Below are 55,654 nucleotides of genomic sequence, written 5' to 3' on the forward strand. Positions count from 1 at the left end.
GATCAATCCTCTTTCGAACCGGGACTGTGACAGCCCCGGAGCCGTCGATCAGCATAGCAGACGCCGACCCCGCCCCGGAAGGGCGGCCACGACGAGCTCCCGCCGCCTCCGCCATCCGGCACCGCCACCCAGCCCGAGGACACACATGACCGACCAGGCCCAGCCCGATCCCGCGACCAGCGCACCCGCCGACCCCGCGTCCGCCGGTCCGGCCGACACCCACGTGCACCGCTTCGAGGAGCCCGCCGCGACCGGCGACGGCACCTCGGCCGCGGGCGTCGCGGACGACGACACCGCCGACTTCGTCGCCGACCAGTACGCGCGTGACATCGCGGAGGTCTCCGCCGTCGAGGTCATCACGACCACGGCCGTCCACCTCATGAGCGCCGCCGCCGTGAAGTGCGGGCTCGCCGACGACCCCGCCACGCAGACCGACCTCGCCGAGGCGCGGAAGCTGATCATCTCGCTCGCGGGTCTCGTCACGGCCGCCTCCCCGGAGCTGGGCGACCAGCACGCGCGCAGCCTCCGCGACGGCCTGCGCTCCCTGCAGCTCGCCTTCCGCGAGGCGTCCCCGTACCCCGACGCCGTCGGCAAGGGACCGGGCGAGAAGTACACCGGCCCGGTCTCCTAGGCCAGCCGCCCGCCGGGGCTCGCGAGCCCCGCCCGCGGGTCAGCGCGCGGACGTGATCCGGAGCCCCATGCTGTCGACCCGGTCGGCGAGCACCGCGCTCCGGGACCACTCCCCCTGCAGCCGCGCGAGCAGCGCGTCGAGCGCCTGGCGGTCGAGTCCGTCGACGAGCTCCAGCGCGATCATCAGCTCCGGGCCCTCGAGGCGTGCACGCGGATCGCCCGGCGCCGTGCTGACGGACACGACCGCGGGCTCCTCGACGACGCTCGCCTCCAGCGCCGCGACCACCTCCGGGTCCTCGGGGCTCGGGATCCAGGGCAGCGACCGCGCGACCGCCCACACCGCCGGCCGCCGCAGGACGAACTCGGTGTCGGACATCGGGTCGACGACCACGAGGTCGGTCTCCTCGCTCGCCGCGGCCAGCGCCACGCGGACGGCGTCGGCCGGGACGGGACGCGCTGCGGGGTTCCACCTCCCCATCGCGGCGACGGACGTGAAGACCGGCATGACGGTGCGCCCGTCGGGCCCCGCCACCGTGATGATCGACAGCTCGGCGCTCTTGTCGGCCTTCAGGCCGTGCGCGCCCTCACCCTCCTCGCCGAGGCGGGCGACGAGCGGGATCAGCAGGCGCGCGTCGCGAAGGGCGTCCACGACCGCGGCCTGCCCTACCTCGCCGCGACCGTGCCGCGCGAGCGCTGCCGCGACGGCGGGCGGCGCGGATCCGTCGTCGTCAGGGAACGGGGTGGGCTCGAACGACCGGCCCGCCCACGGGGTCCCGGCCGAGTCGGCGTGCGAGGAGGATCCCGTCATCGCTCCCCGGCGACGTCGAGCGCCTCGCCGAGCGTGAACGCGCCGGCGTAGAGGGCCTTGCCGACGATGGCGCCCTCCAGGCCGAGCGGCACGAGCTCGCGGAGAGCCTGGATGTCGTCGAGGCTCGAGACGCCGCCCGAGGCGACGACCGGACGCTCGGTGCGCTCGAGCACGTCCCGCAGCAGCTGCAGGTTCGGGCCCTGGAGCGTGCCGTCCTTCGTGACGTCGGTGACGACGTAGCGCGCGCACCCGGCATCCTCGAGGCGCTCGAGGACCTCCCAGATGTCGCCCCCGTCCTGCGTCCAACCGCGCGCGGAGAGGGTGCGGCCGCGGACGTCCAGCCCGACCGCCACGGCCTCGCCGTGCTGGGCGATGACGCTGGCCGCCCACTCGGGGTTCTCCAGCGCGGCGGTGCCGAGGTTGATGCGCGTCGCGCCGCTCTCGAGCGCCACGTCGAGCGAGCGGTCGTCCCGGATCCCGCCGGACAGCTCGATCTGCACGCCGTCGATGGCGCGGATCACACGGGAGATCACCGACAGGTTGTCCCCGCGGCCGAACGCGGCGTCGAGATCGACGAGGTGCAGCCACTCGGCGCCCTGCTCCGCCCAGTCGCGGGCGGCGTCGACGGGATCGCCGTAGCCGGTCTCGGTGCCGGCCGCGCCCTGCGTGAGGCGGACGGCCTGGCCTCCCGCCACGTCGACGGCGGGCAGCAGGGTCAGGCGGGGGGTGCTGGTGAACTCGCTCATGGGGCCTTCCATCGATGGGGCTCGGACGTGCGGGATGCCGCACGGGGCGGCGGGTGGGATGCGTCAGGCGGCGCGGAGCGTGCCGAGCCAGTTCGCGAGCAGCCGGATCCCGGCCGCGCCCGACTTCTCGGGATGGAACTGCGTGGCGGAGAGCGGGCCGTTCTCGACGGCGGCGACGAACCGCTCTCCGTGCGTGGCCCAGGTGACGCGGGGCGCGGGCAGCGGCGGGAGCGGGTCGATCCCCCACGTGCGCGCGGCGTACGAGTGCACGAAGTAGAAGCGCTCCTCCTCGAGGCCCGCGAACAGCGCCGACCCCTCGGGCACGTCGACCGTGTTCCAGCCCATGTGCGGGAGCACGTCCGACTCGATCCGCTCGACCGTGCCGGGCCACTCCCCCAGGCCGGCCACGTCGACCTCGCGCTCGACGCCGCGGTCGAACATGACCTGCATGCCGACGCAGATGCCCAGAACCGGTCGGCCTCCCGCCAGACGGCGATCGACGACCCGGTCGCCGCCGGCCGCCCGCAGCGCCGTCATCACGGCGGAGAACGCCCCGACGCCGGGGACGAGGAGGCCGTCGGCCTCGTGCGCCCGCTTCGGGTCGCCCGTCAGCTCGACATCGGCGCCGGCCAGCTCGAGCGCCTTGACGGCGGAGTGGACGTTGCCGCTCCCGTAGTCGAGGACGACGACGGAGGGCCGCGTCACAGCGCGCCCTTCGTGGACGGGATGCCGGAGACGCGAGGGTCGAGCTCCTTGGCGAGACGGAACGCGCGCGCGAAGGACTTGAACTCGGCCTCGGCGATGTGGTGCGGGTCGCGCCCGCCGAGCACGGTGACGTGGACGGTGAGGCCGGCGTGGAAGGTGATGGCCTCGAAGACGTGGCGGACCATGGATCCGGTGAAGTGGCCGCCGATGAGGTGCATCTCGAAGCCGGCGGGCTCACCCGAGTGCACGAGGAACGGACGGCCGGAGATGTCGACGACCGACTGCACCAGGGCCTCGTCGAGCGGGACGAGCGCGTCGCCGAAGCGGGCGATGCCGGACTTGTCTCCGAGCGCCTCGCGGATGGCCTGCCCGAGGACGATCCCGACGTCCTCCACGGTGTGGTGCACGTCGATGTGCGTGTCGCCCGTGGCGGTGACCTTGAGGTCGGTGAGGGAGTGCTTCGCGAAGGCGGTGAGCATGTGGTCGTAGAACGGCACCGACGTGCTGATCTCGGAGGCGCCTGTGCCGTCGAGGTCGAGCTGGAGGTCGATGGTGGACTCGCTGGTCTGCCGCGTGACGTGCGCGGTGCGCGCGAGGGTGCTCATGGGATCCATGCTACCGATCGGTTCCCCTCCAGCCGCCGCGCTCCCGGCCGCCACCGGGAGCGCGGCGGCGGACCGCCGTGCGCATGCGACGATCCGTGCGGGGTCGCCCGAGGATCAGTGCGCGTACTCGGTGGGGACGGCGAGCTGCTGGCCCGCCGCGACGTCCGACGACGGCAGGCGGTTGAGGTCGACGACCGACGCGATGACGTCGCGCGGGTCGGCCGACGGCGCGATCTCCTCGGCGAGGTCCCACAGGGACTGGCCGCTGGAGACGGTGACGTACTCGAACGTGGTGCCCGACGCGTCCTTCGACGCGACGGCCGCGCCTCCGTTGAGCGCGACGAGGCCGGCGCCGAGCGCGAGCGGGGCGGCGACCAGGGCCGTGAGGACGAGGCGCCCGCGACGCGTGATGCGCAGGCGCGTGCGGGGCGCGACGGCGACCTCCGCGACGGGCGAGGTGGACGGGCCGACGGGGGCGGACGCCGCGGGGATGGACGCTGCGGGGGTGGTGGCTGCGGTGTTCATGGTGACCTCTCGTGCGAGACGGTGGGGCGTCGATGCGACGCGCCCGGCGGTGCAGTGCGGTACGGCATGCGATGCGGGTCCGGCAGCTCGCACCCGGCTCTCGGCCGGGAGAGCCGGGTGCGAAGCTGTGTTCCGAACATACATTCGAAACCGGCCCCCCGCAAGCCCTCATCGCCTCGATCCCGCCCCCAGCGGCGCGACACGCTCGAACAGGTGTTTGCCCAGTGTGCCTCGGCTGGATACAGTTTCGAGTGCCTGGTGTCCATTCCATCGGGCACCACCGACATCGCCCCGCGACGGCGTCGGCCCGCCGGGTCGACGTGCCGCGGAGGCGTCGGCGACGAGAGGCGGGCCGTGGCATGACGGACGAGCGAGCGGCGGGAGGCGGCGCGACGAGGCGCCGCAAGAGCCTCAGCGACAAGCAGATCTCGATCCTGGAGTTCATCCAGCGCACCATCGCCGGCCAGGGCTACCCGCCGAGCATGCGCGAGATCGGCGACGCCGTCGGCCTCGCGTCGCTCTCCAGCGTCACGCACCAGCTCAACCAGCTCGAGCTCTCCGGCTACCTCCGCCGCGACCCGAACCGGCCGCGCGCCCTCGAGGTCCTCATCGACCTGCCCGGCACCGGCGCCGCGGAGAGCGGCGAGCCGTCGACACCCGTGGGCGACGCGGCCATGGTGCCCATGGTCGGCCGCATCGCCGCCGGCATCCCCATCACCGCCGAGCAGATGGTGGAGGAGGTCTTCCCCCTCCCCCGCCAGCTGGTCGGCAAGGGCGACCTCTTCATGCTGCGGGTCGTCGGCGACTCGATGATCGACGCGGCCATCTGCGACGGCGACTGGGTCGTCGTCCGCCAGCAGAAGACCGCGGAGAACGGCGACATCGTCGCGGCCATGCTCGACGACGAGGCCACGGTGAAGGTGTTCCGCCAGCGCGACGGCCACACCTGGCTGCTCCCCCGCAACAGCGCGTTCGAGCCCATCCTCGGCGACTTCGCCGAGGTCGTCGGCAAGGTCGTGGCGGTCATGCGCTCCGTCTGATCCCCCCGCACACGCAGCAGAGCGGCCGGTCCCCGAGGGGATCGGCCGCTCTACTGCATGCAGGCTCGAATCCGCGTACGGTGCCGCGGATCAGGCTGTGGGCACCACCGAGTACGCCTGGACCTGCGCCTGCTGCTCGGCGGTCACGAGGGCGCGCACGCGCGTGCCCTCCTCGACGTACGAGGTCTCGAGCACCTTCGCGCCGTCGTGGAGCATGGAGACGACCTCACCGTGCTCGAACGGCACCAGGAGGTCGACCTCGATGGTCGGCTGCGGCAGCAGCTCCGCGATCCGGCGACGCAGCTCCTCGACCCCCTCGCCCGTGCGGGCCGAGACGAAGACGCCCTGCGGCGCGAGGCCGCGGAGCACGACGCGCTCGCCGTCGGAGGCGAGGTCGCTCTTGTTGAACACGACGATCTCGGGGATGGAGGATGCGTCCACCTCCGCGATGACCTCGTGCACGGTCGCGAGCTGGGCGCCGGGATCCGGGTGCGAGGCGTCGACTACGTGCACGAGCACGTCCGAGTCGGCGAGCTCCTCGAGCGTCGAGCGGAAGGCCTCGACCAGCTGGTGCGGCAGGTTGCGCACGAAGCCGACGGTGTCGGCCAGCGTGTAGAGCTGCCCCTGGTCCGTCTCGGTCTTGCGCACGGTCGCATCCAGGGTCGCGAAGAGCGCGTTCTCGACGAGCACGCCGGCCTTCGTGACGCGGTTGAGCAGCGACGACTTCCCGGCGTTCGTGTACCCGACGATCGCGACCGAGGGCACCGAGTGCCGGTCGCGGTTGGCGCGCTTCGTGTCGCGCGCGGGCTTCATCGCGGCGATCTGCTTGCGGAGACGCGCCATGCGCGTGTTGATGCGCCGGCGGTCGAGCTCGATCTTGGTCTCACCTGGACCGCGCGATCCCATGCCCGCGCCCGCGCCGCCGACCTGGCCACCTGCCTGGCGCGACATCGAGTCGCCCCAGCCGCGGAGGCGCGGGAGGAGGTACTGCAGCTGCGCGAGCTCGACCTGCGCCTTGCCCTCGCGGCTCTTGGCGTGCTGGCTGAAGATGTCGAGGATGACCGCGGTGCGGTCGATGACCTTGACCTTCACCACGTCCTCGAGCGCACGCCGCTGGCTCGGGGCCAGCTCGGTGTCCGCGATGACGGTGTCCGCGCCGACCGCCGCCACGAGCGCGCGCAGCTCCTCGGCCTTGCCGCGGCCGAAGTAGGTGCTGGGATCCGGCGTGGGACGGCGTTGGAGCAGGCCGTCGAGGACGACGGCGCCCGCGGTCTCCGCGAGGGCCGCGAGCTCGCGCATGCTGTTCTCGGCGTCGTCGACGGATCCCTGCGAGTACACGCCGATGAGCACGACGTTCTCGAGGCGCAGCTGCCGGTACTCGACCTCGGTGACGTCCTCGAGCTCGGTGGAGAGGCCGGGGACCCGGCGGAGAGCCTGGCGGTCGGCGCGCTCGCTCTGGTCGCCGTCCGATCCCTGCTCGGCGTCGGGGTTCGCGGACAGGGCCTGTGCGCCGGACCCGCGGAAGAGCGCGTAGCCGGCTGACCGGTTCTCCGCTCGGGCGAGGACGCGCGCGACGACGTCGTCCCGGTCGGTGTTCTCGGTGGACGCCGTCGTCGTGTCCGCGGGCTCGTGGTCGTGCTCGTCGTGCGTTGTCATGTGCTCCCCATAGTAGCGCGGGCGTCCGGTATCGTCCCGGTATGGCCGACGCGCACTACTTCTCCCCGTCGCCGGCCGGCCCCCTGCGCACGCGCACGATCACGGTCGAGCTCGGCGGACGCACGGTGGAGGTCGAGACCGCCGGCGGCGTCTTCAGCCCCGAGCACGTCGACCAGGGCTCGCTGGTGCTGCTGCGCAACGTCCCGGAGCCCCCTGCGGAGGGACATCTGCTTGACGTGGGCTGCGGCTGGGGTCCCGTCGCGCTCGATCTGGCGATGCGGTCGCCGGCGGCCACCGTCTGGGCGGTCGACGTGAACGAGCGGGCGCTCGCGCTGACGCGGGCGAACGCCGAGTCCCTCGGCCTCGAGAACGTCAACGCCGTGCTGCCCGAGGACGTCCCCGCGCACCTCGAGTTCTCCACGGTCTGGTCGAACCCGCCGATCCGCGTCGGGAAGGAGGCGCTGCACGGCATCCTGCTCGACTGGATGCCGCGTCTCGCCCCTGGCGCGGACGCCTGGCTCGTGGTGCAGCGCAACCTCGGATCCGACTCGCTGCAGCGCTGGCTGGTCGATGCGCTGCCCGCGGGCCTCGAGACGACGCGCGCCGCGTCCGACAAGGGCTTCCGGGTGCTGCGGGTCCACCGCGCCGACGCCGGCTCGGGCTCCTAGCGCCGGGCATCCGCGTCAGGCGCTAGGAGCCCGACGCCTCGCCGGATCAGGCCAGCGTCACGACGCCGTCGAAGACCAGCTCGGCCGGTCCCGAGAGGCCCACGTGCTCGCCGTCCTCGGTCGGGAACATGCGCACGCCGAGCGCACCGCCCGGCAGCTGGACGCGCCACTGGTGCGGTGCTGCGGCACCCGCCCAGTGCCGCGTCGCGAGGGCCGCCGCCGCGGCGCCGGTGCCGCAGCTCAGCGTCTCGCCGCTCCCGCGCTCGTGGACGCGCATGGTGATGTGGCCCACCCCGTCGACGACGAGCGGATCCGCCGGCACCACCAGCTCGACGTTCGCGCCGGCGGAGGGCTCGGGATCCAGCTGCGGCACGAACGCGAGGTCGGCCTCCGCGAGCTCGTCCTCGCTCGACAGCGCGACCACCACGTGCGGGTTGCCGACGTCGATGCCGAGGCCCGGACGCGCGACCTGGAGGTCCTTCGCCCGCACCAGCGGCTCGCCGCCCGCCAGCTCCCAGCGGCCGAGGTCGACCTGGAAGCCGGATCCGCTGCGCTGGACGTCGCGGACACCGGCCCGGGTGCCGATGGGGATCGTGCGCCCCGGGGGCAGCTCGATGAGGCCGTTCTCGATGAGGAACAGCGTGAAGACGCGGATGCCGTTCCCGCACATCTCGGCGGGACTGCCGTCGACGTTGCGGTAGTCCATGAACCACTCGGCGTCCGGATCCTCGTCGAGGGCGGCGCGGCCCTCGGGGATGCGGCTCGAGAGCACCGCGCGGATCGTCCCGTCGGCGCCGATGCCGAAGTGGCGGTCGCAGAGGGCCTGCACCTGCGTGTCGGTCAGGTCGATCTCGCCCGCGGGATCCGCGAACAGCACGAAGTCGTTGCCCGTGCCCTGGCCCTTGGTGAACTGCAGGTCTGCCATCCCGCCAGCCTAGGGGCGCGCCGCCGGGAGGACGTCGAGCGCGTGCTCGAGGAGCCGTTCGTCGCGCGCGTCGAGCCGCACCGCGTCGGCGTAGCGACCGAACCACGACACCTGCCGCCGCGCGTAGCGACGGGTGAGCGCACGCGTCTCCTCCATCGCATCCTCCTCGGTGAGCTCCCCCGCGAGCTGCCGCGCCGCCTGCGCGTAGCCGATGGCGCGGGACGCGGTGACGCCGTCCGCGAGCCCCGCGGGCAGCAGCCCGGCGACTTCGCCGACGAGGCCGTCTGCCCACATGCCGGACACGCGGGCGTCGAGCCGCGGCACGAGCTCCTCGCGCGGCAGCGTGAGCGCCAGGATCCGCGCGGGATGCCACGGGCGCGGCTCGGCGGACGCGCGCTCCGGCTGCGGACCAGTGATCTCGACGACCTCCAGCGCGCGCACGAGGCGCCGCCCGTTGTGCGCGCCGATCCGCTGGGCTGCGGCCGGGTCGAGCTCCCGGAGGCGTCGGTGGAGCATGCCCGGCCCGGTCTCCGCGAGCTCCCGCTCCAGGCGCTGTCGGATCTCGGGATCCGTGCCGGGGAACTCGTAGTCGAACAGGACAGACGAGACGTAGAGCCCGGATCCTCCGACGAGGATCGGGACCGCCCCGCGTTCGAGGATGCCGGAGATCACCCCGCGCGCCTCCTCCTGGTACGCGGCCACGGTCGCCTCGGCGGTCACGTCGAGGACGTCGAGCATGTGGTGCGGCACATCACGGCGCTCGGCCTCCGGCAGCTTGGCCGTGCCGATGTCCATGCCGCGGTACAGCTGCATGGCGTCGGCGTTGACGATCTCCGCAGCGCGACCCTGCGACCGCAGCCGATCCGCGATGTCGAGGGACAGCCCGGACTTGCCCGTCCCGGTGGCGCCGACGACCGCGACGATCGGGATCACGCGCGGTGGCGCGGGTGCGCGGACCCGTCGACCGCGCCGGCGGATGCGATCGTCGGCACGCGGAGCGAGGGCAGCCCGAGCGAGACGCGCGGCGCACCGCCCGCGCTGGTCCCCGCCGCCGGGACGGGCACGCCGCAGGAGTCGGCCTGTGCGCGCTCCCACGCGTCGCCCGCTCGGGTGCGGCGGATGCGCAGCGGGGCCTGGTCGACCGAGTCCGCGATGAGGTGGAACGGCGCAGCCCGGGTGATCTCGACCTCGACCGCGTCGCCGGGCCGCGGCTCGCCGCTGCCCGCAGGCACGTCGAGGTGGACGAGGCGGCCGTCCTGCGCGCGCCCGGTGACCCGACGGGTGTCGCCGTCCTTGCGGCCCTCGTGGGCGCTGACGAGCACCTCCACCGTGCGGCCGACGACACGCTGGTTCTCCTCGTGGCTGATGCGCTCCTGCAGCGCGGTGAGGCGCCCGTAGCGCTCCTTCACCACATCGGCGGGCACCTGCTCCTCCATGCTCGCGGCCGGGGTCCCGGGGCGGATGGAGTACTGGAACGTGAACGCGGAGGAGAAGCGGGCGGCCTCGACGACGCGGAGGGTCTCCTGGAAGTCCTCCTCCGTCTCGCCGGGGAAGCCGACGATGATGTCGGTCGTGATCGCCGCGTCGGGGATCCGCGTGCGTACGCGGTCGAGGATCCCGAGGAAGCGCTCGGACCGGTACGACCGGCGCATCGCCTTGAGGACGCGATCGGATCCGGACTGCAGCGGCATGTGCAGCTGCGGCGTCACCGCCGGCGTCTCGGCCATCGCGTCGATCACGTCGTCGGTGAAGGCGGCCGGATGCGGGCTCGTGAAGCGGATGCGCTCGAGGCCCGCGATGTCGCCCGCGGCGCGGAGCAGCTTGCCGAACGCCTGCCGGTCGCCGAACTCGACGCCGTAGGAGTTGACGTTCTGGCCGAGCAGCGTGACCTCGACGGCGCCGTCGTCCACGAGCGCCTGGATCTCGGCGAGGATGTCCCCCGGCCGTCGGTCCTTCTCCTTGCCGCGGAGGGCGGGCACGATGCAGAACGTGCAGGTGTTGTTGCATCCGACCGAGATGGACACCCACCCGCTCGCGATCTCGTCGCGCTTCGTGGGCAGGGTGGACGGGAACGTCTCGAGGCTCTCCAGGATCTCGAGCTGCGCCTCGCCGTTGTGCCGCGCACGCTCGAGCAGAGTCGGCAGCGCGCCCATGTTGTGGGTGCCGAAGACGACGTCGACCCAGGGCGCCTTCTCGAGGACGGTCGCCCGGTCCTTCTGCGCGAGGCATCCGCCGACGGCGATCTGCATGCCCTCATGCCGGCGCTTCACACCGGCGAGGTGGCCCAGGTTCCCGTAGAGCTTGTTGTCCGCGTTCTCGCGGACGGCACAGGTGTTGATGACGACGATGTCGGCCTCGGCACCCTCGGCCGACACGTAACCGGCGGCCTCGAGGGAGCCCGTGAGCCGCTCCGAGTCGTGCACGTTCATCTGACACCCGTAGGTGCGGACCTCGTACGTCCGGGGCCGCTCAGCTGCGGGCGGGGTGTCGCGGACGTGCTCGGCGAGGCTGCTCATGATTGCTCGATCCTACGTGCGCGGACGCCGCGCGCCGCCCGACGACCGGGTCAGCGGAAGCGCACCCGCGACGAGCCGCGGCGGGTGGCGAGCGCGGCCTTCGCGGCCTCGCGCACGATGCCGCCCCCGTAGCCGCGGCGCATCAGGAACGACGTCAGGCGCCGCTCGGCCGTCTCGTCGTCGTACGACGAGAGCTGACCCACGCGCTTCATCGCGACCTCGGTGGCGCGAGCGAGCTCCTCGTCGGGCTGCTCGGCCATCGCCTCCTCGATGACGAGGGGATCGAGCTTGCGGCGGCGCATCTCCATCTCGACCGATCGCCGGCCGAGGCCCTTGCGATCGAGGTGCGTGTGCAGGATCTGCTCCGCCAGCGCGGCCTCGTCGATGTACTGCAGGGAGACGTACCTGGCGAGCGTCTCCTCCGCGATGTCCGCGTCGATCTCCGCGCCGTCGAGCACCTCGCGCGCCTCGGCGAGCGAGAGCCCTCGACCGCGCAGGCGATTGGCGAGGACGTTGTCCGCCCGACGCCGCTGGCGCTCGGGCGTCCGCTCGGCCGCCCGCTCCTCCTCGGCTTCCGCCTCGCGACGCTCGTCCTCGACGCGGTCCTCCTCGAGCCGGAGCATGTCCTTCCGGTACGCCTCGTCCTGCTCCGCCTTGGCGCGCGCACGCGCGGTGCGCTCCTGCTCGGCGCGCCATGCAGCGGGGGTCGGGTCGTCCGCGGACACCGGCTCGGACTGCGGCCCCTCGGGGAACGCGGCAGGCGCGTCCGCTGACCCTCGTGCGGCGTGGGCCTCGGCCTCGGCGAGGACTCGCCTCGCCTCCGCGATGCGCTCCTGCGCCGCGAGCGCGCGACCGGCTTCCGACGCGTCCACGGCGGCGCCGATCGTGACGATGCCGTCCACCTCGGTGACCGTCCGACCGCGCGCGGGATGCGTCGGCGCGACCTGAGATGCGGGCGGCTCCTCGACGGGCGACGCGGGCTCGACGATCGGCCGGGCTGCCTCTCGACGCGAACGCCGCGCGGCGAGTGAGGCGACGGGCGCGATCTCGTCGGGCCCGGGGCCCGTGCCCTGCTCGTTCTCGGAGGGGAATCTGACCATGATGCGTCCGTCCTCGGATGGGTCATCCCCCGCTGGCGCCGGGCGCCATGGGGGAAGAGCCGGAATGGTGCAGGTGGTGGGGCGCATCGGCGCGATGCGCCCCACCGGGGTGCGCCGGGTCAGGCGCTCTTGCGGGCCGAGGCCTTCGGCGCGACGGCGGCGACCGGCGCGGGAGCCGAATCCGCGGGGGCGTCGGCGACTGCGTTCGGGTCCTTCACGAGGCCGAGCTTGACCTTGATCTTCTGCTCGATCTCGGCGGCGATCTCCGGGTTGTTCAGGAGGTGCTTGCGCGAGTTCTCCTTGCCCTGGCCCAGCTGGTCGCCGTCGTAGGTGTACCAGGCGCCCGACTTGCGGACGATCTCGTGCTCGACGCCGAAGTCGATGAGGCTGCCCTCGCGGGAGATGCCGGTGCCGTAGAGGATGTCGAACTCGGCCTGCTTGAAGGGCGGTGCCATCTTGTTCTTGACGACCTTGACGCGCGTGCGGTTGCCGACCGCGTCGGTGCCGTCCTTCAGTGTCTCGATGCGGCGGATGTCGAGGCGGACGGAGGCGTAGAACTTCAGCGCCTTGCCGCCAGCCGTGGTCTCGGGGCTGCCGAAGAACACGCCGATCTTCTCGCGCAGCTGGTTGATGAAGATCATGGTGGTCTGCGTCTGGTTGAGCCCACCGGTGAGCTTGCGGAGCGCCTGCGACATGAGGCGCGCCTGGAGGCCGACGTGCGAGTCGCCCATCTCGCCCTCGATCTCCGCACGGGGCACGAGCGCCGCGACGGAGTCGATGACGACGAGGTCTATGGAGCCCGAGCGCACGAGCATGTCGGCGATCTCGAGGGCCTGCTCACCCGTGTCGGGCTGGGAGACGAGGAGCGCGTCGATGTCGACGCCGAGCTTCTTCGCGTACTCCGGGTCGAGCGCGTGCTCCGCGTCGATGAACGCCGCGATGCCGCCGGCGCGCTGAGCGTTGGCGATGGCGTGCAGCGTGAGCGTGGTCTTTCCCGAGGACTCCGGGCCGTAGATCTCGACGATGCGGCCGCGCGGGAGCCCGCCGATGCCGAGCGCCACATCCAGCGCGACGGAGCCGGTGGGGATGACGGCGACGGGGGCGCGCTCGTCGCTGCCCAGCCGCATGACCGAGCCCTTGCCGAACTGCCGGTCGATCTGTGCGAGCGCGGTCTCGAGTGACTTCTCGCGGTCTGCCGATGATGCCATGGGGTGCTCCTCGTGTCGAAGGTGGGTTGCCTGCAGGCTGTCGCTCCGCTCCCGCTGGCCGCGGGGTCCGGTGCCGACAAGGCGACGGGTGATCTCCGCGAGGTGCACGTTATGCGGCGCCGCCGACATCGCTGCCGGAGGGGCCGGACCTGTGCAGTCCGCGCTTCGAATCGCTCCTGTGGGGAGACTACGCGCGTTCGAAGGGATATTCGAACGGCGCGCCGCATGTCGTCGACGGATCCGCGGCGCCTCGAGGACGAGGAGCGCCGGAGGACGGGAGCGTCAGGCGCGCGGCTCGGGGACGCCGGCGCCGTTCCAGCGCGAGCGCGGGACGTCCTGCGCTCGGCAGAGGGCGAGCCAGACCTCGCGGGCGGGCGTGCCGTCCTTCAGCGCCTGCCCGCACGTGCGCCCGCCGAGTTCGCCGAGCACGAGGTCCGCGACGAGCACCGGTCCGTAGCCGGCGCCGAACTCGTCGGAGACGGCCCGCTGGAACTCGCTCGATCGCATGCCGACCACGCTACCCGCTGCCGTCCGCACGACGACGCCCCGCCCGTCGCGAGGACGAGCGGGGCGGGAGGCCGTGGAGGAGGGGTCAGCGCGCGACGAGGTCGCTGTCGAAGCCGGCGACGAGGTCGTCGGGAATGGTGTCGGGGATGGGGTTGAGCCCCTCGATGACGGCGAGGCGATCGCCCACCTCGCGCATGATGACGGAGATGGGGGTGTCCAACGCGTCGGCGACGGACGCGAGGATCTCGCTCGACGCCTCCTTCTGGCCCCGCTCGACCTCGCTGAGGTAGCCGAGGGCAACGCTCGCCTTGCTGGCGACCTGGCGGAGAGTGCGCCCCTTCTGCAGGCGGAAGTCGCGAAGGACGTCGCCGATCTCCTGACGGACTAGAACCACGGGAGCCTCCTCGTTGCGCCTGGTGCCTGATCGAACCGGAGGTCCGGGGCTGATGGATGACCATCTGGCCGAGGACTCAGGCTAAGCAGGGGCACTGGGCGTTGCTTGTGAACGTGATTACGACAACGCGGGAGCCGCATCAGATGTTCCCGCCGGGTTCGAGCGCCTCGACGAGGGCTGTGAGGGCGGCTCGGACGACACCCGCGCGGACCGCCTGGCGGCCCCCGTCGAGGTGCAGCGCGATGGCGCGCGAGTCGCCGTCGATGGACAGGCCGACGAAGGCCGTGCCCGGCGACTGCCCGTCCTGGGGGTCGGGACCGGCGGCGCCCGTCGTCGACACGCCGACGTCGGCGGGGCGCCCGTCGATCGCGCAGGTCTGCCTGACGCCGCGGGCCATCTGCCTCGCCACGTCCCGGTGGACCGCGCCGTGGACCGCGAGGATCGAGGACTCGACCCCGAGGATCGTGCGCTTGAGGGCCGTGTCGTAGGAGACGATGCCGCCCAGGAGCGCACGCGATGCGCCGGGGACCCCCACGAGGGCTGCGGTGAGCAGGCCGCCCGTCAGCGACTCCGCGACCGCGATGCGACGGCCGCTCGCCACCAGGGCCGCGATGACGCGCTCCGCGAGCTGATCGTCCGTCACGTCGTCGTACGTGCTCATCGCGCGGGCTCCGCCCGCAGGGCCTGGCGCATGTAGTCGAGGCCGGAGAGGACCGTGAGGACGAACGCGATCGACATGAGCACCGTGTTCACGACGTGCATGCCGTCGCCCACCGCATCCCACAGCGGGAGCAGCGCGACGCTGATCGCGACGGCCTGCGCGACGGTCTTGAGCTTGCCGCCGCGCGACGCCGCGACCACGCGGTCGCGGAGCACGGCGAACCGGTACGCCGTGATGCCGAGCTCGCGCACGAGGATCACGATGGTCACCCACCAGGGCAGCTCGCCGAGGACGGAGAGCATCACGAGCGCCGCGCCCGTGAGCACCTTGTCGGCGATGGGATCGAGGAGCTTGCCGAGGTCGGTCACGAGGTTGCGGCTGCGGGCGATGTGCCCGTCGACCCCGTCGGTCGCGATCGCGACGATGAACAGCGCCGCGGCCGCGTAGCGGAGCGGGCCGTCGGCGCCGTCATCCGCGGCGAGGAGGACGACGAAGACGGGGGCGAGCAGGATCCGCACGATCGTGAGGACGTTGGCGACGTTCCAGGGGCTCGCCGGGGAGTCGCCCGCGCGCCAGATGCGCGGTGCCCCCGTGCCTGCGGTGCCCGATGCGCTCCGCTCGGACATGGTCAGTCCCTCCCCGTGAGGCCCCAGGCGTCGTCGTCGCCCTCGGCCTCCACCTGCTCGTACGCGTCCAGGTCCTTGTGCAGCGGATCCGACGGGTAGCGGTTCCCGTCGTCCGCGTCCGCGGCGGGTGGCGCCGTGGGTGCAGCGGCGGCGGGGGCCGGCGCGGCGGGGGCCGGCGCGGCCGCGGGCGTCTCCCCGCGCAGCGTCGCGAGCACGCCCGGGAGCTGCTCGGCCGAGACGAGCACGTCGCGCGCCTTGGATCCCTCGGACGGGCCGACGATCTCACGCGCCTCGAGGAGGTCCATGAGGCGGCCGGCCTTCGCGAAGCCGACGCGGAGCTTCCGCTGCAGCATCGACGTGGATCCGAACTGCGTGCTGACGACGAGCTCGGCGGCCGCGAGCAGCACCTCGAGGTCGTCGCCGATGTCCGCGTCGATCTCCTTCTTCTCGGCGGCCACCGCGACGTCCTGCCGGTACTCGGGCCGCGCCTGGCGCGTCACGTGCTCAACGACCTTGGCGATCTCGGCCTCCTGCACCCATGCGCCCTGCACGCGGACGGCCTTGTTGGCGCCCATGGGGAGGAAGAGGCCGTCACCCTGGCCGATGAGCTTGTCGGCGCCGGGCTGGTCGAGGATCACGCGGGAGTCGGTCATGCTCGACACCGCGAACGCGAGGCGCGACGGCACGTTGGCCTTGATGAGGCCCGTGACGACGTCGACCGACGGGCGCTGCGTCGCGAGCACGAGGTGGATGCCGGCGGCGCGCGCCAGCTGCGTGATGCGGACGATCGAGTCCTCGACGTCGCGCGGCGCGACCATCATGAGGTCGGCCAGCTCGTCGACCACCACCAGGAGGTAGGGGTACGGGCGCAGGGTCCGCTCGCTGCCCTCGGGGAGGACGATGGATCCGCTCGTGACGGCCTTGTTGAAGTCGTCGATGTGGCGGAAGCCGAAGCTGGCGAGGTCGTCGTACCTCATGTCCATCTCCTTCACCACCCACTGCAGCGCCTCGGCCGCCTTCTTCGGGTTGGTGATGATGGGCGTGATGAGGTGCGGGACGCCCGCGTAGATGGTGAGCTCGACGCGCTTCGGGTCGATGAGGACCATGCGCACGTCGCTCGGCTTCGCGCGCATGAGGAGCGACGTGATCATGGAGTTGACGAAGCTCGACTTGCCGGAGCCCGTGGATCCCGCGACCAGGAGGTGGGGCATCTTCGCGAGGTTGGCGATGACGTAGCCGCCCTCGACGTCCTTGCCGACGCCGATGGTCATCGGGTGCGCGCTGTTCGTGGCCGCCGAGGAGCGGAGCACGTCGCCGAGCGAGACGATCTCGCGGTCGGTGTTCGGGATCTCGACGCCGATGGCGCTGCGGCCCGGGATGGGCGAGAGGATGCGGACCTCGTTGGACGCGACCGCGTAGCTGATGTTCTTCGCGAGCGCAGTGACGCGCTCCACCTTGACGCCGGGCGCGAGCTCGAGCTCGTAGCGCGTGACCGTCGGGCCGCGCGAGAAGCCCGTGACCGTCGCGTCCACCTGGAAGTTGGTGAGCACCTCGGTGAGCGCGCGCACCACCTCGTCGTTGACCGACGAGCGCGACTTCGCGGGCGTGCCGGGCGCGAGGGTGCTCGCGGCGGGGAGGCGGTACGGGGCCTGCGGGGCGTCGGACTCCCCCGACACGATCGGGGCGTCGGAGGCGTCGTCCTCGAAGCCGGGCAGGACCGCGGGCTCGTCGTCGTCGCGGATGCCGGTGGGGTGCACCGGGACGGAGGGCAGGATCGCGGTGGCCGTGGCGTCGACGGGCGCGTCGAGGTCGATGCGGCGGGTCGCGGCGTCGTCGCCCGCGAAGGCGCCGGGCTCGGGGCGGGAGGCGTCGGGATCGACCGTGCGGTCGATGACGGACGTGGGCGCCTCGGCGGCGGCGCGGCCTGTCGTCTCGTCGCGATCGTCGGATCCCGCGTGCGGCGCGAGGACCGGGCTGTCGAACGCCGGCGCGTCCTCGCGCTGGCTGCGGTTGCGGCGCCACCACGGGAGGCTGTCCGTGTCGACCGGGCCGTCGTCGTCGAGCCCCTCGAGCTCGACCTGCTCGGTCGCCTGCGCCTTGCGGGCGGCGCGGTCGGCGGCGCGCTGCTCCTCGTCCACGGGCGGGGCGCCGAAGAGGTACGAGTACAGCTCGCGCAGCCGCATGCCGACGCGGTTCGGCGGCGTGCGCGTGATGATGAAGAGGGAGAGCACCAGGAGGATCCCGGCCACGATCCCCGCGCCGATGGGCGTGATGAGGAGCGAGAGCGGGGCCGCGAGCACCCAGCCGAGGACGCCGCCGGCGCGAGCGAGCGCGAGCATGCCGTCGCGCGGATCCGGCGCCCCGTTGAAGACGTGGCAGAGAGCGGCGATGGAGACGAGGAGGAGCGAGACCCCCACGCCGATCCGCCCGTTGTCGCTCACCGAGGACGGGTGGCGGAAGAGCCAGAGGGCGAGGAGCACCATCACGATGGGCAGCGCGAACGCCACGCGACCGAAGAGCCCGCCGAACGTGTAGGCGTCGAAGGCCATGGCCACGTCGTTGAGCGGGTTGAACCACTCGACGACGACGCCGGCGATCGCGAGCACCACGAGGAGGAAGGGGATGCCGTCGCGGCGCTCCTCCTTCGCGAGCTTCTCGGGACCGAGCGCCCGGAAGAGGGCGCCCGTGGCGTGCGCGAGGCCCATCCACGCGGCGACGAGCGGGCCGCGCCGCTCCGACTGGACGGGGTAGGCGACGGTCTGCTGCTTGGTGTCCGCGGTGCGCCCCTTGCGCGGGGGCGTGGCGCGCGGCGCGCCCGAGGAGGTCTTCCCGGCGCGGCTGGTCGACCTGGTGCTCGTAGCCATGCGCCCCACGTTATCCCGCGCCGCCGTCACGGGCAGGACGCCGGGCCGGACGGGACGCTGCCCGACCGGCCCCGGCATCAGTACCGGATCGCGTCGATGACGGACACGCGCACGGCGACGAGCGCCGGGAGCAGGCCCGCGATCGCGCCGACCGCGAGCGAGGCGCCGAGCCCGAGGAGCGCGGCCGAGAGCGGGAACGGCGGGAACTCGGTGACGCCCGACGCGACGAACGAGAGGATCCACGGGTTCTTCACGATCGCGACAGCCGCCATCACGCCGACGACGCCCGCGGCCACCGTCGCGACGATGCTCTCCATCATCACGGCGAAGAACACGCGGCCCGCGCTCGCGCCGAAGCTGCGCCGCACGCCGATCTCGCGGATCCGCTGCCGCACGGTCACGAGCGAGATGTTCACGAGGCCGAGCGCGCCGAGGAGGAGCACGAGGCCCGCCACTCCCCCGACGAGGATCTTGACCGACAGCAGCGGGTCGTAGTCGTACGTCCCCCAGTCGCTGCGGCCGACGCTCACCTGCAGGCCCTCGGGCGCGGTCGCCGCCACCTGCGAGGTGATGGCCGCCGTGAGCGCGTCGGCCTCCGCCTCTGGCACCCAGAACTCGGACTGCGGCGCCATCGCGTCGAGCGCGTCGTCCGACATCAGGCGCTCGGCGTCCGACGCCTGCAGGTAGACGGTCGGCGGCTCGTCCGCGTACAGCGCGGGCACGGTGCCGACGACGACGCCCACGAGGTCCGAACGCTCGCCGTGCAGCACGGCGGAGGGGTGCGCGGCGATGTCGGGCGACCCCAGCTCCGCGAGGAACGCGGGATTGACGACGAGCGCGGGCGCGAGGCGGTCGGCGTCGCGCTCGACGAACCAGCGGCCGTCCGTCACGTCGACGCGGCGCATCTCGCCGTAGTCCCTGTCGACCACGACCGTCTGGACCTGCACCCGGCCGCGCGCGAAGTCGACCGGCACCGTCGTGGAGCCGATGATGGTGGACCAGGTGATGCCGTAGCGGTCGGCGACGTCCGCGAGGAGCGTGCGCTGCTCGGCGTAGGACAGGCCGTCCCCGGTCGCGGAGTACGCGGACACCGACAGCGCGGCCGGTCGGCCCGACTGGCGCTCCATCTGCTCGGTCTGCGACTGCTGCACCACCGCCCCGAGGCCGACGACCGACGTGATCGCCGCCACCGCGACCGCGACGCCGATGAGCGACAGCATCACGCGCGTGCGGTGGATCCGGAGCTCGGCCCACGCCTCGACGACCGCGCCCACGAGACCGGTCGCCGTGCGCGACAGCCAGCCGCTCACGCGAGGACCTCCCGGGTGAGGGCCTCGGCGCGGGCGAGGACGCCCATCTCGAGGCGGTGGTGCCGATCCGCGCGGGCTGCGACGGTCGGGTCGTGCGTGATGGTGACGAGTGCGGCGCCGGACGCGTGCGCGACCTCGGCGAGCAGGGTCATCACCGTCGCGCCGGTCTCGATGTCGAGGGCGCCCGTGGGCTCGTCCGCCAGGATCAGCCGCGGCGACCGCACGAGTGCCCTCGCGATGGCGACGCGCTGCTGCTCGCCGCCGGACATCGTCTCCGGCATGGAGTCGACGCGGTGGCCGAGACCGACCCGCTCGAGCATGTCGGCCGCGATCGACGCGCGCCGCCAGAACGAGCGGCCCGTCGAGTAGAGCAGCGGCGTCATCACGTTCTCCCGCGCCGTGCGGCCCTGCAGCAGGTTGAACTGCTGGAAGATGAACCCGATGTCGCCCCCACGGGCCCGGTCGCGCCGAGAGCCGGAGACGCGGGCCATGGGCTCGTCGTCGAGGTAGACCTCGCCCGTGGTCGGCGTGTCGAGCAGCCCGAGGATGTTCAGCAGGGTCGACTTCCCGGAACCGGACCGACCGACGATCGACACGTGGTCGCCCACGGACACGTCGAGGTCGACGCCGTGCAGGATCGTGAGCGGCTCGTCGTCCGGCCGCTCGACCGTCCGGGTCACCTGCTCGAGACGGATGAGGCTCATCCGCCGTACCCGCCCATCATCATCGCCTCGTCCTCGGGGACGGGCGCACCGGGCACGAACTCGAGCACCATGTCGCCCTCCGCGAGGCCCGAGGTGATCTGCACGACCTTGCCGTCGCTGATCCCGAGGCCGACCGCGCGCTCCTCCGGCTCGCCGCCGTCCGACGCGAGCCAGACGTTGCCCGTGTCGGCGAGGCCCTCGACCGCGGTGGTCGGGAGGGTCAGCACGTCGGGAGCCTCCCCCGCGGGGATCGTGATGTCGGCGGCGAGGCCCGGGAACACCCGGGTGCCGGCCGGGACGGCGCAGGAGACGGTCGCGCCGGTGGAGGCCGAGTCGGTGCCGCCGGTGGATCCGGAGCCCGCCCCGCCGGCCGCGCCCGTGCCCTCGGTGGACGCAGCGGCCTGCTGGCCGATGCGCAGCTCCCCGCACTCGAAGGGCGCGGGGCCCGACGTGATGGCGACCGTCGCCGAGGTCGGCTGCGTCACCAGCCGGTACTGCTCCTCCGCGGTCAGCGGCGCGGTCGCGCGGAAGGTGGGCGGCGCGATCCGTCCGACCGCGTCTCCGACGGCGACCTCCTGGCCGACGAGCACACCGAGCTCCACGAGCGATCCCGCGGCGGACGCGGTGACGGTCTCGGTGACCACCTTGGGCTTCGGCTGCGTGACCGTGCCGTCCGCGGCGACCACCGGGTCGACCGGCGTCTCCTGGCGGATGACGAGGATCGGGTCACCGGCTGCGAGCGTGGCGCCCTGCCCGGCGACGATCTTCGAGACCTTCCCCTGCAGCGTCGCCTTCACGGCCACGTCGGGATCCGGCTGGATGCTGCCCTTCACGGTCACGTCGTTGACCACCGTCGCGATGGACGCCGGGACCTGCGACTCGACGACGGAGCCGGTCGGCACCTGGGCCGTCTCCTCCGTCGTGGTCCCGAAGAAGGCCATGCGCACGAGCGCCACCGCGATCGCCGCGAGCACCACCAGCCTCGTGATCGGGAGGATCCATCTCCGCCAGATGCCCACGGCCGCTCCTTCCCCGGCGGTCCCCAGCGGCCCGTCCGGTCGCCTCCGACGCTAGGGGCGGCACCGTGCGCGTCGCTTCGTCCACGCGGATGACATGCTCCCCCCGTCAGGGGGCCGCGCGGACGAGCGCCGGCGGCACGCGCGGCGGAGGGGGCGGGGTCTCCCCCGCCCCCTCGGGACGTGCTGCGCCCGGCTCCAGCCGACAGCGTGCCTACGCCTCGATGACCACCGGGATGATCATCGGACGCCGGCGGTGCGACGAGTTGACCCACCGACCGACCGTGCGGCGCACGACCTGCGCGTACGCGTGGGTGTCCCTGGTGCCGTTGGCCGCCGCCTCCGCGAGGGCCTTCACGACGAGCGGCTTGACGCTGTCGAAGACCTTCGAGTCCTCCGCGAAGCCCCGCGCCTCGATCTCCGGGCCGACCATGATCTTGCCGGTCTGCGGCTCGACCACGACGAAGATCGTGACGAAGCCCTCCTCGGAGAGGATGCGGCGGTCCTTGAGGTCGGCGTCGGTGATCTCGCCCACGGTGGAGCCGTCCACGTAGACGTAGCCGACGTCGAGCTGTCCCGTGACGCGCACGTGCCCGTCCTTCATGTCGAGGACCGTGCCGTCCTCCGCGAGGAACGTGTTGCGCTCCGGCACGCCGGTCTGGATCGCGAGCTGCTGGTTCGCGACGAGGTGCCGGTACTCGCCGTGCACCGGGAGCACGTTCCGCGGCTTGAGGATGTTGTAGCAGTAGAGCAGCTCGCCCGCGGCCGCGTGGCCCGAGACGTGGACCTTCGCGTTGGCCTTGTGCACGACGTTCGCACCGAGCTTCGTGAGCCCGTTGATGATCCGGTAGACGGCGTTCTCGTTCCCCGGGATGAGGCTCGACGCGAGGATGACGGTGTCGTCCTGGCCGATCTCGATCTGGTGCTCCTGGTTGACCATGCGGCTGAGCACGGCCATCGGCTCGCCCTGCGATCCGGTGCTCATGTAGACGATCCGGTCGTCCGGCAGGTCGACGGCCCTCTTGGAGTCGACGAGCACCCCGTCCGGCACCTTGAGGTAGCCGAGCTCGGCCGCGATGGTCATGTTGCGGATCATCGAGCGGCCGATGAACGCGACGCGGCGGCCGTTCGCGTGCGCGGCGTCGAGCACCTGCTGGACGCGGTGCACGTGGCTGGAGAAGCTCGCGACGATGACGCGGCGGGGGGCCTTGGAGATGACGGCCTCGAGCACCGGGCCGATGGAGCGCTCGGTGGGAGTGAAGCCGGGGACGTCCGCGTTGGTGGAGTCCGACATGAAGAGGTCGATGCCGGCCTCGCCGAGGCGCGCGAAGGCGCGGAGGTCGGTGATCCGGTCGTCGAGCGGCAGCTGGTCCATCTTGAAGTCGCCGGTGTGCAGCACGCTGCCCGCCTCGGTCGTGATGGCGACGGCCAGCGCGTCCGGGATGGAGTGGTTGACCGCCACGAACTCGAGCTCGAACGGTCCGAGGCGCTCGCGGTCGCCCTCCTTCACCTGGAACGTGTAGGGCTTGATCCGGTGCTCCTTGAGCTTCGCCTCGATGAGGGCGAGCGTGAGGCCGGAGCCGATCAGCGGGATGTCCTGCTTGAGCTTGAGGAGGTACGGCACCGCGCCGATGTGGTCCTCGTGCCCGTGCGTGAGGACGATGCCGACGAGGTCGTCGAGGCGGTCCGCGATGGAGGAGAAGTCGGGGAGGATCAGGTCGACGCCCGGCTGGTGCTCCTCGGGGAACAGCACACCGCAGTCGACGACGAGGATCTTCCCGTCGATCTCGAACGTGGTCATGTTGCGCCCGATCTCGCCGAGGCCGCCGATCGGCGTGATGCGCAGGGTGCCGGGCTTCAGCTCGGGCGGGTCGTAGACGCCGTGGGGCATGGGACTCCTCTGGTGACGGTGCGGCCCGAGGGGACCGACGGTGGATGCTCGGGGCGCGCGTCAGCGCGTGGTGCCGGCGACCTGCGGCAGCGCTCCACCGGCCGCGGCGTTGCGGTCCGGTCGGAAGTTGCGGAAGTCGACGCCCGGGACGTCGCGGACGAGGTCGATCTCGTCCTCGATCTGCGCGGCCTCCCACTCCTCCGGCCCCACGAGGGGCAGGCGGACGCGGGGGCTGCCGATGCGGCCGAGGCCGTGGAGGATGTACTTCGCCGCGACCGTGCCGGGCACGTGCGTCATGACCGCGCGGACGAGCGGCTCGAGCTGCTGATGCGCGTGCGTCGCGGCGCCGAGGTCGCCCGCGTTCACGGCGTCGACCATGGTGCGGTACGGCGTCGCGGTGATGTTCGCGGTGACGCCGATGAGGCCCGTCCCGCCGATCGCGAGGGTCGGCAGCGCGTTCGCGTCGTCGCCCGCGAAGTACATGAGGCCGGTCTGGTTGAGCACGCGGCTGGCCTGCGCGAGGTCGCCCTTGGCGTCCTTGATGGCGAGGATGTTCGGGTGCTTCGCGGCGCGGAGGATCGTCTCGTACTGGATCGGGATGCCCGTGCGCCCGGGGATGTCGTAGAGGATGACCGGGAGGTCCGTCGCGTCCGCGATCATGCGGAAGTGCGTGAGCACGCCGGCCTGCGTGGGCTTGTTGTAGTACGGCGTGACGATCATGTTGCCGTCCGCGCCAGCCTTCTCGCTCTGGCGGGCGAGCTGCATGGCGTGCGCGGTCTCGTTGGATCCGCCGCCCGTGATGATCTTCGCCCGGCCCGCGCTCACGGACCGGCCGACCTCGACGAGCCTGATCTTCTCCGGGTCGGTGAGGGTGCTGGTCTCGCCCGTCGTGCCCGTGACGACGATGCCGTCCGCGCCGGCGACGATGACGTCGTCCATGTGCTTCTCGACGCCCGCCCAGTCGACCTCGCCATCGGCGGTGAACGGGGTGACGAGCGCCACCAGGACCTGGCCGAACGGGTTCTCTGTGGACACAGGCATCATCGTAACGGGCGGGCCGTCGCCGGGTGGGGCGATCCTCCGCCCCGGCGCCCCCGGATGGGGGGATGCGCGCGGGCCGGATCGCGAGCACCCTTCGCTCGGGACGACGATGTCCCGGAGACGCTGGTGCCACCATGAACATCACGGCACGGAGACGGCCCTCGCCGCTCCTGGCCCTCACCCTGGCGCTCGTCGTCGGGGTCTCACTCGCCGGCGCCGCGCCGGCCCAGGCGGCGCCATCCGGTGCGTCGCTCCCCCTCACCTCGGTCGCCGCGCCCTCCCTGCCGGCCCCCGACGTCTTCGTGGGCGGCGAGGTGACGGACGTCCCCGAGATCGAGGTCATCCTGTCCCTCGACGTCGGCACGCTCGACCTGGGATCCCCCCGCTTCGAGTACCTGCTCGACGGCACGGGATCCTGGCGGACGGCATACAGCGGGCCGCTCGACCACGCCTACATCCGGATCCCGGCCCCCGCCGGACCGCACACCATCGCCTTCCGGGCAGCGGGCGCGCTCGACGGCGTCCCCGTCATCGGCGCCGCCTCGGCGCCCGTCGCCGCGCTCTCGCTCGGCTACCCCGCGCGGTACGACCCTGTCATCACGATCGACGGGCCCCGGATCACCCTCGCCTGGGACGTCCGCGGGTACCTCGCGGGCTGGCCGGAGGCGCGGTCGGTCGTCTACGCGTTCGGAGACGACCCGTACACCGCCGCTGACGCCGTGGGATCGACCACTCTCGACGTCGGCTACGACCGCACCGTCCGCCTCGTGTTCTGGCACGGGCCCAACGTCGACGTGGCCCGGTACGTGTACCTCGAGCTCGCCACGGGCAGTCCTCCCGGCACGCCGTCGCTCACCTCCGCGCCGACCCCGACCGTGGTCGGCCGCGCGGTCCCGGGGAGCACCCTGTCCGTCCGGACGGGGACCTGGCGGCCCGGCCCCGTCACGCTCGCCTATCAGTGGTACCGAGACGGCCAGCGGATCTCCGACGCGTCGGGGCCGACCTACGAGGTCGACGCGCGCTTCGACGGCGGCAAGCGGATCACCGTCGGCGTCCGGGGCAGCGCACCGGGCCGCGCATCGGTCGAGCGCGTCTCGGCCCCGACCCCGCGTGTGGCGATGCCCGTCATCTCCCCGGGCGTGCCGGCGATCGGCGGGCTCCCGCTCGTCGGACGGCAGCTCACCGTCAGGACCGGGTTCTGGCGTCCGGCGCCCACCTGGCTGACCTACCAGTGGTTGCGCGACGGGGTGGTCATCCCGGGCGCCGAGCAGGCCGCGTACACGCCGGTCGCCGCCGACCGCGGGCGGCTCCTCGAGGTGAGGGTGACGGGAGAGCGGTACCCCTACCCCACCGTCTCGCGGACCAGCGTGGCCGTGCGCGTGGGGTGACGCGACGCGCGGCCGCGTCGCCTCGCGGACTACGGGGCGACGCGGCCGTTCTTCTGGAACGCGGCGTGCGTCAGGGGCATGAGCCGCTCGAACTCGGTCTCCATCTTCTCGGCGCACATCTCGATCTCGCGCTGCGGGAAGCTCGGGAACGTCGAGTCCTCGTGCTTGGTGCGCAGCGACAGGAAGTTCATCAGCGCGCGCGCGTTGAGCGTGACGTACATCGAGGAGTAGATGTTCAGCGGGAGGACGATGCGGGCGACCTCGCGCGCCACGCCCTGCTCGAGCATCCGCCGGTAGGAGGCGTACGCCTCGGCGGACGTGCGACGGGTCTCCTCCTGCACGAGCGCGGTCTGCTCGGGGGTGCCCGCGTGGAACTCGTAGGCGCCGGGCTTGCCGACCTGCACGAGGTTGCGCTCGGGGCCGGGGACGTAGAACACCGCGTCGAGCTCCTTGTAGCGGCCCGACTCCTCGTTGTAGGAGGCCATGCGGTGGCGCATGAACTCGCGGAACACGAAGATCGGCGCCTGAACGTAGAAGGTCATCGAGTTGTGCTCGAATGGCGATCCGTGGCGGTCGCGCATGAGGTAGTTGATGAGGCCGCGGTCGCGCTTGACGCGCTTCTCCTCCGCCTCGGTGTCGACGTCGCCCTCGAGGGCGCGGTCCTGGCCGTCGGGCTCGTCGAGCGCGCGCTCGAGGGTCTTCTCGCCTGCGGTGGAGACGCGGGCGGCGAAGATCACGTCGGAGTCGTGGGCGCTGGAGCGGACGAGCTCCACGGTCATGTCGGAGCGGAAGGCGATGTCGTCGTGGGGCACGACCGTCACTGTACGCGACGGCCCGCACCCGCTCGCGCCCGGTCTGCGCGCAGCCCCTCCCGGCTGCCGTGCGGGGCCGCGTCCTAGGCTGATGGGCACCGACGAAGGGCTCGACCATGTCCGACAGCACCGCATCCCCCGCCCCGCTCACCGTCCTCATCTCCGGCGCAGGGGGCACGATCGGCACCGAGCTGCAGGCCCAGCTGCACGCCGCCGGGCATCTCGTCCGGACGCTCGTCCGTCACGCGCCGTCGTCGCCCGACGAGCGCGAGTGGCAGCCGGCCGAGGGGCGGCTGGATCCCACGGCGCTCGACGGGGTGGACGCCGTGGTCAACCTCTCGGGCGCCTCCATCAGCCGCCTGCCGTGGACGAAGCCGTACCAGGAGGAGATCCGCGCGTCGCGCGTCTCCGCCACGCGCACGATCGTCGGCGCGATCGCGTCGGCGGCGAACCCGCCCAGGGTGCTGCTCAACGGATCCGCCGTGGGCTTCTACGGCGACCGTCCTGCCGAGCGCCTCACCGAGGACTCGCCGCGTGGCGCGGGCTTCCTCGCCGAGGTCGTGGAGGCGTGGGAGGCGGAGGCCCTCGAGGCGCCCGCCGACGTCCGCGTCGCGACCCTCCGCACCGGGCTGGTGCTGGCGCAGGCGGGCGCCCTCGCGCCGCTCCGCCTCCTGACCAACCTCGGGCTCGCCGGCAGGCTGGGCACCGGCGGCCAGGTCTGGCCGTGGATCTCCCTCCGCGACGAGGCCGCAGCGATCGTGCACCTGCTGACGTCCTCGATCTCCGGCCCCGTGAACCTCACCGGCCCCGAGCCCGTCATGGCCGACCGGCTGATGCGCCACCTCGCGAAGCGCATGCACCGGCCCTACCTCGTGCCCGCGCCCGAGTTCCTCATCCGGCTCGCGCTGCAGGAGGCCGGACAGGAGCTGCTGCTCTCCAGCCAGCCCGCGCGGCCTGAGAAGCTGCTCGCCGACGGGTTCGCCTTCCGCGACCCCACGGTCGAGCTCGCGATCGACCGGCTGCTCGCGAAGAGCTAGAGGCGCGAGCCCGCGCCCGAGCCCGCGGTGTGCTCAGGCGGCGCGGTCGGATCCGTGCAGCGCGATCGCGCGGCGGATCGCCCCGCGCGCCCGGCGCCGGTCCCCGCTCGCGTCGTACGCCAGTCCGAGTCGGAACCACGCGCGCCAGCTGGCGGGGTCCTCTTCGACCTCGGCCTGGTAGGCGGGGAAGGACGCGTCCGCGGCGTCGCGGATCGGCCGGCCGCTGGCGCGCGTCGGCAGGTCGTCGACGGGCAGGCCGCCCTCCTCCTCGAGGATCCGGGCCAGGCGCCCGCTGCGCACGCCGAACCACAGCTCCCGCACGAGCGCCCATGCGCCGACGAGCGACAGGATCAGCAGTCCGACGCTGATCGCGATGCCCGCCGGCTCACCGGAGATCACGAACAGCACGGCGCGCTGGGCGAGCACCACGAGGTACAGCGTCATGAGCACGGCCATGAGGCCGACGCCGATGCGCGTCCCCATCAGGCGCTCGTGACGGTGGCGGCCTGGCCGCTCGGCCCGCCGTCGTCCACGGGACCCGACGCCGCGGCGCCCGTCGTCGCCTGCGCCGCGCGCTCGCGCGAGCCGTCGAGGTCGATGAGGCGGTCGAGCCCGACCACCACGCCGCGCGCGGTGCGGGTCGCGCGGAGGGCCAGCAGGATCCCGGCCTCGTAGGCGCTCGGCGCGAGCGTGTCGTGGCTGATGGTGAGCACCTCGCCGTTGCCGCCGAAGACGACGTCCTGCTTGGCGACGACGCCCTGCATGCGGAGGCTGTGGACGGGGATGCTCGCGACCTGCTGGCCGCGCGCCCGCTGATCGGTGTGCGGCGCCTGCACGGGCCCGCGTGCGCCGCGCGCCTGCGACATGAGCTCCGCGGTGCGGACGGCCGTGCCCGACGGGGAGTCGATCTTGGACGCGCCGTGCGCCTCGACGATCTCGATGGAGTCGTAGAAGCGTGCCGCCATCTGTGCGAACGAGGTCGCGAGCACGCTGCCGACGGAGAAGTTGGGGATGATGACGACGCCCACGGCGAGGTTGCCGGTGATCCGCCGCTCGAGCTCCGTGATCCGCTCGCCGGTCCAGCCGCTCGTGCCCACGAGGACGTTCATCCCGTGCGCGACCGCGTACTCGACGACGCCCTGGCTGACCGCCGGGAGCGTCACGTCGACCGCGATGTCGGCGCCGAGCATGTCCGACAGCTCGTCCTTGGAGTCGAGGCTGGCGACGAGCTCGAACTCGGTGCTCGCCTCGACGATCTGCGAGATCAGCTGGCCCATGCGTCCCGTTGCGCCGACGACGGCGACCGTGGTTGTCATCCGCCCAGCGTACCGGCGCGCTCCCCCGCCGACGCCGGGCAACCGACGCGCCGACGCTGCTAGTAGGGCTGCTGCTCCGGCAGACCCGTGCGCAGCTCGACCGGCAGGTGGCCGAGGTCGTTGTGCACGACGAGCACGGGCGGCTTCGCGGAGCGCACGCGGATGATGGTGAGGCCGCAGTTGGCCTGGTTGATGCCCATCCACCGCCACTCGGGCGCGTCGAACACGTGCCGTACGAACCAGGCGATGACGAAGTTGTGGGTGATGAGGAGGTCGTGCCGTTCCCCGCGGGCAGGGGCCAGGAACTCGCTCACCGCGTCCGACATCTGGGCGCTGCCGGCGTCGATCTCCTCCTCGGTGACCCCGCCGAAGAACGACTCGAACGCGTGCGGCATGTCCGGCGTGGGCCCGGAGGGGATGCAGTCGAACAGGAGCGACGACGGCTCCGGCTCGATGGCGGGCATGCGCTCGGCCATGATCGCGGCCGTCTCCTCCGCCCGCGCGAGCGGCGAATGGCGCACGGACGTGAACGGGACGCCGCTCAACCGGTCCGCGATGCAGTGCGCCTGGCGCTTCCCGCGGCCCGACAGCGGCCCGTCCGGGAGGCCGTGCTCGGCGTCCTGCTGCTCGCCGTGGCGCACGAGGTAGATGTAGTGGGACACGGTTCCTCCTACAGGAGCGCGGGGGTCTCGAGCAGCGGGGCGAACGCGTCGGCGCCGACGGTCCCCACCGCGGCGACCGAGAGCGGTCGGGAGATCAGGTCGGCCGCGAGGGCGCGGACGTCGTCGGCGGTCACACGGGAGAGGCGGGAGAGCGTCTCGTCGAGGTCGACGTACTCGCCGGTGGTGATCTCCGAGCGCCCGAGCCGCGACATGCGCGTGTCCGAGTCCTCGAGCGCGAGGGCGGACTGCCCCGAGAGCTGGCCGAAGGCACGCGCCAGCTCCTCCTCGGTGACGTGCTCCTCGGCGAGCTTCCGGAACTCCTCGACCATGAGGCGCGACACCTGCTCGGCCTTCGCGGCCGTGCATCCGGCGTAGAGGCCGAACACTCCCGCGTCCGAGTAGGAAGCGCCGAACGAGTAGACGGAGTACGCGAGGCCGCGCTTCTCGCGGACCTCCTGGAACAGGCGCGAGGACATGCCGCCGCCGAGCACCGAGTTGAGCATGGCGAGGGCGGGCCGCCGGTCGTCGGACGCCGCGAGGCCGGGCACGCCGAGCAGGATGTTGGTCTGCTCGATGGGCCGGTCGACGATGACGAGATCGCTCCCGCGCGTGATGATCGGCGTGGCGCCGGTGCGGCGCGCGACGGGGGCCGCCACGACGGAGAGATCCCAGCCTGCGCGCTCGAGGCCGGTCGTGACACGGGCGACGAGGGCGTCGTGGTCCACGGAGCCCGCCGCCGTGATGACGAGGTCCTGGGGGCGGTAGTTGCGGCGGTAGTGCGCGACGACGGCGTCGCGCTCGGCGGCCTCGATGTCCTCCGGGCTGCCGCCGATGGGGCGGCCGAGCGGGTGATCCCCCAGCACGGCCTCGAAGAAGCGCTCGCTGACGACGTCGCCCGGGTCGTCGTCCGCCATGGCGAGCTCCTCGAGGATGACCCCGCGTTCGGTCTCGAACTCCTCGACGTCAATGAGGCTCGAGGTGACCATGTCGGCCAGCACGTCCACGGCCATGCCGAGGTCGCGATCCTGCACCTTGGCGTAGTAGCAGGTGTACTCCTTGGCGGTGACGGCGTTGTGCTCGCCGCCGACCGCGTCGAAGGACACGGCGATGTCGAGGGCCGTGCGCGACGGGGTGCCCTTGAAGAGGAGGTGCTCGAGGAAGTGCGTGGATCCGAGGTCGCCCGGCTGCTCGTCGCGCGAGCCGACCGCGACCCACATGCCGATCGTGGCGCTGCGACTGCCGGGCACGTCCTCGCTGAGGATCCGCACGCCGGACGGCAGGACCGACCGCCGGACACGGGCGCCGCCCGTCGACTGCACGGTGAGCTCGGGGAGGTCGAGGGGGAGTTCTACGGCGCGGGACATCAGCGTCACCTTACGCCACGGGCCCCACGGCGACCCGGGCGCTGACCGGCACGCGAGAGTGGGTCACGGGCATCCTGGTCCGGCGTCCCGCTCCCCGCACGCACCCCCGACAAGCACCGTCGACCCCTCCAGGACACGGATCGTCACCGGCGCGACCTGCACCGGTAGCGTGCCCGGGATCTGCTGCCAGCCACCCCCGTCGAACCGGTAGCTGGGCGAATACGCGATCGTCAGAGCGACTTGCCGGGCACCGATGGACTCGTACACGTGACTCGTGTCCGTCGGCGTGAAGTCCTGCCGCCCCAACGCCTTCCACGACGCACCAGGCCCCACCACCGTCGTACTGGTCCCGTCGCCGTGATCCCACACGAACGACACCGGCACGAATCGCACCTGCGCCGGACGACCCAGCAACTGGCCGTCGACCACCTGCGGCATCGCGTCGGTGAAAAGGTTCACCGGCGCCCCCACGATCGCCCACCCGTTCGGCTGCGACCGGATCGACGCATCCCGCGGCACGAACTGCGCCACATCCGCAAGTGACACTGCCGGAACCGCCGCAACGACCGGCATCGGATCCGCCGGCTTGCTCGGTGCCTTCGCCGGCGGCAGGAACGCGTGCTGCCCATCCGCGCACAGACCCACACCCGGCACGCACGGCGCATCCACGTCCGCCGCGAGACGATCCCGACGCACGGGCGGCGGCCCCGACGCCCTCTCCGCGTCGTTGGACCCCTCTGGTCTCTCAGGGCGCGTTGAAGGCTGATCTGCAGGTGCGGACTTGTCATCCCGGGCGTGGATCGACACGCCATCGCCGCGGATGACGCCACCCGTGCACGGTCCGAAAAGTCCGTGAACAGCGGAGCAGTCCTCAGTCGAGGCTTGAGCCGTGCAGAGGGGAACCCCGACCATGACGACGACCAATGAGAGGCAGACGAGTCCTGTCAACCGCATGCGCGCACGTCCTCATTGCGCACGATGTCGCTGATGCGCCAATGCGCATCTTCGGATCTGACCGCCTTCAGCTGCAACGAGAGACGCGTGTCTCGCTGAGGGGTGATGTCCTTGCCGTCGCGGTCCAAAAGACGGGCACCGCTTGAGTCAAGACAGGCCTGCCCTGTCATGTACTGGAGTCCCGCAGGGTCGGTCCCACGGTCAGTCACTTCGAATCCCGACGTCGTCGTTTTGCCTACCTGGCGCTCCCCAGACTGCCGTTCGTCCGCCAACCCCGACTTCTCGTCGTCCAAGACGTTCCCCGTGAGCAGGTCGGCTAGATCTTGTTCTGTATCTGTATTCGCGTCGAGCTCGACGTACCGCATGAAGACATCGCGGAACGCCGCATCGTCCTGCTGCTCCTGCGTCAGCGACGGGGCCGGAGCTGGTGCTGGCTCCGGGGCCGGAGAACCGGCGCATCCGGGGAGGAGCAGGCTCGCGGCGAGGACGGCCAGCGTCACCGACGCCGCTCCCCCGGGTGGTCGCAACTGGATGCGTGGTCGCAGCGGCATGTGCGGTCGCTCGTGCAAGCTCGTCTCCCCCGGGCAGTGCGGAACCCGCGCGAGAAAGCGGGCGCAGGAGCGCCGGGCATCGCGGGTCCAGGAAAGGTAGCGGCGGAGAGGCGCACGCCACCGGCGGACTCCACATGACGGGGAGGGAGGGCGGGCGCGACGCCCTGGGGACGACTACTCGGACGCGCGGTCGAGCCGGGCCACGTCGTGGCGCGAGAGCTGGACGTGGGCCGCCTGCACCAGGTCGTGCACCTGCTCCGGTCGGCTCGCGCTCGCGACCGGCGCGACGATGCCCGGCTTGGCGAGGAGCCACGCCAGCGCGATCGTCGCGACGCTCGTCGAGTGGTGCTCCGCGATCTCGTCGAGGGCGGTGAGCACGCGGAGGCCGCGTCGGGTGAGGTACTTGGCGGCCCGCGCCCCGCGGGCACCCTCGCGCACGGAGTCGCGCGTGCGGTACTTGCCCGTCAGGAACCCGTTGGCGAGCGCGAAGTACGGCATCACCGCGAGCTGCTGGCCGCGGACGACGTCGAGGAACGACGACTCGTAGGGCGTGCGGTTGACGAGGTTGTAGTGCGTCTGCAAGGCGACGAACCGCGGTGCGTCGTACAGGCCGCCCATGATCCGCGCGTGCAGCAGGCGCTCGGCGGCGTAGTTCGACGCCGCGAGGTGCCGGACCTTGCCCGACGCGATCAGGCGACCGGCGGCGGCGAGGCTCTCCTCGAGCGGCACGTCGATGTCGTCCCAGTGGAAGTAGAGGATGTCGATGAAGTCCGTGCCGAGCCGCGACAGGCTGGCGTCGACGGCGCGCTCGATGCGGGATCCGCCGAGGCCGGGGAAGTCCTCGCTCTTGCCGATCTTGGTGGCGACGACCATGGAGTCGCGGTTGCGGCGCTCGCGCATCCACGAGCCGATCATGTGCTCGCTGCGGCCGCTCGCGTAGGAGTCGGCGGTGTCGATGAAGTTTCCGCCCGCCTCCTGGTACGTGTCGAGGATGGCGGTTGCGTCCTCCGCGCCGGCGGTCCAGCCGAAGACGTTGCCGCCGAGCGCGAGCGGGAAGACGCGGAGGTCGGTGTCGCCGATGGCGCGGCGGCGGGCCGGCTGCGGGATGCTCCCGCCGGTGCGCAGGCCGGGCTCCGCGGCGGAGGCCTCGAGGACGAGGGCGCCGGCGGCCTGGACGGTGGTCTCGACGATGCCGCCTGGCCGGGTCGTCGCGCCGGTGGGGCGCGAGAGGCGCGGGACGAGCGATCCCCCGCGACGGCGGCGCGGCTGCGATCCGGGCATGACGTCGGAGGCGGAGGGAGGGGACGTCGTCACACTCCGAGGATACCGCCCAGCAGGCGAAAGGTTTGCGCACCAAGGAAATGCGCGCGCCGGTGTTCGCCTCCGGGACATGGGCTGCTCAGCGACCGTCCGAATGCGGGCGATCGAGACGGCGACCCCGCCGGAAGGGGTGCCGCGATCCCCCGACCCCGGCACCCCTCGGCGGTCTGCATCCCCCGATGCGTCCCCCGGAAGCGGGCGATCATGTGGACCTGCCCGCATCGACAACGGTAGCCAAGGGCCCTCGTCGGGACCCAGACCCCTCTTCGGGGGCATTGTCGCCGCGCGCTCGTCCCGCGAGGTCCGGGGAGACCTCTTCGCGGTCGGGGCGGGACGATCCCGGCCGCTCCACGTCCGGCCGTGCGAGGCTGGGGAGGTCAGCACCACCGAGAGGAACCCACGTGCCCAACGACCCGCTCCACCGCCTGCCGGATGCCGCCCCCTTCCACCTCACCAGCCCCGACTTCGCCGACGGGGCAGCGCTGCCCCAGTCCGCGCGCGGTGCCGGACAGGGCGGCGAGGACCGGTCCCCCACCCTCACGTGGACGGGCGCGCCCGCCGCGACCCGCAGCTACGTGCTCACCGCGTACGACCCCGACGCCCCGACCGGCAGCGGGTTCTGGCACTGGGCGGTGCGCGGGATCCCCGCGTCCACCACGGCGCTGCCCGCCGGTGCCGGCGATCCGGATTCGGGTCTCCTGCCCGAGGGCGCCGTGACCCTGCACAACGACGCGCGCGCGACGGGCTTCTTCGGGGCGACGCCGCCCGCGGGTCACGGCACGCACCGATACTTCTTCACCGTCACCGCGCTCGACGTGGAGTCGCTGGACATCCCGGAGGGCGCGACCCCCGCGATGCTCGGCTTCCTGATGCTCCCCCACGTGATCGGGCGCGCCCAGCTCATGGGCACCGCGATCAACGTCGCGGACTGAGCGACCGGATCGAGGCGACGACGTGACCGACGAGGGCGGCCGACCGGCGTCGGGCGAGGGCGACGACGCCCGCGCCCGTCGGCGGCGCCTCGTGCTGGTCCTCGCGGTGATCGCCGCCGTCCTGGTGATCGCCGGGGTCATCGCGGCGCTCACGCTGTCGCAGGGCGACGGCGAGCAGGTGCCGCCCGTCCCGACCACCGGCGAGCCCGGCACCACGCCCGACGTCACGCCGTCGTCGCCGGCTCCCGACCCGACGTCGTCACCGGCTCGGGCGCCGGCTCCGGCTCCGGCCGAGCCGGCGCCGACGCCCGCACCGAGCCCGACCGCGGATCCCACGCCGTCACCGTCTCTCTCCGCGCCGCCCGCGCAGGACGTGCCGTACCCGACGGATCCGGACGACGGGAAGTAGCCCGCAGACGACGGATGCCCGCCCCACCGAGGTGGGACGGGCATCCGGTTTGTTCGGGTGCTGCGGCGGGGACTAGCCCTCCGCAGGCGCCTCGGAGCCGTGGCTCGCGGCGTCGCGGCCCTCCTGATCGGCGGCCTCCTCCATCACGGGAGCGAGCGACAGCTTGCCGCGGTCGTCGATCTTGGTGATCTCCACCAGGATCTTCTGGCCGACCCCGAGCACGTCCTCGACGTTCTCGACGCGCTTGCCGCCGGCGAGCTTGCGGACCTCGCTGATGTGCAGCAGGCCGTCCTTGCCGGGGAGCAGCGAGACGAAGGCGCCGAACGTCGCGATCTTGACGACGGTGCCGAGGAAGGACTCGCCGACCTCGGGGTTCGTCGGGTTCGCGATGGCGTTGACCTGCGCACGCGCGGCCTCAGCCGACGGGCCGTCGACGGCGCCGATGTAGACGGTGCCGTCCTCCTCGATGGAGATGTCAGCGCCGGTCTCGTCCTGGATGGCGTTGATCGTCTTGCCCTTGGGGCCGATGAGCTCGCCGATCTTGTCGACGGGGATGTTGACCGAGATCACGCGAGGCGCGGTCGGGGCCATCTCGTCGGGACCGTCGATGGCCTGGTTCAGCACGCCGAGGATGGCCGTGCGGGCCTCCTTCGCCTGCTTGAGCGCGCCGTCGAGGACCGAGGTCGGGATGCCGTCGAGCTTCGTGTCCAGCTGGATGGCCGTGACGAACTCCGACGTGCCGGCGACCTTGAAGTCCATGTCGCCGAGCGCGTCCTCCGCGCCCAGGATGTCGGTCAGGGCCGCGTAGCGGACCTGGCCGTCGACGGTGTCGGACACGAGGCCCATGGCGATGCCGGCGACGGGCGCGCGCAGCGGCACACCCGCGTTCAGCAGCGACAGGGTCGAGGCGCAGACGGAGCCCATCGACGTGGATCCGTTGGACCCGAGGGCCTCGGACACCTGGCGGATCGCGTAGGGGAAGTCCTCGCGGCTCGGCAGCACCGGCACGAGGGCGCGCTCGGCGAGGAAGCCGTGCCCGATCTCGCGACGCTTCGGCGACCCGACGCGACCGGTCTCACCGGTGGAGTAGGGCGGGAAGTTGTAGTGGTGCAGGTAGCGCTTCTTCGTGATGGGGCTCAGCGAGTCGATCTGCTGCTCCATCTTGAGCATGTTCAGCGTGGTGACGCCCAGGATCTGGGTCTCGCCGCGCTGGAAGATGGCCGACCCGTGGACGCGCGGGATGACCTGCACCTCGGCGTCGAGCGGGCGGATGTCGGCGAGGCCGCGGCCGTCCATGCGGATGCCGTCGCGGAGGATCCGGCCGCGGACGACCGTCTTCGTGACGGACTTGTACGCCGCGGAGAACTCGGTGAGCGTGGACTGCGGCAGCTCGCCGGCCTCGACCTTGGCGGCCACGGCCTCCTTGGTGCGGGTCTTCAGTGCGTCGTCCGCGTCCTGGCGCTCGATCTTGTCGGCGATCTGGTACACGGTGCCCAGCTCGTCGAGGGCGAGCGCGCTGACGGCGTCGTAGGTCTCCTGCGCGTAGGGCAGGAAGACCGGGTAGTCGACCGTCGGCTTCGCGGCCTGCTGCGCGAGCGAGGCCTGCGCGGCGACGAGCTGGCGGATGAACGGCTTCGCGGCCTCGAGTCCCTGCGCGACGACGGCCTCGTCGGGCTTCGTGGCGCCGCCCTGGATGAGGTCCCAGGCACCCTCGGTGGCCTCGGCCTCGACCATCATGATCGCGACGTCCTCGTTGCCCGCGGAGTCGGTGACGACGCGGCCGGCGACGGTGATGTCGAAGACGGCCTCCTTGAGCTGCGAGTGCTTCGGGAAGGCGACCCACTGGTCGCCGATGAGCGCGAGGCGCACACCCGCGATGGGGCCGGAGAACGGGATGCCCGAGAGCATGGAGGAGGCGCTCGCCGCGTTGATGGCGAGGCTGTCGTAGAACTCGTCCGGCGCGATGCTGAGGACGGTGATGACGACCTGGACCTCGTTGCGGAGGCCCGTGATGAACGACGGGCGCAGCGGCCGGTCGATGAGGCGGCAGACGAGGATCGCCTCGGTGGAGGGGCGGCCCTCGCGGCGGAAGAACGAGCCGGGGATCTTGCCCGCGGCGTAGCTGCGCTCCTCGACGTCGATGGTCAGGGGGAAGAAGTCGAAGTTGTCCTTCGGGTGCTTGCCCACCGAGGTGGCGGACAGCAGCATCGTGTCCTCGTCGAGGTACGCGGCGACCGCGCCCTGCGCCTGCTGCGCGAGGCGGCCGGCCTCGAACCGGACCGTGCGCGTTCCGTACTTGCCGTTGTCGAGGACTGCCTCGGCGAACTTGATCTCTGGACCTTCCATTGAGGTCTCTCTCCTTCGTGTTGCGCCTCTCGGCGACGCCCGTCGGGCGCTCGTCCTGCATCCCGTGTGGATGCGGACCTCCTGCGACAGAGGAGGAGCGGGCGAGGCGACACCGCGGCGCCCGCCTGATGCGGATCCCGGGTGCACGTGCGCGGCTGGTTCCGCTCGCCGACCGGTGGCCGACGGCGGCGGGCGCATGTCTGGCCATCAGTGGGAATGCTCCGAGCGACTCGGAATACCACCACCAACGACCAGCTCCTGCCGGCCAGCTCCATCTGTCGTGATCGCATCGTGACGCTGGGCGTCCGCTGGATCACTTCGGACATGGTAGCACCCGGCCCCTCTCGGGCCCGGGATGGCGGGGATCGCCGGGTGTCGGGCGGACGACGCTCCCGTGAACGACGGACGGGCCGCCACCCGGAGGGTGACGGCCCGTCTGCTTCGCGATACGTGCGATCAGCGACGCGTGATGCGTGTCAGCGGCGGATGCCCAGGCGCGCGATCAGGGCGCGGTAGCGCTCGATGTCGACGTTGGACAGGTAGCCGAGGAGACGGCGACGCTGGCCGACCAGGAGGAGCAGGCCACGACGCGTGTGGTGGTCGTGCTTGTGCTCCTTGAGGTGCTCGGTGAGGCCCGTGATCCGCTTGGTGAGGAGCGCGATCTGCACCTCGGGGGATCCGGTGTCACCGGGGTGGGTCGCGTACTCGTCGATGATCGCCTTCTTGACGTCTGCTTCCAGAGCCATGTGATGATCCCCTCTCGTGTTCGTTGCGCGGCGCCCGTCACAGGATGTGCGAGCTCTCTTGATCCGCGGCCGTTCAGACGGCAACCGCACGAGCATACCAGAGGGGGAGGACCGCACCCGCGGACGGACGGGCGCCGCGCGCGGGGGCGGCGTCGATGATCTCGGCTAGCGTGGAAATCCACTCTAGAGAGACGACGCAGCGACACGTGAGCACCCCGCCCGAGACCTCCCCCATCCCGATCCCCGACGAGCGGCAGGTGCGCGGCAGCCACTTCGTCGACCTGTCGCCGCTGAAGGAGAGCCCCGCGTTCGCGCGGCTCTGGGCGGGCAACGCGATCGCGGGCATCGGCAGCCAGATGACGGTGGTGGCGATCGGGCTGCACGTGTACGAGCTGACGGGATCCACCGGCTCGGTCGCCCTCGTGGGGGTGCTGTCGCTGCTGCCGATGATCATCGCGGGGCTCTACGGCGGCATGCTCGCCGACGCGTTCGACCGGCGGAAGGTCGCGCTCATCGCGTCGTGCGTGGCGTGGGGGTCGACCATCCTGCTGGCGGCGCTCGCCTGGACGCACGCGGAGACGGTGTGGTCGCTCTACGCCCTCAGCATCCTCAACGCGGTGGCGGCCACGGTGATCGGCACGAGCCGGCAGGCGATCCTCCCCCGCATCCTCCCGCCGCACCTGCTGCCCGCGGCCAGCGCGCTCGGCGGGATCAGCCTCGGCGTCATGGTGACGGTCGGGCCGGCGCTCGCGGGCGTGCTCGTCGCGTCGGTCGGGTTCCAGTGGACCTACACGGTCGACGCGGTGCTGTTCCTCGCGGCCTTCACGGGCGTGCTCGCGCTGCCGCGGATCGCGCCCGAGGGCGAGGTGCAGCGGCCGGGGCTGGCATCGATCAGGTACGGGCTCGGGTTCCTCCGGACCGCGCCGAACATCCGCATGTCGTTCATCGTCGACATCATCGCGATGACGTTCGGGCAGCCGCGCGTGCTGTTCCCGGCCGTGGGAGCGGTCGTGCTCGGCGGCGGACCCGTGACGGTCGGGATCCTCACGGCGGCCGGCGCCGTCGGCAGCCTCGTGAGCAGCGTGCTGAGCGGATCCGTCGGCCGGGTGACGCGCCACGGCCGGGCCATCCGCTGGGCCATCGTCGCGTACGGCCTCTCCACCGCGGGCTTCGGCCTCGTGCTGCTCCTCGCGTCGACGCCGGGCGTGCTGCACGGCATCGGGTCGCGCATCGAGGACGCGAGCATCCCGGGCATCGTCGCGGCCTCGGTGCTGCTGGCGCTCACGGGCGCGGCCGACAACATCTCCTCGATCTTCCGCAACACGATGCTGCAGACCGCGGTGCCCGACAACATGCGCGGACGGCTGCAGGGCATCTTCATCGTCGTGGTGACGGGCGGGCCGCGGCTCGGCGACGCGTACATCGGCATCGTCACGCTGTTCGCGTACCTGTGGGTGCCGTCGCTCGTGGGCGGGCTGCTGATCGCGGTGGTGGTGTGGATCCTGATCCGCGCGCTGCCGTCGTTCGAGCACTACGACTCCCGGAACCCGACGCCGTGACGCGGCGCAGACGGCGGCGGACGCCCGTGCTCGTGACGCTGGCCGCGCTCGTGCTCGTGCTCGTGGCGGCGCTCGTGCAGTGGCGCGGGGACCCGGGCGTCGGATCGGGCCCGGCCGGTGGCGGGACGTCGGGGCTCGGTGCGGAGCCGGGGTCCACCGGATCGGCGCGCCTCGCCCTCGACGGGCTCGAGGTGCGGGCCGCGGATCGCGTCGACGGCTACGACCGCGAGTCGTTCGCCTGGCGCACGGACGTCGACCGCAACGGCTGCGACACGCGCAACGACGTGCTGCGGCGCGACCTGGCCGGCGCGGAGATCCGCGGCGGGACGCGCGGCTGCGTCGTGCAGGCGGGCGTGCTGGAGGACCCGTACTCGGGGGCGCGGGTGTCGTTCGACCGGTCGCGCGATCCGGAGGCGGTGCAGATCGACCACGTCGTGTCGCTGTCGGACGCGTGGTCGTCCGGCGCCTGGCGCTGGGATGCCGACTACCGCGCGGCCTTCGCGAACGATCCGCTGGAGCTGGTCGCCGCGTCCGCCGCGGAGAACAACGCCAAGTCCGACGCGACGGCCGACGCGTGGCTGCCCGACGACCCGGCCGACGCGTGCGCGCTCGTGGTGCGGCAGGTGTCGATCAAGGTGCGCACCGAGCTCAGCGTGACGCGGGCCGAGCACGACGCGATGGCGCGCGTGCTCGACGGGTGCGGCGACGTGACGCTCCTCAGCTCCGACGACGTGGGCTGGCCGGCGCCGGTGCGCTGACGCCACGCGCACAGGGAGCGGTCACCTGACTGGCCCCAACCGATCTCCCGCCCGGTCCGAAGACACTGCAATGCTCCGGACCACCAGAGACGCGATGCACGACGGGTCCGGATGTCATGGGGAGAGCGGTCGCACGGACGGCGCACGGAGAGGGGTCTCGGCGCCGGGACCACGACCGCAGGGCCGGCCCGTCATCGGGTCGGCCCATCTCCCTGCCCTCGGGCGGTCGCGCTGACGCTGCGTCAGGCCAGGAGACCGAGCACGCCCATCCACGCGGTGCCGACGACGCCCCAGATCACGATGAGCACCACGGCCATCACGAAGCCGACGCGGAACCACTCCTTAGTCGTGACGTAGCCGGATCCGAAGACCACGCCCGACGGCCCCGACGCGTAGTGCGAGATGCCGCCGAAGAGGTTGCCGATGAAGCCGAGCACGAGCGCGGCGAACAGCGGCGGCGTGCCCGTCGCGACCGCGGCGCCGAGGAAGACCGCGTACATCGCGACGATGTGGGCCGTGTTCGACGCGAACAGGTAGTGCGAGAGGAAGTACACGAGCGCGAGCACCGCGAAGGCCCACGGCCAGGGCAGGCCGCCGACGGATCCGGAGACGGCGCCGCCCACGAGGTCGATGACGCCGAGCGCGTCGAGCTGGTCGGCCATGCCGACGAGCACCGCGAAGAAGATGAGCGTCGACCAGGCGGAGGCGTTCGCGGCGAGGTGCGACCACGTGAGGACGCCCGTCACGAGCAGCACCGCGATGCCGCCGAACGCGGCGGCGGTCGCGGGGATGCCGAGCAGCGATCCGCCGCACCAGAGCACGAGCAGCAGCACGAAGGTCGCGGCCATGATCCGCTCGTGACCCGACAGCGGGCCGAGCCCGCGCAGCTCCTCGAGCGCGTGGGCGGGGGCCTCGGGCGTGCGGGTGAGGGTCGGCGGGTACACGCGCGACATCGCCCACGGGACGACGACCAGGCTGACCAGGCCGGGCACGAGCGCGGCGAGCGCCCAGCCGCCCCAGGTGACCTCGATGCCGATGTCGGCTGCGGCCTTCTGCGCGACCGGGTTCCCGGCCATGGCCGTGACGAACATGGCGGAGGTGACGGTGTTGACCTGCACGCTCGTGAGCGCGAGGTAGGAGCCGAGGCGGCGGCGCGACGCGTCGGAGTCGGGGGTGGATCCCTGCACCCGGCTGAGCGACGCGACGATCGGGTAGACGACGCCGCCCGCCCGCGCGGTGTTCGACGGCGTCGCGGGAGCGAGCACCAGGTCGGTGAGCGCCATGCCGTAGGCGAGGCCGAGGCTGGATCCGCCGAGGCGCGACACGAACGCGAGCGCGATGCGGCGGCCGAGGCCCGTGACGAGGAAGCCGTCCGCGATGAAGAACGACGCGACGATGAGCCAGATGGTGGGGTTCGCGAAGCCGACGAGCGCCTCGCCGTCCGTGGTCATGGTGCCCGTGAGCATGGCGACCGCGAGGCCGGTGAGCGCCACGGGCGCGGTCGGCAGCGGCTGGAGGATCAGGGCGAGGACGGTGCCGACGAAGATGCCGGCCATGTGCATGCCGCGGGGGTCGACCCCGGCGGGCGGCGGGACGAGCGCGATGCCGACCGCGACGACCACGATGACGACGACCTGGACGGCGCGCGCGCGGCGGGCACTGCGGGCGGCGGCCGCGGCGTCTGCGGCATCCTCATCGGGGGCGGCGACGAACGCGACCCCGTCAGGCGCCGGATCCGCCTCGTCCCGCTCCGCTCCCCCGGGCGCGGGATCCGTCCCGGTGCCGGATGCGGACGAGGGGCTGGGGGATGCGGGAGGAGGGGTCATGACCGGCCCATCCTCCGCGCGTGCGGAGCCGCGTGCCACTTGTCTTCATAGTGTTCACGCGAGCCCCGCGCGCGGGCCCGGGACGCGTCGGGCGGGCCCGCGGATCAGGCGGTGAAGCCCGTCGACGTGACGATGTGCAGGCGCTGCGTGGGCCGGGTCATCGCGACGTAGAGGCCGGCGGCGCCGCGCGAGGTGTGGGCGAGGATCTCGTCGGGCTCCGCGATGACGACGACGTCGAACTCCAGGCCCTTCGCCTCCTGGGATCCGAGCACCGCGATGGGCCGGCCGAGGCCGCCTACGCCGATGCCGACCGCGGATCCGAACCGCTCAGCGAGCGCGCGGTGCAGCTCCTCGACGCGGTCGTCGCGCGCGATGACCGCGAGCGTGCCCTGGTCGCCGCCCTCGCGCTCCTCGTCCACCACGTCGACCACGGCGGAGACGACCTCGTCGGCGTCCACCTCGACCGTGTCGATGGGGTGGTCGCCCTCCCGGACGGCGCGCGAGCGGGTGACCGGGAGGCCGTGCGCGATGGCCATGCGCTCGGCGGCCTCGGCGATCCGGGCGGGCGTGCGGTAGTTGACGGTGAGCTCCTCGAGGCGCCACTCGCGGCCGAGCACCGGCCCGAGCGCGTCCTGCCAGCTGGTGACGCCGACGGCGGAGCTGGCCTGCGCGACGTCGCCCACGATCGTGAACGAGCGCAGCGGGCAGCGACGGAGGAGCACGCGCCACTGCATGGGGCTGAGCTCCTGCGCCTCGTCGACCACGATGTGGCCGTAGGTCCAGGTGCGGTCGGATGCGGCGCGCTCCGCGGTCGTGCGGCGCGCGGCCTGCTCGGCGAAGCCCTCGGCGAGGCGCTCGGCCGTGACCATGCCGCCGACGCCCATGTTCTCGATGGCCTGTTCGGCGTTCTCGATGTCGCGGAGGCGCTGCTGCTCGCGCTCGCGGGCGCTCGCGTCGGCCTGCGCGCTGAACTCGCCGAGGAGCTCGGCCGCCTCGTCGAGCAGCGGCACGTCGGCGATCGTGAACGGCGCGTCGCGGTCGCGGCGGAGGAGCGCGCGCCGCTCCGGGCTCCAGCGCGGGGTGAGCGAGGCGAGCCAGTTCGGGCGCGCGTAGAGGTCCTGGATCAGCTTCTCGGGGGTGAGCGGCAGCCACGCGGTGTTGAGCGCGACCTTCACGTCGTACGAGGTGCGGAGGTCCTCGCGGAGCATGGCGAGGTCGCTGTCGTCGAGGGCGCTGCCGTTGCGGCGCATCTGCGACGCGAGGACCTGGGCGAGGGATCCGAGGGCCGCCTTGTTGAAGACCACGCGGGCCTCGTTGTGCGGCTTCCGGCTGTCCTGCGCGCGGCGGAGCGCGTTCGCCACGAGCGACGGCTCGAGCACGATGCGCTCTCCGTTGACGTCGAGGGGCACGGCCTCGGTCGGGACGACCTGGCGCGAGCGCACGGCGCGCTGGAGGAGGCCGGCCATCTCGGCGGATCCCTTGACGGCTGCGACCTCCGGCGCGTCCTCGCCCGCGGCGTCGATGCCCGGGTAGAGCTGGCCGACGCTCGCGAGCACGACGCCCGTCTCGCCGAGCGACGGCAGCACGGCCTCGATGTACTGGAGGAAGGACCGGCTGGGACCCACGACGAGCACGCCCGAGGACGCGAGCCGGTCGCGGTGCGAGTAGAGGAGGTACGCCGCGCGGTGCAGCGCGACCGCGGTCTTGCCGGTGCCGGGCCCTCCCTGCACGACGAGCACGCCGCGGAGGTCGGCGCGGATGATGCGGTCCTGCTCGGCCTGGATGGTGGCGACGATGTCGTTCATCCGGCCGGTGCGGCCCGCGGCGAGCGCGGCGAGCAGCGCGCCCTCGCCCTGGAGGCTGGTGCGGCCCTCGTCGAGGAGCGTCGGGTCGAACACCTCGTCCTCGACGTGCACGACCTCGCGGCCGTGCGTCGTGAGGTGGCGGCGGGCGCGGGCGCCGAGCGGGGTCGCGGCGGTGGCCTGGTAGAACGCGCTCGCCTGGGGCACGCGCCAGTCGAGGAGCAGCGGCTGGAGGTCGTCGTCGCGGAGGCCGATGCGGCCGATGTACCTGTAGACGGGATCCCCGTCGCCGACGACCCGCGCGGGCGCACCGTCGCGGGGCTCGTCCTCCGGCAGGTGGCCGTCCTCGAACTCGAGGCGGCCGAAGACGAGGCGCTCGTCGACCTCGCGGAGCGCCTGCAGGCGGTCCTCGTAGATGCGGGCGAACGCGTCGCGCTCGGAGCGGTTCTGGTGCGTCCCGCCGGTGGGGCTGTCCCGCACCGCCGTCAGCTGATCCCGGGTCTCCGCGCGCACCGCGTCGAGTCGCCCGTAGAGGCGGGTGACGTACGCCCGCTCGCGCTCCAGCTCCGTACCGGTCACCTGCACACCCCTTGGAATCCGGCGTCAATCCTATCGAGCCGAGGGGGCCTCCCCTGACCGCGGGCGCCCCCGACGACGACGGCGCGCGACGGCCGACGTCGGGTCAGCGGCGCGTGCCGACCAGGCCCTGCGGGCCCGTGGTCGCGGGCTGCGGGCTGCGGCGTAGCGCGCGGCGGCGGGCGTTCTCGGAGCGGGCGGTGAGGATCAGGACCACCACCACGCCGACGAGGGCGCCGAGTCCGTTGTGCACGATGTCGCGCATGTCGGAGACGCGCGTGGGGAGGAACGCCTGCGCGGTCTCGATCAGCGCCGAGAGGCCGACGCCGAGCGCGATCGCGAGCCACCAGCGCGAGCGACCGAGGAGCAGCACGAGGAACATGCCGACGGGCACGAACATCGCCACGTTCGCCGCGCCCTCGACGGCGGAGTACGTGATCCACGAGGTGCCGTCGTGCCGGTGGAGCGCGCGGAGGGCCCGGAAGAGGTAGCCGTCGATGCGGCGGTCGTAGGGCTCCGGCGACAGCGTGATCCACGCGACCAGGCCGAGGTACAGGGCCGTGACGGTTCCGAGGACGGGGTGGCGGAGCAGCATCCGTCCATCATCCGGGCTCGCCCCTGTGCGCCGGATCCGCCGGAGGTGCCGGTTCCGTGACGCCCTGTTGCGGCCGACCCGTCCTCGGGGATGACCCGGTGGCACCATGTGCGTGCAGCGCATCCCGCGAAGCCTCGCGTCCCCCCGCATCCGCGGCCGGACACCGCCTGCGATCAGTTCCCGCTCGCCGCGGGCGGTCGTGCGAGGCCGCCCGACGGCACGAGAGACCCGCGGAGGTCCCCATGCTCGACAGCACCGACCGGATCCAGACGTCGCACGCCGGCAGCCTGCCGCGGACGGACGCGCTCATCGCCGCCAACGCGGCGCGCGCCGACAGCCGGAAGGCCGTGCTCGCGGGCGCTGACGCGTCGTCCGCGCCTGCCCCTGACGACGACGGCCTGGACGCCGTTCTCGCCGACGCGGTCGACGGCCTCGTCGCCCGCCAGCGCGAGGTCGGGATCACGGTGCCCGGCGACGGCGAGTACGGCAAGGCCATGTCGAGCGCGATCGACTACGGCGCCTGGTGGTCGTACTCGTTCCAGCGGCTCAGCGGGCTCGAGCTCGTGCCGGGCGGCCCGTTCTCCTCGGAGCCCGTGCGCAGCTCGCCCGGGGACGTGAGGCTCACGACCTTCCCCGACCGCCGCGACTGGACGATCTTCGCCGACGCCTACCGGGACCCGTCGAGCGGCATCACCGTGGGCGACGCCCCCATCGAGTTCCCGAGCGCCACCGGCCCGGTCTCCTACACGGGCCACGAGGCGATCCAGGCCGACATCGCGCACCTGAAGCACGCGCTCGACGAGAACGGGTACGAGGAGGGGTTCATCACGTCCCTCTCCCCCGGCAGCGCCTCCCGCATCGGCAACCTGCACTACGCGACCGAGGAGGAGTTCATCTGGGCGTGCGCGGACGCGATGCGCGAGGAGTACGTCGCGATCATCGACGCGGGGCTCGTGCTGCAGATCGACGACCCGTCCATCGCGGAGAACTGGGACCAGATCAACCCGGAGCCGAGCGTGGAGGACTACCTGGCGTTCACGCGCATCCGGGTGGAGGCGCTCAACCACGCGCTGCGCGGGCTGCCGCAGGAGCGGATCCGCTTCCACCTCTGCTGGGGCTCGTGGCACGGGCCGCACACGACGGACATCGAGTTCCGGCACCTCGTGCGGACGATGCTCGAGATCGACGCGGGCGCGTACTCGTTCGAGGGCGCGAACGCGCGGCACGAGCACGAGTGGCGCGTGTGGGAGGACGTGGAGCTGCCCGACGGGAAGCTCATCGTCCCGGGCGTCGTCGGGCACGCGACCAACGTGGTCGAGCACCCCGAGCTCGTGGCCGACCGGATCGAGCGCTACGCGCGGCTCGTGGGCCGGGAGCGCGTGATCGCCTCGACCGACTGCGGGCTCGGCGGGCGGATCCACCCGCAGATCGCTTGGGCGAAGCTCGAGAGCCTGGCGCAGGGCGCGGAGATCGCGACGCGGCGGCTCTGGAGCTGACGGGCGCGCGGGTCGCTCTCGCGACGAGGGCCGGACGCGTGATGCGTCCGGCCCTCCGTCGTCGTGCCCGGTGTCAGAGCGAGAGGATCGCGTGCACGTCGTGGCCGGCCAGACGCGCGCGGCCGCCGAGGTCCGCCAGCTCCAGCACGACGCCGATGCAGGCGACCTCGTAGCCGGCGCGCTCGAGCAGGCGCGCAGCCGCCTCGAGGGTGCCGCCGGTCGCGAGCACGTCGTCGAGGAGCAGCACGCGGGATCCGGGCGCCAGCTGTCCGGGGTGCAGCTCGATGGCCGCCTCGCCGTACTCGAGCGCGTAGGTCTCGCGGAGCACCTCGCCGGGCAGCTTGCCGGCCTTGCGCACCGCGAGGGTGCCGACGCCGGACGCGTAGGCGGCGGCCGCCGCGAGCAGGAAGCCGCGCGCCTCGACGCCCGCGACGGCGTCGACGGGTCCGACGGCCGCCACGAGGTCGTCGACCACGGCGCGCAGGGCCGGGCCGTCGGCGAGCACCGGGGTGAGGTCGCGGAACAGGATCCCCGGCTGCGGGAAGTCGGGGACGGTGAGGAGCAGGGACTGGACGATCTCGGAGACGCGGGTGTCGGGCACCCGACAACGGTAGTCGGTGGCCGGGCGGCGGTCGTCCGTCAGGCGGATGTGGTGGGCTGGGCGCTCCCCCGGTGACCGCACCACGCGACCTCACCACCACCCGACCCCAGGAGCACCTGATGGACCCCGTCGAGATCGTCCGCGACGTCGTCGCGCGCGCGACCGCCGTCGAGACACCGCTCGATGCGGGGCCCGCGCTCGTCGCCGTCGCGCTCGCCGCGGTGCTCGTGATCGTGCCCGCCGCATGGCGGCTCACCCGGCACGCCGTGACGATCGTGCACGAGGGCGGCCACGGGCTCGCGGCGACGCTGAGCGGGCGTCGGCTCGCGGGGATCCGGCTGCACTCGGACACCTCGGGCCTCACCGTGAGCGTCGGCCGGCCGCGCGGGCCCGGCATGGTGATCACGCTGCTGGCGGGCTACCCGGCTCCCGCCCTCGCGGGGCTGGGTGCCGCCTGGCTCGCCGGATCCGGCCGCTCGGCCGCCGTCCTGTGGCTGTGGCTGCTGCTGCTCGCGCTCGTCGTGATCCAGGTGCGCAACTGGTTCGGGCTGTGGTCGTGCCTCGTCGCCGGCGTCGTGGTCGGCGTGGTCGCGGGCGCGGCCCCGATCGTGGTGCAGGGCGTCGCGGCGCACGCACTCGCGCTGTTCCTGCTGCTCGGCGCGCTGCGGGCGACGCTCGAGCTGCAGCGGTCCCGATCCCGCCGGGGCGGCGGTGCGTCCGACGCGGACCAGCTCGGGCGGCTCACGCATCTGCCGGGGATCCTGTGGGTCGGCGTGCTCGTCGTCGTCGCGGCCGCGTGCCTGGTCGCGGGCGTCGCGCTGCTCGGCATCCCCGCGCTGCTCGGGGGCTGACCCGCCCCGCACACGGCGCGGCCGCCGCGCCCCGGAGGGACGCGACGGCCGAGCCATCCGGAACGGGAGCGCTACATCTCCTCGTGCGTGTCCGGGTCACCGTCCCAGAGGCGCGACTGCGGGCCGGAGCCGATCGCGCGCACCTCCTCCTCGGTGAGCTCGAAGCCGAAGACGTCGAGGTTCTGGCGCTGACGCTCGGGATCCGTGGACCGCGGGATCGGCAGCGCGCCCGACTGGACGTGCCAGCGGAGCACGGCCTGCGTCGGCGTGACGCCGTGCGCCTCGGCGGCGGCCACCACGTTCTCGTCCTGCATGAGCTGCTCGCGCGTGCCGAGCGGCGACCAGCTCTCCGTCACGATGCCGTGCTCGGCGTGGAAGGCGCGCAGCGCGCCTTGCGCGAACGTCGGGTGCAGCTCGACCTGGTTGACGACGGGCAGCACGCTCGTCTCGTCCTGCAGGCGCGTGAGGTGCGCGGGCGTGAAGTTCGAGACGCCGATGGACCGGACGAGGCCGCGCTCCTTCAGCTCGACGAACGCGCGCCAGCTGTCGACGTACCTGTCGACGCTCGGGTTCGGCCAGTGGATGAGGTACAGGTCCACGTAGTCGACGCCGAGCGACGCGCGCGACTCCTCGAAGGACGCGAGGGTCTCGTCGTAGCCGTGGTGGCGGCCGGGCAGCTTGGTGGTGAGGAAGAGCTCCTCGCGGGGGACGCCGGAGCGGCGCATCCCCTCGCCCACCGCGGCCTCGTTGCCGTAGTTGAGGGCCGTGTCGAGCAGGCGGTAGCCGGCGCCGATCGCGCCGGACACGAGCTCGGCGCCCGCGTCGTCGTTCAGCCCGTACGTGCCGAGGCCGATGGCCGGGATGCGGTTCCCGTCGGACAGTTCCAGTGTGGGGATCGTGGTCATCCCCTCACGCTACGCCGGGGCGTCAGGCGCGGTCGGTGGCCGCGGATCCGGTGTCGGGGGCCGAGTCGACGGCCGCGTGGTCCGCATCCGCGTCCGCATCCGCCTCGCGCGCGTCGGCCACGTGGTCGCGTCCGAACACGGTCGTGAGGGCCCACGCGATCATGCCGCACACCGTGAGGATGTCGGCCACGTTGAAGACCGCGAACCACTCGACGGCGATGAAGTCGACGACGTGGCCGGACAGCGGTCCGTCCTCCGCGCGCGTGATGCGGTCGAAGAGGTTGCCGAGCGCGCCCGCGAGCACGGCCGAGAGCAGCAGCACCTGCAGCAGCGACGCGCGGTGCCGGATCTGCCACCCGACCCACACGGCGAGTCCCAGCGCGAGCGCCATGATCCCGACGGTGAGCAGCGGGCCGACCTCGGCGCCCATGCCGAAGGAGACGCCCGGGTTGTAGACGAGCGCGAAGCGCGCGGTCGGGAACAGCGGGATGGTCTCGCCGCCGCCGAGAGCGTCGACGGCCCAGCGCTTGCTGAGCTGGTCGAGGACGAAGCCCACGACCACCACGACGACCGCGAGCGCCACGACGACGGGGCGGGAGGTGCGGGGACGGCGTGCGGCGGGGGGTGCTGTGGTCACGCGATGAGCCTAGGCGGTGGTCGCGGCCGGATCCTCCGGGTCGCGGGCGTCGGCCGGCGCGATGGGCGCGGCGGCGGCCCGGTCGCGGATCCGCGTGGCCGCCTCACGCGGGAACGTGCTGCGGACGAGGTGGCGGGTGCCGTCGGCCGCCTCGATCGCGACGGCGGTTCCCGCGTCGAGCAGGATCGCCGCGCCGCCGCCCGGCAGCCGCCGGACGCCGATCCCGCCGACGGTCCGCGGGCGGAGGTGGTCGACGACCGTGCAGTCCGCGACGGCGGAGTACGGGATCCGGATGCGCGTGAGCGGCACGAGCGCCACCTCGACCTCGTCGGGGTCGAGCGTGATGCGGATCCGGAGCGAGCCGACGACGGCGCCGGCCGCCACCAGCAGGACGGCGACGACCACGCCGAGCGCGGAGCCCCCGGTGGCGATGAGAGCCACGAGGCCGACCACCGCGATCACCAGCCCGGCGAGGCGGACGGCGCGCGGCGCCGGCGTGGTCTGGCGGAAGCGCGCATCGGGTGAGGGCGTGGTCACGCCCTCACCCTAGGTGCGCGGGCCGTCCGGGCCGCGGTGCCGCGACGGATCAGGCGTGCTGCTCGTCGTGCTCGCCCTCGGCGATCTCCTCGATCAGCTTCGCGGTGAACGCGGGCAGGTCGTCGGGGTTGCGGCTGGTGACGAAGCCGCTGTCGACCACGACCTCCTCGTCGACCCACTCGGCGCCGGCGTTCCGGAGGTCGGTGGCGAGCGTCGGGTACGAGGTCATGCGGCGGCCGTCCACCACGCCGGCCTCGATGAGGATCCACGGCGCGTGGCAGATGGACGCGACGGGCTTGCCGGCCGCGAAGAAGGCCTTCGCGAAGGCGACCGAGTCGGCGTCGACGCGGAGGTCGTCCGCGTTCACGACGCCGCCGGGCAGCACGAGGCCGTCGTAGTCGGCCGCGTCGGCGTCCTTCACCTGCACGTCCACGTCGAACGTGTCGGCCTTGTCGATGTGGTTCAGGCCCTGCACCGTGTCCGACTTCGGGGACACGAGGACGGGCTTCCCGCCGGCCTCCTGCACTGCCTTCCACGGCTCCGTCAGCTCGACCTGCTCGAAGCCGTCCGTCAGCAGGAAGGCCACCGTGCGGCCCTGGATGCTCTCTCCGGTCATGTGCGTTCCTCCTCGTGAGAGTGTCGCCGCCCGGTCGGACGGCCTCCTCGACGCTACGCCCGCGGAGCTCCGTCGACCACGGTGCGGAAGACGTTCACGGGGCGCCCGGACACGGCGGTGTCGATCGCGAAGACGCCGCCGGAGAGCGGGTGCTCCTCGAGCTGCTCCTCCGTGAGGTTCTCGCGGGCGGTGCCGATGACCAGGGTGCGGAGGTCGGGTCCGGCGAAGGCCACCGAGGTGACGTTCGGCGCCGGGATCTCGAACTCGAGGTCCTTCGTGCCGTCGGGCGCCCAGCGGATCACCTTGCCCGCGCCGTAGATCCCGTTCCACGCGTACCCATCCACGTCGAGGGTGAGGCCGTCGCTCATCTCGCCGTGGATCCAGCGCTCGAGGTCGCCGAGCCCGCCGTCGGCCGAGTAGGGGGCGCGGTAGACGGTCTGCGCCCCGGTGTCGGTGAGGATCATGGTCCGGCCTGCGTCGGTCCACTCGAAGCCGTTGGCGACGGCGAAGCCGCCGAGGAGCGTGCGCAGGGCGCCGGATCCGTCGACCGAGTAGACGGCCCCGTCCGGCTCGCCCTCGGTGACGTCCATCGACCCGACGACGAAGCGTCCCTCCGGATCGACCTTGCCCTCGTTGAGGCGCATGCCGTCGTGGGCGTGCTCGACCCGGGCGAGGTCGCGCGTGATCCGGCCGGCGCGGTCGACGAGCACGATGCGGTCGCCGAGCCCCGCGACGAAGCCGCCGTCGTCGGCCGGCTGGAAGGACGCGAGCGGCGGCGGCAGCTCGAGCACGGTGTCGGCGGATCCGTCGACCGCGCCCTCCCACGGGCTGCGGTGCAGCGTGCCCGCGGTGATGTCGTTCCACATGACGTCGCCGGCCGGATCCCACCAGAGGCTCTCGACGAGGATCGCGCGGGCGTCGCGCAGGACGCGGAGGTCGGAGGTGATGGCGGTCATGGATCCAGCCAAGCACCGGAGCGTCGGTGCGTCGGTGCGTCCGTGCGTCCGCAGAGCGAAGCGACCACCCCCGTCGCTGGGCGCAGACTGTGAGCGCCCTCATCGTTCGTGCGACGAGGAAGCGGCGGGCGTACCGTCGAGGGGAGGCCGGACGACGCGCGAGAGCGCGCCCGGCCCGCGGGCAGGATCCCACCGGACGCCTCCCCGCACGGATCGGGAACCCCCGACCCCACGAACGAACAGAACGAGGAGTCGCACATGACCACGACCGTCGAACGCCCCACCAGCGCATCCGAGAAGGCCACCCAGCCCGAGGGCTCCAAGCCGACCAAGCGCCAGAACGCCGAGCGGGGCTTCACGGCCTCCGAGCAGCTGCACGAGAACATGCAGAAGGTGCTCGTCGACCTGATCGAGCTGCACATCCAGGGCAAGCAGGCGCACTGGAACGTCGTCGGCAAGAACTTCCGCGACCTGCACCTCCAGCTCGACGAGATCATCGACTCGGCCCGCGAGTTCAGCGACGACCTGGCCGAGCGCATGCGCGCCCTGCACGCCACGCCGGACGGGCGCAGCGACACCGTCGCCGAGAACACCACGCTCCCCGAGTACCCGCAGGGCGAGGTGGACACGGCCGAGACCGTGGACCTCGTGACCCAGCGCCTCGAGGCCGCCGTGCACACCATGCGCGAGGTGCACGACGACGTCGACGAGGAGGACCCGACCACCGCGGACCTCCTCCACGGCTTCATCACCGCGCTCGAGCAGTACGCGTGGATGGTCTCCGCGGAGAACCGCCGCGTCGGCTCGGCCGCCGAGTAGCGCGAGCAGCACGCACGTCACGACCCGAGGGCCGCGCCGCCAGGTGCGGCCCTCGTCGTGTCCGCGAGGGCACGGCAGACACACCACGACGCCCCTCGCGGGGCAGTGAGGAGACCGAGATGGACCTCGGGATCACAGGCAGGACCGCGCTCATCACGGGCGCCGACTCGGGGATCGGGTGGGAGACCGCCCGCATCCTCCTCAGCGAGGGCGCGACCGTCGTCCTCAGCGACCAGGACCAGGGATCGCTCGACGAGGCCGCCGCGAAGCTCGACGGCGGCGACCGCGTGCACGCGTTCGCGGCCGACGTGACGAGCGTCGAGTCGCTCGCCGCGCTGCACGACAAGGTGCAGGAGGCGGTCGGCGACATCGACATCCTCGTGCAGTCCGCGGGCATCACAGGGGCGCAGGGCCTCTTCCACGAGATCGACGACGAGGGCTGGACGAACACCATCGAGGTCGACCTCATGGGACCCGTCCGGCTCGTGAAGCGGTTCCTCCCGTCGCTCCGGAAGGGCGGCTGGGGGCGGATCGTCTTCCTCGCCTCCGAGGACGCCGTGCAGCCGTACGACGACGAGCTCCCCTACTGCGCCGCCAAGGCCGGGATCCTCGCGCTGTCGAAGGGCCTGTCGCGCAGCTACGCGAAGGAGGGCCTGCTCGTGAACGCGGTCTCGCCCGCCTTCATCCACACGCCCATGACCGACGCGATGATGGAGAAGCGCGCCGACCAGCTGGGCACCTCGACGGACGACGCGATCGAGTCGTTCCTCGACGAGGAGCGCCCGTACATGGAGCTCAAGCGCCGCGGCGAGCCCGCCGAGGTCGCCAACGTGGTCGCGTTCCTCTGCTCCGACCTCGCGTCGTTCGTGAACGGGTCCAACTACCGCGTCGACTCCGGATCGGTGGCGACGATCTGATGGCCGGCCTCTCGAAGGGCGACCACGTCACCTGGAACACGCCGCAGGGCGAGACCCACGGCAAGGTCGTCGAGGAGAAGACGAAGGACTTCCAGCACGACGGGCAGCACTTCACCGCGTCGAGCGACGAGCCCGCGTACATCGTGGAGAGCGACAAGTCCGGCAAGACCGCGGCCCACAAGGGATCCGCGCTGACGAAGAAGAAGTAGGCACGCGCTCCCCCGCGGGTACCGGCGACCGGTACCCGCGGGGGGCGACCCGCCCGCGGGGCCGCGCCTAGGCTGTGGCCGATGGACACCGGGACCGCCGCCGTGACGCGCTCGACGTCGACGCGGGCGCCCCGGCACCGCGACGGCATCGAGATGTCCGTGGACGCGGTCGTCGGACTCGTGCTCGCGGGCCTCGCCCTGAGGCCGCCGGTGGACGTGCAGGAGGCGGGATTCCCCGTCGCCGCGCTCGTGCTCCTGGCCGTCGCCGTCCGCTCGGCGTTCCCGGGGGCGGCGCTCGCGCTGGCCTGGGTGATGGCGCTCGCGCAGTGGCAGCTGGGCGAGCGTCCCGGCTTCGCGGACCTCGCCCTCCTCCTCGTCCTGTACTCGACCGCCCGGCGTGGATCCCGGGTGACGGCCGTGCTCGGCCTCGCCTCCGCGCTCGTCGGCGGCGCCATGGCCACGGTGTACCTGCTGCAGACGGGCGCGCGCTACTCGCTCCTCATCAGCCCCGGCGGCATCGGCGCCATGATCTTCGTCGCGGCGCCGGTCCTGATGCTGCTCCTCGCGTGGCTGACCGGCCTCGTGGTGCGCGTGATCCGCTCCCGCACCGCCGAGTCGCGCCTCCGCGTGCAGGCGGAGGACACCGCGGTGAAGGCCGTCGACCTCGCGCAGGCCGAGACGCTGCGGGCGAGCATGGCGCGCGACGTGCACGACATCGTCGGGCACTCGCTCGCGGTGATCATCGCGCAGGCCGACTCCGTGCAGTTCCTCGACGACGAGGAGCGGATCCGCGGGGTCTCCGCCACCATCGCCGAAACCGCCCGCCGCTCGCTCGCCGAGGTGCGCGAGGTGCTGAGCGGCACCAGCACGGCCGACGCCGACGACGGGCCCGAGGACCTCGACGCGGTCGTCGCCCAGGTGCGGGCCGCGGGCGTCGACCTCGCGCACGAGGTGCGCGGCGTGCGCCGGCCCGTGGATCCCGCGCGCCAGGTGGTCATCCGCCGCGTCGCGCAGGAGATGACGACCAACGCGATGCGGCACGGGGAGCCGGGTGGACGGATCCAGCTGCGCGAGACCTGGCGCGCGTCCGACGTCGTCCTCGAGGTGGAGAACCCCGTCGCCCGCCGCGGCGCCGTCCCCGACCGCAGCGGCCCGCTCGGCCTCGAGTCGCTGCGCGTCGGCACCGGCGTCGAGGGCATGCGCGCCCGGCTCGCCGCGGTCGGCGGCGACCTCGAGGCAGAGCCCGTCGACGACCTCTTCACCGCCCGCGCCCGCATCCCCCTGCCGGCCGCGCATCCCATCCCCACCGTGCCGGGAGGCCGCCCGTGATCCGCATCGTGCTCGTCGACGACCAGGAGCTGTTCCGCGGCGGCGTGCGCGTCGCCCTCGACGCCCAGCCCGACCTCGAGGTCGTCGGCGAGGCCGGCGACGGGCGGCAGGGGCTCGCCGTGATCGACGAGGTGCGGCCCGACGTCGTGCTGCTCGACATGCGCATGCCCGTGATGGACGGCCTCGAGACCGTGCGGGCCCTCTTCGACGGGACGCGGGACGCCCCGCCGCGCGTGATCGTGCTGACGACGTTCGCGCTCGATCGCGCCTCGGCCACGGCGATCCGCGGCGGCGCAAGCGGCTTCCTGCTCAAGGACGCGACGCCCGCCTTCCTCGCGGCGGCGATCCGCGCCGTGCACGCGGGCAGCGCCGTCCTCGCGCCGGACGAGCTCACGCAGCTGTTCACCTCGGATGCGACGGCCGCCCCCGCTCCCCCGGCGCCGCCCGCGTTCCGCTCGCTGAGCGCTCGCGAGAAGGACGTGTTCGGGCACGTGGCGCGCGGGCTGTCGAACGCGGAGGTCGCGGCGCTCGAGTTCGTGAGCGAGTCGACCGTGAAGACGCACGTGAGCAGCATCCTCGCCAAGCTCGCGCTCCGGGACCGCGTGCAGCTCGTCGTGTACGCGCACGACCACCGGCTCGTGGAGCGCGCCGGGTCGTAGCCCCGGCCCGCCGCGGGGCGTGC

Annotated in this window: 56 protein-coding genes; 16 read left to right on the top strand and 40 right to left on the bottom strand. The window is 72.7% G+C overall.

The annotated features are described in order from the left end of the window. The first annotated feature begins 145 nt into the window (after positions 1-145). Entirely contained in the window at positions 146-631 is a 486-nt protein-coding gene (locus FGD68_RS12500; RefSeq protein WP_104236313.1) for a DUF1844 domain-containing protein, read from the top strand. A 39-nt stretch (positions 632-670) separates the two neighbouring features. On the opposite strand, the gene FGD68_RS12505 is transcribed toward FGD68_RS12500, so the two are convergent. The 5 genes from FGD68_RS12505 to FGD68_RS12525 all read right to left on the bottom strand — a co-directional run bounded on the left by FGD68_RS12505 (position 671) and on the right by FGD68_RS12525 (position 4,019). Beyond that, the gene (locus FGD68_RS12505; RefSeq protein ID WP_119372628.1) at positions 671-1,438 is read right to left on the bottom strand and encodes an SseB family protein; all 768 of its coding nucleotides are present in this window, start codon (positions 1,436-1,438) and stop codon (positions 671-673) included. Continuing rightward, the gene (gene priA / locus FGD68_RS12510; RefSeq protein WP_012038701.1) at positions 1,435-2,184 is read right to left on the bottom strand and encodes a bifunctional 1-(5-phosphoribosyl)-5-((5-phosphoribosylamino)methylideneamino)imidazole-4-carboxamide isomerase/phosphoribosylanthranilate isomerase PriA; all 750 of its coding nucleotides are present in this window, start codon (positions 2,182-2,184) and stop codon (positions 1,435-1,437) included. Before priA ends, FGD68_RS12505 begins: the two co-directional genes overlap by 4 nt. Positions 2,185-2,247: 63 nt before the next feature. Then, complete coding sequence (gene hisH / locus FGD68_RS12515; RefSeq protein WP_104236311.1) at positions 2,248-2,889, bottom strand: imidazole glycerol phosphate synthase subunit HisH; 642 nt, start codon at positions 2,887-2,889, stop codon at positions 2,248-2,250. Further along, entirely contained in the window at positions 2,886-3,494 is a 609-nt protein-coding gene (gene hisB / locus FGD68_RS12520; protein WP_104236310.1) for an imidazoleglycerol-phosphate dehydratase HisB, read from the bottom strand. Before hisB ends, hisH begins: the two co-directional genes overlap by 4 nt. A 114-nt stretch (positions 3,495-3,608) precedes the next feature. After that, entirely contained in the window at positions 3,609-4,019 is a 411-nt protein-coding gene (locus FGD68_RS12525) for a hypothetical protein (RefSeq protein WP_237609514.1), read from the bottom strand. A 359-nt stretch (positions 4,020-4,378) separates the two neighbouring features. On the opposite strand from FGD68_RS12525, the gene lexA reads away from it, so the two are divergent. Further along, entirely contained in the window at positions 4,379-5,059 is a 681-nt protein-coding gene (gene lexA, locus FGD68_RS12530) for a transcriptional repressor LexA (protein ID WP_086521970.1), read from the top strand. Positions 5,060-5,149: 90 nt separating this feature from the next. On the opposite strand, the gene hflX is transcribed toward lexA, so the two are convergent. Then, positions 5,150-6,715, bottom strand: coding sequence for a GTPase HflX (gene hflX / locus FGD68_RS12535; RefSeq protein WP_119373320.1), 1,566 nt, complete (start codon positions 6,713-6,715; stop codon positions 5,150-5,152). A 41-nt stretch (positions 6,716-6,756) separates the two neighbouring features. Here hflX and FGD68_RS12540 point away from each other — a divergent pair, with 41 nt between their 5' ends. After that, positions 6,757-7,383: a class I SAM-dependent methyltransferase gene (locus tag FGD68_RS12540; RefSeq protein WP_104236307.1), complete on the top strand. Its 627-nt coding sequence runs from the start codon at positions 6,757-6,759 to the stop codon at positions 7,381-7,383. Positions 7,384-7,429: 46 nt separating this feature from the next. Here FGD68_RS12540 and dapF read toward each other — a convergent pair whose 3' ends face one another. From dapF to dapA, 15 genes are all read right to left on the bottom strand, one after another. Continuing rightward, positions 7,430-8,308, bottom strand: a complete 879-nt coding sequence (dapF, locus tag FGD68_RS12545; protein WP_104236306.1) for a diaminopimelate epimerase — start codon at positions 8,306-8,308, stop codon at positions 7,430-7,432. A gap of 9 nt (positions 8,309-8,317) precedes the next feature. Next, positions 8,318-9,241 carry a tRNA (adenosine(37)-N6)-dimethylallyltransferase MiaA gene (gene miaA, locus FGD68_RS12550; protein ID WP_104236305.1) on the bottom strand — a complete coding sequence of 308 codons (924 nt, stop codon included), beginning with the start codon at positions 9,239-9,241 and terminating at the stop codon, positions 8,318-8,320. Next, positions 9,238-10,824 (bottom strand): tRNA (N6-isopentenyl adenosine(37)-C2)-methylthiotransferase MiaB, encoded by a 1,587-nt coding sequence (gene miaB / locus FGD68_RS12555; protein ID WP_237609515.1) that lies wholly within the window; start codon positions 10,822-10,824, stop codon positions 9,238-9,240. Before miaB ends, miaA begins: the two co-directional genes overlap by 4 nt. Positions 10,825-10,874: 50 nt before the next feature. Continuing rightward, complete coding sequence (locus FGD68_RS12560; RefSeq protein WP_237609516.1) at positions 10,875-11,924, bottom strand: regulatory protein RecX; 1,050 nt, start codon at positions 11,922-11,924, stop codon at positions 10,875-10,877. Between the two features lie 119 nt (positions 11,925-12,043). Next, positions 12,044-13,132: a recombinase RecA gene (gene recA, locus FGD68_RS12565; protein WP_012038712.1), complete on the bottom strand. Its 1,089-nt coding sequence runs from the start codon at positions 13,130-13,132 to the stop codon at positions 12,044-12,046. Between the two features lie 282 nt (positions 13,133-13,414). Further along, the gene (locus FGD68_RS12570) at positions 13,415-13,639 is read right to left on the bottom strand and encodes a DUF3046 domain-containing protein (RefSeq protein WP_182480926.1); all 225 of its coding nucleotides are present in this window, start codon (positions 13,637-13,639) and stop codon (positions 13,415-13,417) included. 85 nt (positions 13,640-13,724) lie between these two features. Then, positions 13,725-14,033, bottom strand: coding sequence for a helix-turn-helix domain-containing protein (locus FGD68_RS12575; RefSeq protein ID WP_012298599.1), 309 nt, complete (start codon positions 14,031-14,033; stop codon positions 13,725-13,727). A gap of 139 nt (positions 14,034-14,172) precedes the next feature. Continuing rightward, positions 14,173-14,694: a CinA family protein gene (locus FGD68_RS12580; protein WP_104236301.1), complete on the bottom strand. Its 522-nt coding sequence runs from the start codon at positions 14,692-14,694 to the stop codon at positions 14,173-14,175. Beyond that, a complete protein-coding gene (gene pgsA, locus FGD68_RS12585; RefSeq protein ID WP_182480925.1) occupies positions 14,691-15,320 on the bottom strand; it encodes a CDP-diacylglycerol--glycerol-3-phosphate 3-phosphatidyltransferase in 630 nt (209 codons plus the stop codon). The genes FGD68_RS12580 and pgsA overlap by 4 nt, the downstream gene beginning before the upstream one ends. A 2-nt stretch (positions 15,321-15,322) precedes the next feature. Next, entirely contained in the window at positions 15,323-18,184 is a 2,862-nt protein-coding gene (locus tag FGD68_RS12590) for an FtsK/SpoIIIE family DNA translocase (protein WP_237609517.1), read from the bottom strand. A 77-nt stretch (positions 18,185-18,261) separates the two neighbouring features. Then, entirely contained in the window at positions 18,262-19,494 is a 1,233-nt protein-coding gene (locus FGD68_RS12595; RefSeq protein WP_119372448.1) for an ABC transporter permease, read from the bottom strand. Beyond that, the gene (locus tag FGD68_RS12600; protein ID WP_104236298.1) at positions 19,491-20,198 is read right to left on the bottom strand and encodes an ABC transporter ATP-binding protein; all 708 of its coding nucleotides are present in this window, start codon (positions 20,196-20,198) and stop codon (positions 19,491-19,493) included. Before FGD68_RS12600 ends, FGD68_RS12595 begins: the two co-directional genes overlap by 4 nt. Next, on the bottom strand, positions 20,195-21,217 hold the full coding sequence (locus FGD68_RS12605) for an efflux RND transporter periplasmic adaptor subunit (RefSeq protein ID WP_119372449.1): 1,023 nt from the start codon (positions 21,215-21,217) through the stop codon (positions 20,195-20,197). The genes FGD68_RS12600 and FGD68_RS12605 overlap by 4 nt, the downstream gene beginning before the upstream one ends. 211 nt (positions 21,218-21,428) lie before the next feature. Further along, positions 21,429-23,105, bottom strand: coding sequence for a ribonuclease J (locus FGD68_RS12610; RefSeq protein WP_119372450.1), 1,677 nt, complete (start codon positions 23,103-23,105; stop codon positions 21,429-21,431). Positions 23,106-23,165: 60 nt separating this feature from the next. After that, positions 23,166-24,149 (bottom strand): 4-hydroxy-tetrahydrodipicolinate synthase, encoded by a 984-nt coding sequence (dapA, locus tag FGD68_RS12615; RefSeq protein ID WP_104236295.1) that lies wholly within the window; start codon positions 24,147-24,149, stop codon positions 23,166-23,168. Positions 24,150-24,280: 131 nt separating this feature from the next. Between dapA and FGD68_RS12620 the strand changes: the two genes are divergently transcribed. After that, positions 24,281-25,534: a hypothetical protein gene (locus FGD68_RS12620; RefSeq protein WP_104236294.1), complete on the top strand. Its 1,254-nt coding sequence runs from the start codon at positions 24,281-24,283 to the stop codon at positions 25,532-25,534. Positions 25,535-25,563: 29 nt separating this feature from the next. On the opposite strand, the gene thyX is transcribed toward FGD68_RS12620, so the two are convergent. Further along, positions 25,564-26,355: an FAD-dependent thymidylate synthase gene (gene thyX, locus FGD68_RS12625; protein ID WP_104236293.1), complete on the bottom strand. Its 792-nt coding sequence runs from the start codon at positions 26,353-26,355 to the stop codon at positions 25,564-25,566. Between the two features lie 107 nt (positions 26,356-26,462). On the opposite strand from thyX, the gene FGD68_RS12630 reads away from it, so the two are divergent. Then, on the top strand, positions 26,463-27,383 hold the full coding sequence (locus FGD68_RS12630; RefSeq protein WP_104236292.1) for a TIGR01777 family oxidoreductase: 921 nt from the start codon (positions 26,463-26,465) through the stop codon (positions 27,381-27,383). 33 nt (positions 27,384-27,416) lie between these two features. On the opposite strand, the gene FGD68_RS12635 is transcribed toward FGD68_RS12630, so the two are convergent. The 7 genes from FGD68_RS12635 to FGD68_RS12665 form a co-directional block, all read right to left on the bottom strand. Further along, positions 27,417-27,866, bottom strand: coding sequence for a hypothetical protein (locus FGD68_RS12635; protein WP_104236291.1), 450 nt, complete (start codon positions 27,864-27,866; stop codon positions 27,417-27,419). Further along, complete coding sequence (gene dapB / locus FGD68_RS12640) at positions 27,866-28,699, bottom strand: 4-hydroxy-tetrahydrodipicolinate reductase (RefSeq protein ID WP_104236290.1); 834 nt, start codon at positions 28,697-28,699, stop codon at positions 27,866-27,868. The genes FGD68_RS12635 and dapB overlap by 1 nt, the downstream gene beginning before the upstream one ends. A gap of 59 nt (positions 28,700-28,758) precedes the next feature. Next, positions 28,759-29,361 carry a histidine phosphatase family protein gene (locus FGD68_RS12645; RefSeq protein ID WP_104236289.1) on the bottom strand — a complete coding sequence of 201 codons (603 nt, stop codon included), beginning with the start codon at positions 29,359-29,361 and terminating at the stop codon, positions 28,759-28,761. 8 nt (positions 29,362-29,369) lie between these two features. Further along, complete coding sequence (locus FGD68_RS12650) at positions 29,370-30,725, bottom strand: M16 family metallopeptidase (protein WP_119372451.1); 1,356 nt, start codon at positions 30,723-30,725, stop codon at positions 29,370-29,372. A gap of 63 nt (positions 30,726-30,788) precedes the next feature. Further along, on the bottom strand, positions 30,789-31,379 hold the full coding sequence (locus FGD68_RS12655) for a hypothetical protein (protein WP_237609518.1): 591 nt from the start codon (positions 31,377-31,379) through the stop codon (positions 30,789-30,791). 290 nt (positions 31,380-31,669) lie between these two features. Continuing rightward, entirely contained in the window at positions 31,670-32,179 is a 510-nt protein-coding gene (locus FGD68_RS12660; RefSeq protein ID WP_119372453.1) for a hypothetical protein, read from the bottom strand. Between the two features lie 225 nt (positions 32,180-32,404). After that, positions 32,405-33,544, bottom strand: a complete 1,140-nt coding sequence (locus tag FGD68_RS12665) for an aldo/keto reductase (protein WP_237609519.1) — start codon at positions 33,542-33,544, stop codon at positions 32,405-32,407. A gap of 407 nt (positions 33,545-33,951) precedes the next feature. Here FGD68_RS12665 and FGD68_RS12670 point away from each other — a divergent pair, with 407 nt between their 5' ends. Together FGD68_RS12670 and FGD68_RS12675 are read left to right on the top strand one after the other, a co-directional pair. Further along, entirely contained in the window at positions 33,952-34,482 is a 531-nt protein-coding gene (locus tag FGD68_RS12670) for a YbhB/YbcL family Raf kinase inhibitor-like protein (RefSeq protein ID WP_104236285.1), read from the top strand. A gap of 22 nt (positions 34,483-34,504) precedes the next feature. Beyond that, complete coding sequence (locus FGD68_RS12675; protein WP_119372996.1) at positions 34,505-34,891, top strand: hypothetical protein; 387 nt, start codon at positions 34,505-34,507, stop codon at positions 34,889-34,891. A gap of 72 nt (positions 34,892-34,963) precedes the next feature. Here FGD68_RS12675 and FGD68_RS12680 read toward each other — a convergent pair whose 3' ends face one another. Both FGD68_RS12680 and rpsO read right to left on the bottom strand, forming a co-directional pair. Then, a complete protein-coding gene (locus FGD68_RS12680) occupies positions 34,964-37,237 on the bottom strand; it encodes a polyribonucleotide nucleotidyltransferase (RefSeq protein ID WP_119372995.1) in 2,274 nt (757 codons plus the stop codon). A gap of 476 nt (positions 37,238-37,713) precedes the next feature. Further along, the gene (gene rpsO / locus FGD68_RS12685; protein ID WP_012038735.1) at positions 37,714-37,983 is read right to left on the bottom strand and encodes a 30S ribosomal protein S15; all 270 of its coding nucleotides are present in this window, start codon (positions 37,981-37,983) and stop codon (positions 37,714-37,716) included. Between the two features lie 206 nt (positions 37,984-38,189). On the opposite strand from rpsO, the gene FGD68_RS12690 reads away from it, so the two are divergent. Together FGD68_RS12690 and FGD68_RS12695 are read left to right on the top strand one after the other, a co-directional pair. Next, positions 38,190-39,542 (top strand): MFS transporter, encoded by a 1,353-nt coding sequence (locus FGD68_RS12690; RefSeq protein WP_237609520.1) that lies wholly within the window; start codon positions 38,190-38,192, stop codon positions 39,540-39,542. After that, positions 39,539-40,300, top strand: a complete 762-nt coding sequence (locus FGD68_RS12695; RefSeq protein WP_237609521.1) for an HNH endonuclease family protein — start codon at positions 39,539-39,541, stop codon at positions 40,298-40,300. Before FGD68_RS12690 ends, FGD68_RS12695 begins: the two co-directional genes overlap by 4 nt. Before the next feature lie 242 nt (positions 40,301-40,542). Here FGD68_RS12695 and FGD68_RS12700 read toward each other — a convergent pair whose 3' ends face one another. The 3 genes from FGD68_RS12700 to FGD68_RS12710 all read right to left on the bottom strand — a co-directional run bounded on the left by FGD68_RS12700 (position 40,543) and on the right by FGD68_RS12710 (position 45,099). Beyond that, a complete protein-coding gene (locus tag FGD68_RS12700; protein WP_237609522.1) occupies positions 40,543-42,126 on the bottom strand; it encodes a DASS family sodium-coupled anion symporter in 1,584 nt (527 codons plus the stop codon). A gap of 104 nt (positions 42,127-42,230) precedes the next feature. Beyond that, positions 42,231-44,507, bottom strand: a complete 2,277-nt coding sequence (locus FGD68_RS12705) for a HelD family protein (RefSeq protein WP_182480928.1) — start codon at positions 44,505-44,507, stop codon at positions 42,231-42,233. Positions 44,508-44,610: 103 nt separating this feature from the next. Next, positions 44,611-45,099 carry a VanZ family protein gene (locus FGD68_RS12710; RefSeq protein WP_119373225.1) on the bottom strand — a complete coding sequence of 163 codons (489 nt, stop codon included), beginning with the start codon at positions 45,097-45,099 and terminating at the stop codon, positions 44,611-44,613. A 242-nt stretch (positions 45,100-45,341) separates the two neighbouring features. On the opposite strand from FGD68_RS12710, the gene FGD68_RS12715 reads away from it, so the two are divergent. Then, the gene (locus FGD68_RS12715; protein WP_119373226.1) at positions 45,342-46,595 is read left to right on the top strand and encodes a cobalamin-independent methionine synthase II family protein; all 1,254 of its coding nucleotides are present in this window, start codon (positions 45,342-45,344) and stop codon (positions 46,593-46,595) included. Positions 46,596-46,668: 73 nt separating this feature from the next. Here FGD68_RS12715 and FGD68_RS12720 read toward each other — a convergent pair whose 3' ends face one another. After that, positions 46,669-47,196: an adenine phosphoribosyltransferase gene (locus FGD68_RS12720; protein WP_119373227.1), complete on the bottom strand. Its 528-nt coding sequence runs from the start codon at positions 47,194-47,196 to the stop codon at positions 46,669-46,671. Between the two features lie 119 nt (positions 47,197-47,315). Between FGD68_RS12720 and FGD68_RS12725 the strand changes: the two genes are divergently transcribed. Continuing rightward, a complete protein-coding gene (locus tag FGD68_RS12725) occupies positions 47,316-48,047 on the top strand; it encodes a M50 family metallopeptidase (RefSeq protein ID WP_119373228.1) in 732 nt (243 codons plus the stop codon). 71 nt (positions 48,048-48,118) lie between these two features. Here the strand turns inward: FGD68_RS12725 and FGD68_RS12730 are convergent, their stop codons facing one another. Genes FGD68_RS12730 through FGD68_RS12750 form a run of 5 tightly spaced genes read right to left on the bottom strand, consistent with a single transcriptional unit; the run spans position 48,119 to position 51,698 of the window. Next, positions 48,119-48,952, bottom strand: a complete 834-nt coding sequence (locus tag FGD68_RS12730) for an aldo/keto reductase (RefSeq protein WP_119373138.1) — start codon at positions 48,950-48,952, stop codon at positions 48,119-48,121. 22 nt (positions 48,953-48,974) lie between these two features. Beyond that, a complete protein-coding gene (locus FGD68_RS12735) occupies positions 48,975-49,589 on the bottom strand; it encodes a signal peptidase II (protein WP_119373137.1) in 615 nt (204 codons plus the stop codon). 9 nt (positions 49,590-49,598) lie between these two features. Then, a complete protein-coding gene (locus FGD68_RS12740; protein ID WP_119373136.1) occupies positions 49,599-50,126 on the bottom strand; it encodes a hypothetical protein in 528 nt (175 codons plus the stop codon). A 49-nt stretch (positions 50,127-50,175) separates the two neighbouring features. Continuing rightward, positions 50,176-50,742: a type 1 glutamine amidotransferase domain-containing protein gene (locus FGD68_RS12745; protein WP_119373135.1), complete on the bottom strand. Its 567-nt coding sequence runs from the start codon at positions 50,740-50,742 to the stop codon at positions 50,176-50,178. Positions 50,743-50,795: 53 nt separating this feature from the next. Continuing rightward, on the bottom strand, positions 50,796-51,698 hold the full coding sequence (locus tag FGD68_RS12750; protein WP_119373134.1) for an SMP-30/gluconolactonase/LRE family protein: 903 nt from the start codon (positions 51,696-51,698) through the stop codon (positions 50,796-50,798). Positions 51,699-51,956: 258 nt separating this feature from the next. Here FGD68_RS12750 and FGD68_RS12755 point away from each other — a divergent pair, with 258 nt between their 5' ends. The 5 genes from FGD68_RS12755 (at position 51,957) to FGD68_RS12775 (ending at position 55,631) form a co-directional block, all read left to right on the top strand. Further along, positions 51,957-52,517, top strand: coding sequence for a Dps family protein (locus FGD68_RS12755; protein WP_104236270.1), 561 nt, complete (start codon positions 51,957-51,959; stop codon positions 52,515-52,517). Positions 52,518-52,636: 119 nt separating this feature from the next. Next, the gene (locus FGD68_RS12760; protein ID WP_119373133.1) at positions 52,637-53,434 is read left to right on the top strand and encodes an SDR family NAD(P)-dependent oxidoreductase; all 798 of its coding nucleotides are present in this window, start codon (positions 52,637-52,639) and stop codon (positions 53,432-53,434) included. Beyond that, a complete protein-coding gene (locus tag FGD68_RS12765) occupies positions 53,434-53,643 on the top strand; it encodes a hypervirulence associated TUDOR domain-containing protein (protein ID WP_119373132.1) in 210 nt (69 codons plus the stop codon). The genes FGD68_RS12760 and FGD68_RS12765 overlap by 1 nt, the downstream gene beginning before the upstream one ends. 81 nt (positions 53,644-53,724) lie before the next feature. Further along, the gene (locus tag FGD68_RS12770; RefSeq protein WP_237609523.1) at positions 53,725-54,972 is read left to right on the top strand and encodes a sensor histidine kinase; all 1,248 of its coding nucleotides are present in this window, start codon (positions 53,725-53,727) and stop codon (positions 54,970-54,972) included. After that, the gene (locus FGD68_RS12775) at positions 54,969-55,631 is read left to right on the top strand and encodes a response regulator (RefSeq protein ID WP_012038753.1); all 663 of its coding nucleotides are present in this window, start codon (positions 54,969-54,971) and stop codon (positions 55,629-55,631) included. Before FGD68_RS12770 ends, FGD68_RS12775 begins: the two co-directional genes overlap by 4 nt. The last annotated feature ends 23 nt before the right edge of the window (positions 55,632-55,654 follow it).

The organism is Clavibacter californiensis (assembly GCF_021952865.1).
GTDB lineage: Bacteria > Actinomycetota > Actinomycetes > Actinomycetales > Microbacteriaceae > Clavibacter > Clavibacter californiensis.

Coding starts and splice junctions, on each gene's coding strand:
- FGD68_RS12560 (WP_237609516.1), bottom strand. CDS start 11,924: ATGGTCAGATTCCCCTCCGAGAACGAGCAGGGCACGGGCCCCGGGCCC.
- FGD68_RS12715 (WP_119373226.1), top strand. CDS start 45,342: ATGCTCGACAGCACCGACCGGATCCAGACGTCGCACGCCGGCAGCCTG.
- pgsA (WP_182480925.1), bottom strand. CDS start 15,320: ATGTCCGAGCGGAGCGCATCGGGCACCGCAGGCACGGGGGCACCGCGC.
- FGD68_RS12710 (WP_119373225.1), bottom strand. CDS start 45,099: ATGCTGCTCCGCCACCCCGTCCTCGGAACCGTCACGGCCCTGTACCTC.
- FGD68_RS12680 (WP_119372995.1), bottom strand. CDS start 37,237: ATGGAAGGTCCAGAGATCAAGTTCGCCGAGGCAGTCCTCGACAACGGC.
- dapA (WP_104236295.1), bottom strand. CDS start 24,149: ATGATGCCTGTGTCCACAGAGAACCCGTTCGGCCAGGTCCTGGTGGCG.
- FGD68_RS12700 (WP_237609522.1), bottom strand. CDS start 42,126: ATGACCCCTCCTCCCGCATCCCCCAGCCCCTCGTCCGCATCCGGCACC.
- FGD68_RS12590 (WP_237609517.1), bottom strand. CDS start 18,184: ATGGCTACGAGCACCAGGTCGACCAGCCGCGCCGGGAAGACCTCCTCG.
- FGD68_RS12755 (WP_104236270.1), top strand. CDS start 51,957: ATGACCACGACCGTCGAACGCCCCACCAGCGCATCCGAGAAGGCCACC.
- FGD68_RS12760 (WP_119373133.1), top strand. CDS start 52,637: ATGGACCTCGGGATCACAGGCAGGACCGCGCTCATCACGGGCGCCGAC.
- FGD68_RS12600 (WP_104236298.1), bottom strand. CDS start 20,198: ATGAGCCTCATCCGTCTCGAGCAGGTGACCCGGACGGTCGAGCGGCCG.
- lexA (WP_086521970.1), top strand. CDS start 4,379: ATGACGGACGAGCGAGCGGCGGGAGGCGGCGCGACGAGGCGCCGCAAG.
- FGD68_RS12725 (WP_119373228.1), top strand. CDS start 47,316: ATGGACCCCGTCGAGATCGTCCGCGACGTCGTCGCGCGCGCGACCGCC.
- FGD68_RS12540 (WP_104236307.1), top strand. CDS start 6,757: ATGGCCGACGCGCACTACTTCTCCCCGTCGCCGGCCGGCCCCCTGCGC.
- miaB (WP_237609515.1), bottom strand. CDS start 10,824: ATGAGCAGCCTCGCCGAGCACGTCCGCGACACCCCGCCCGCAGCTGAG.
- FGD68_RS12570 (WP_182480926.1), bottom strand. CDS start 13,639: ATGCGATCGAGCGAGTTCCAGCGGGCCGTCTCCGACGAGTTCGGCGCC.
- dapB (WP_104236290.1), bottom strand. CDS start 28,699: ATGACAACCACGGTCGCCGTCGTCGGCGCAACGGGACGCATGGGCCAG.
- hisB (WP_104236310.1), bottom strand. CDS start 3,494: ATGAGCACCCTCGCGCGCACCGCGCACGTCACGCGGCAGACCAGCGAG.
- FGD68_RS12610 (WP_119372450.1), bottom strand. CDS start 23,105: ATGCCCCACGGCGTCTACGACCCGCCCGAGCTGAAGCCCGGCACCCTG.
- FGD68_RS12525 (WP_237609514.1), bottom strand. CDS start 4,019: ATGAACACCGCAGCCACCACCCCCGCAGCGTCCATCCCCGCGGCGTCC.
- FGD68_RS12580 (WP_104236301.1), bottom strand. CDS start 14,694: ATGAGCACGTACGACGACGTGACGGACGATCAGCTCGCGGAGCGCGTC.
- priA (WP_012038701.1), bottom strand. CDS start 2,184: ATGAGCGAGTTCACCAGCACCCCCCGCCTGACCCTGCTGCCCGCCGTC.
- FGD68_RS12765 (WP_119373132.1), top strand. CDS start 53,434: ATGGCCGGCCTCTCGAAGGGCGACCACGTCACCTGGAACACGCCGCAG.
- FGD68_RS12650 (WP_119372451.1), bottom strand. CDS start 30,725: ATGTCCCGCGCCGTAGAACTCCCCCTCGACCTCCCCGAGCTCACCGTG.
- dapF (WP_104236306.1), bottom strand. CDS start 8,308: ATGGCAGACCTGCAGTTCACCAAGGGCCAGGGCACGGGCAACGACTTC.
- FGD68_RS12750 (WP_119373134.1), bottom strand. CDS start 51,698: ATGACCGCCATCACCTCCGACCTCCGCGTCCTGCGCGACGCCCGCGCG.
- rpsO (WP_012038735.1), bottom strand. CDS start 37,983: ATGGCTCTGGAAGCAGACGTCAAGAAGGCGATCATCGACGAGTACGCG.
- FGD68_RS12500 (WP_104236313.1), top strand. CDS start 146: ATGACCGACCAGGCCCAGCCCGATCCCGCGACCAGCGCACCCGCCGAC.
- FGD68_RS12630 (WP_104236292.1), top strand. CDS start 26,463: ATGTCCGACAGCACCGCATCCCCCGCCCCGCTCACCGTCCTCATCTCC.
- FGD68_RS12505 (WP_119372628.1), bottom strand. CDS start 1,438: ATGACGGGATCCTCCTCGCACGCCGACTCGGCCGGGACCCCGTGGGCG.
- hflX (WP_119373320.1), bottom strand. CDS start 6,715: ATGACAACGCACGACGAGCACGACCACGAGCCCGCGGACACGACGACG.
- FGD68_RS12635 (WP_104236291.1), bottom strand. CDS start 27,866: ATGGGGACGCGCATCGGCGTCGGCCTCATGGCCGTGCTCATGACGCTG.
- recA (WP_012038712.1), bottom strand. CDS start 13,132: ATGGCATCATCGGCAGACCGCGAGAAGTCACTCGAGACCGCGCTCGCA.
- FGD68_RS12770 (WP_237609523.1), top strand. CDS start 53,725: ATGGACACCGGGACCGCCGCCGTGACGCGCTCGACGTCGACGCGGGCG.
- FGD68_RS12620 (WP_104236294.1), top strand. CDS start 24,281: ATGAACATCACGGCACGGAGACGGCCCTCGCCGCTCCTGGCCCTCACC.
- FGD68_RS12745 (WP_119373135.1), bottom strand. CDS start 50,742: ATGACCGGAGAGAGCATCCAGGGCCGCACGGTGGCCTTCCTGCTGACG.
- FGD68_RS12730 (WP_119373138.1), bottom strand. CDS start 48,952: ATGACCACGATCCCCACACTGGAACTGTCCGACGGGAACCGCATCCCG.